This is a genomic window from Marinactinospora rubrisoli, from assembly GCF_042664915.1.
Classification (GTDB): domain Bacteria; phylum Actinomycetota; class Actinomycetes; order Streptosporangiales; family Streptosporangiaceae; genus Marinitenerispora; species Marinitenerispora rubrisoli.
Genome location: NZ_JBHTBH010000014.1, coordinates 104,855 through 159,491, shown reverse-complemented (window position 1 = coordinate 159,491; position 54,637 = coordinate 104,855). Strand labels below are relative to the sequence as shown.

Sequence of the window (54,637 nt, the reverse complement as noted above, 5' to 3'; positions counted from 1 at the left end):
ACGTCGGTCGCCAAGCGTCCTCCTGATCGCTTCGTCGTGGCGTGCCGGGCCCTGCCCCGGCACTCGCACTCGGCCACGCACCCCTCCTCCGCCCAAATGGCGATACTCAAATTTGGGCACCCGGACGAGGATAAGCGATCGGCGCTCCGTGCACAAGTTTGAGTACCGGTGCGGGACCGTCCCTCTCTCGGGTGGACCACATCGGCCCGGCCGAGCCGGCGTGCGGGTGGTGACGGTCAGCCGTGCGGCGCGGCCGGGCGGTCGGCGTCCTGGTCGCCGGCCATGGCGTAGCGGCCGGACTCCAGGCGCTCGATCAGCCCGCGGGTCCACTCGACGGCGCTGTCGATGCCGTGCAACTGGAACCGGGGCAGCTCGCCGATGTGCGGCAGGTCGCCGCCGGAGAGGCGTTCGAGCCGGCCGGCCACCTCGTCGCGCTGCGCCTCCAGTCCGCTCAGCCGGGCTCTCAGCAGCCCGACCGCCTCGGATCTGGGCAGAGCGGGCAGCAGCGCCAGCCCCGCGCCCAGGATGTCGGCCCGGTGCTCGGGCCCGCGGAGCGCGTCGCGGAGCAGGCGGAGGAACTCCTCCTCGCCGGCCTCGGTGATCTCGTAGTCCACCCGGCCCGGCCACTCGGTGATCTCGGTGGAGGAGAGCAGCCCCTCCTTGGTGAGCTGCCGCAGCGCGTGGTAGATCGAACCCCACTTGACGTTCGCCCACTCCTCGGCGCCCCAGGAGACCAGCTCGGAGCGCACGAGATAGCCGTGCGCGCGGCCGATCCGACGTACCACACCGAGGACCAGCAGCCGTGTCGCCGACATCGTTTCCCTCGGTCCCCCTCGATCACGTGGTTCGCGCCGCGCCCGCGGCCGGGCGTTCCCCCAAGGCTAAACCAGTCGTGATCATCCCGGTTCGCCCCTACCGCTCCCCCGCGCGGGACCGGATCGCCCGCCGGGCGGGCGATCCCGTGGGGCCGGCGCGCACTTTCCGGCCCGTCGGCGGTGCCCGCGGGTCCCGGAATCGGCCATGGTTGGGGGTATGAGGGTAGTGGCGGAGAGTGAGAACAGCGGAGCCGGCGGCGCGTCGCCGATGCGGGTGGCGGACGCGGTCGAGGAGTACCTGGTGGCGCGGCGTCCGGCCAAGCCGTCGCCGCACACCGTCGCCGCGTACCGGCGGGACCTGGCGGCGGTGCTGCGGTGCGCGGCGGCCGCGGAGCGGTGCGCCGTGCGGGAGCTGCGGCTGGCGGACCTGTCGGGTGGGCTGCTGCGGCGGGCCTTCGCCGACTTCGCGACCGACCGGGCCGCCTCCAGCGTGACGCGGGCCTGGTCGACGTGGAACCAGTTCTTCGGGTTCCTGGTGGCCGAGGGGCTGGTCCCCGGCAACCCGATGCCGGCCGTGGACCGGCCGCGGCTCAAACCCCGCCAGCCCAAGCCGCTGATGGGCGAGGACACCCCCGAACGGCTGCTGGAGGCGCTGGCCGCGGGCTGCCGCAAGGCACGGGACCCGTGGCCGGAGCGGGACCTGGCCGTGCTGGCGCTGGCCCTGCTCACCGGCCTGCGCTCGGCCGAACTGCTGTCGCTGCGGCTGGAGTCGCTGAGCGGGCGGCCGGGCGAACGGCGCATCCGGGTGGTCGGCAAGGGCGACAAGACACGGTCGCTGCCGATCGAGGAGCCGCTGGAGGCGCTCATCGAGGAGTACCTGCGGACCCGCCGCCTGCGGTTCGGAGCGAGACTGCGGGGCACCGATCCGCTGCTGGTGGACAACCGTGGCGCCGCGCTGCAGCGCGGCGGGCTGCAGTACCTGGTCAAGCAGTGTTACCGGCACGCCGGGGTGCACGACCGGGTCGCCAAGGGCACGCTCGTGCACGCGCTGCGGCACACCTTCGCGACCCGGCTCGCCGAGGACGGCGCGTCGGTGACCGAGATCATGCGGCTGCTGGGGCACTCCTCCATCACCTCCTCGCAGTCCTACATCGACGTGACCGCCGCCGCGCAGCGCGAGGCGGCGCGGTCCAACCGCACCTACGGGGTGCTGCGCCGGCTCGTGGACGGCACGGCGGCCGGGCCCGACGCCGAGCGGCGGACCTGAATCCCGGGGTGCGCCGCCCGTCACCGGGTAGGGGCCACACCCGAGGATCGTCCGGCTCGCGAGGAGGGCTCCGATGAGGGCGCTGGTGTACGAAGGACCGTTCGATGTGGCCGTGGCCGATGTGCCCGACCCCAGGGTGGAGCACCCCTGTGACGTGATCGTGCGCGTGACGTCGACCTGTATCTGCGGGTCCGACCTGCACATGTACGAGGGGCGCACGGCCGCCGAGCCCGGCATCGTGTTCGGGCACGAGAACCTCGGCGTGGTCGAGGAGGCCGGCCCCGCGGTGACGTCGATCCGGGTGGGGCAGCGGGTGGTGATGCCGTTCAACGTGGCGTGCGGCTTCTGCCGCAACTGCCAGGCGGGCTTCACCGGGTACTGCCTCACGGTGAACCCGGGCTTCGCTGGCGGCGCCTACGGCTACGTGTCGATGGGGCCCTACCGCGGTGGGCAGGCGGAGTACCTGCGGGTGCCCTACGCCGACTTCAACTGCCTGCCGCTGCCCGAGGGCACCGAGCACGAGGCCGACTACGCGCTGCTGGCCGACATCTTCCCCACCGGCTACCACGGCTGCGAGCTGGCCGGGGTCGCGCCCGGCGACACGGTCGCGGTCTACGGAGCGGGGCCGGTGGGGCTGATGGCGGCCTACTCGGCGCTGCTGCGCGGGGCGTCGCGGGTGTTCGTGGTGGACCGGGTGCCCGAGCGGCTGCGTCTGGCGGAGTCCATCGGGGCGGAGCCGATCGACTTCACCGAGAGCGACCCGGCCGAGCGGATCCGCGACGCCACCGATGGCGGCACCGACGCCGGGATCGACGCGGTCGGCTACCAGGCGCAGGCGCATGCCGGGGACGGCCGCGAGGAACCGGCCACGGTGCTGAACGCCCTGGTGCACACCGTGCGCCCCACGGGCGCGCTGGGCGTCCCGGGCCTGTACCTGCCGGCCGACCCCGGCGGGCCGACCGAGGAGGCCAGGCACGGCCGGCTGCTGCTGGAGATGGGGCGGCTTTTCGAGAAGGGCCTGCGCATGGGCACCGGGCAGGCCAACGTCAAGCGGTACAACCGGCGGCTGCGCGACCTGATCACGGCGGGCCGCGCCGCGCCGTCGTTCGTGGTGACCAGGGAGCTGCCGCTGGAGGAGGCGCCGGAGGCCTACGACCGGTTCGACCGGCGGGTGCCGGGCTACACGAAGGTGGTGCTGCACCCGTAGAGCGGGACCCGGGATCGGGCCTGGTCGGGCGGGGTGCGACGGGCCGCCCGGCGCTGGGTCCGGCCGCCCCCGGTTGGCTAGGCTGCTCGTCGTGGTGACGACGATTTCTACCGTGAACGTGAACGGTCTGCGCGCGGCGGCCCGCAAGGGATTCCTCGAATGGCTGGCGGCCACCGAGGCCGACGTGGTGTGCCTGCAGGAGACCCGGGTGGAGCACGCCCAACTGCCCGCGCCGGTGGCCGCGCCGGCCGGCTGGCACGTGACCCTCGTCCCGGCGAACGACCGCGGGCGTTCCGGCGTCGCGTTGTACAGCCGCACGGCGCTGGACGGGGTGCGGATCGGCTTCGCCAACGAAGAATTCGACGCCGCGGGCCGCTACGTCGAGGGCGACCTCGGCGACATCACGGTGGCGAGCCTGTACCTCCCCTCCGGCGAGGTGGGCACCGAGCGGCAGGCGGAGAAGGAGCGTTTCATGGCCGCGTTCCTGCCGTACCTGGTCCGGCGGCGGGCCGAGGTGGAGGCCGAGGGGCGGGAGCTGGTGGTGTGCGGCGACTGGAACATCGCGCACCGGGAGGCGGACCTGAAGAACTGGCGGGACAACCGGAACCATTCGGGATTCCTGCCGGACGAGCGGGCCTGGCTGTCGCGGGTGTTCGACGAGGCCGGCTACGTGGACGTGGTCCGGCGGCTGTTCCCCGACGTCGACGGCCCGTACTCGTGGTGGTCCTACCGGGGGCGCGCGTTCGACAACGACACCGGATGGCGGATCGACTACCACATTTCGACGCCCGGCCTGGCGGGGCGGGCGCGCGAGGCGCGGGTGGAGCGCGCGGCGAGTCACGACCGCCGCTGGTCCGACCACGCGCCGGTGACGGTGGTGTACGAGTGAGCCGGCCGTGTCGCCCCGAGCGGCGCGGCGTATCTTGCGGCTTCGACGGCACTCCGGCGACGTGGGACGGACGGGTGAACGTGTGAGACGGGCGGCGCGCACCGTGGGACCGGCGCCGGTGACCGGAGCCTCGGCCGGCCGCCGGCGGCCGGCCCGAGAGGGTCACCGTCACGGGCGGCGAGCCGCGGACACGACCGTGCGCGCGGCACTCTGAACGCGCGTCCGGAGGCCGCCAGGATGGTCATCGACGGGAAGGGCGGGGCATGGTGCGGACACGCGGGCGGCTTCGACCGGTCCGGCGGCTGATCGGGCGCGGCGCCGGCCGGGCGGCGCCCTGAGGGAACGGGACGGCGAGGCCAATGACCGGTGACGCCACGGCCGGCGGGGTGCCGATCGTGCTGGTGCACGGCATCCGGCTGTCGGGGAGCATGTGGCGGCCGCAACTGCGGTCGCTGCGCGCGGAGGGGCGGCGGGTGGTGGCCCCCGACCTGCCGGGTCACGGCCGGCGGCGCGGTGAGACGTTCACGCTGGCCGGCGCGGTCGCGGCGGTGCGCGCCGCGGTGGACGAGGTGGGCGGCCGTGCGCTGGTGGTGGGCCTGTCGCTCGGCGGGTTCGTGGCGATCAGCGCGGCGGCGGCGCACCCGGAGCGCGTCGCCGGGCTGATGGCGGTGTCGTGCTCGGCCCGGCCGGTCAACGCGCTGGCGCACGTGTACCGCATCCCGGCGGCGCTGCTGGACCGGCTGCCGGATCGCGGCTTGGCGGTGAACGCCCGGTTCCACCGCTGGACGCTGCCCGCCGACGGCGCGGCGGCGGTACTGGACGGCGGGCTGGCGATGGAGGCGGCGCGGGCGGTGATCGAGGAGATCGCCGACCTCGACGTGCTGGCGCTGCTGGCGTCCTACCCGGGGCCGGTGTGGCTGATCAACGGGGCCCGCGACCACTTCCGGATCCACGAACGCCGGTTCCTGCGGGCGTGCGCCGACGGCCGCCTGCTGGTGGTGCCGCGCGCGGGGCACATGGTGAGCCTGGACCAGCCGGAGGTGTTCGGCAAGATCGTGGCGGACGCGGCGGACGTGCTGGCCACGCGCGCCCCGGGATCCGGCGGGGGGTCGCCGGATCCCGGGGATTCGGCCTGAGGCGCACTGGTCACGGGGAATCGATCCAGACGAGATGCACATCTGTCGCCCGGCCGAAGACGCGCTTCGCGCGATCGATACTCCGGAAAGTCGCGAACCGTGGTCCACCGGCCTCGCCGACCACGATGACCCGTTCCCCTCCATCGAGGGAGTACCCCCAGGCGAGGATCAATGCGTCGTCGGCGGCGTAGTCCATCTCGCAGATGGCGAATCGGCGCGGCGCTTGTTCGCGGCACAGTTGCTCGACTTCGACCTGGAGGGGTATTCGAGCGCCCATAGCGCTCAGTACTGGGTGCGTGCTGCTCATAGGAACGAGCATGCGGCACACCAGGGCATTGGCACACGGCTTTCGACGTCGCGATTCAGGTGCGACGCCTCGCCCGAAATGCGGCAACACGACGTGACGCGCGTGTGACGATTGCCGGCTGGGCGTGACACCCGGCGGGGACCGAGACATGAAGGACCTGGGGAAAGTGCGCACCGACGGACTCGGAACGGCTAGCGTGAAAGGGCAGATCCGGCGTGCCGTCATCCGGCACCATCAAGGGGTTTCCTGTTCGGCTCTTTTAGGCATTGGAGTCCGTCATGACCGATCTACGTGCCGTTCCGCCGCGCGAAGAGCCTGCCAATGAGTCGCGTGCAGCCGCCTATTACGCCTTGGAGCTCAAGCGATACCGGGAAGAGGCGCAGCTGACCCAGGAGCAGTTGGCGCGGAAGCTCGGATACGGGCGTTCCAAGGTGGCCATGATTGAGGCGGCGAAACGCGCGCCGGATATCGACTTCACGCGCTCATGTGATCGGATTCTTGGCACTGGTGGTGCGCTCGCGCGAATTCTGCCGCTACTGGACAGCAGGGACGCCTATCCCGACTGGTTCCGGGATTTCGTCGGCTTGGAAGCAGAAGCGGTCACGCTCCTCCAGTTTGCCGCCCTGACCGTCCCCGGGTTACTCCAGACGGAGACGTACGCTCGCGCTGTGCTGAGCAGCAGTTGCCCCCCGCTGGCAGTCGACCAGATCGAACGACAGACCGAAGCACGGATACGACGCCAGCAGGTCTTCGAACGCGAGCCTCCACTCCTGGCATGGTTCGTGATTGACGAGAGCGTCCTTCGACGCCCCGTCGGTGGTCGGACCGTCATGCGGGAGCAGCTGGAGCACTTGGCCTCCGCGAGCGAGGCACCGCACATCAACCTGCTCGTTCTTCCGTATTCGGCCGGTGCCCATCCCGGGCTGGACGGCTCTATGACCCTGCTCCGTCTACCAGATGGCGATAATCTGCTGTACGTAGAAGGCCCAAGGAGCGCGAAGGTCACTGACAGGACGGAAGACGTCACACCCAGTCAGCTAGCTTTCATCACCCTCTGTGGTCAGGCCCTCCCTCCATCCACTTCGGTGGAACTGATATCCCAGATCGCGGAGAAGATGTGATGACGGTACGCACAGCAGGCAGACGTCAGTGGTGGAAATCATCCTTCAGCGGACCGCAGGGGGGCGACTGCGTCGAGGTCACGCTCGACAGTAACGGCCCGCACATGAGCGTGCGCGATTCTCGACACCCGGACCTGCTCAACCTGTCCTTTCCTGCCACCGAATGGCGTGCGTTTCTCGTAGACGTCGGTCGCGACGAATTCTGAGTTCTCGCTAGCTGTGCCCGGGCAGGGGCAAGCGAACGGACGTACGCGGGCTAGAGTTTTCCCCATCGTGTTCGCGACGCCGCACACGTCACGGACGCTTTCGCCGTGTCCCCCTGTGAGCGGAGGAACCCATGCCAGCAGCCGGTCACGCGTCCCCCTGGATCCGTCGCTTCCACCCGGTGTCCCACCCCGATGACACCGGCCGCGTCCACCTCGTCTGTTTCCCGCACGCCGGAGGCCCCGCGACCTCCTACACCCCGCTGTCGGCGAACCTCAGCGCCCTGGCGCCGTTCGTCGACGTCGTGGCCCTGCAGTATCCGGGCCGCCAGGACCGGCTGGCCGAGCCGCCGGTCGCCGACCTGACCGAGTTGTCCCGGCTGATCGCCGGGGAGCTGCGCCCGCTCGCGGCCGAGGGCCGCCCGCTCGTGTTCTTCGGGCACAGCATGGGCGCCGAACTCGCCTTCGAGACCGCCCGGCTCCTGGAGCGGACCGGTGCGGCCCCCGCCGCGCTGCTGCTCTCGGGCCGCCGCCCGCCGTCCCGGCGCCGGTCCCAGTCCATCCACCTGCGTGACGACGACGACCTGCTGGAGCACGTGCTCAGCCTGAGCGGCACCGACCCGCAGCTGTTCGCCGACGAGGAGTTCCGCGCGCTCCTCCTCCCGGCGCTGCGGGCCGACTACACCGCGATCGAGACGCACACCCCCGATCCCGCCGCGCGGGTCGGCTGCCCCATCACCGTGTTCACCGGTGACCGCGACCCTCAGCTGCCGGTCGCCGACGCCCACGCGTGGGCCGCGCACACCACCGGCCGCTGCGACGTCCGGGTGTTCCCCGGCGGGCACTTCTACCTCAGCGACCATCCCCGCGACGTGGCGGCGGCCGTCAGCGAGACGGTGGCCGTGGTCGCCTCCTAGCGGCCGGTCGCGGCCACGGACGTCCCACCGGCCGGCGGAGCGCCTGGTGGGACGTCCGTGGCCGCCCAAAGGATCGGCGCCCGGGCACCAGCGCGGCTGCCGGGTCACCGCGTGAGCCGGGCCGCGATCCCGTCGAGGACGATCTCCAGGCCGCTGCGGAACCCGGCGTCGAAGTCGGCGTCCTCCAGCCGCGAGTGCTCCGACAGCACCGGATAGCGGCCGGACTCTCCGGCGAGGTACTCCTGGGCGCGGCGGCGCAGCTCGCGCTCCTCGGCCGGGTCCCGCATCCGGGTCCGCCACACGTTCTCGGTGACGACGTAGCCGTGCACGTAGCTGGACACGGCGCCGGCCGCCGCGACGAGCTCCGCGCCCGCGAAGCCGGCCGCGGCGAGGGCGGCGTGGAAGCGCTCGGATCGGGACAGCGCGTTGGGGCCGAGCAGCGGCCGGGTGCCGATGAGCTCGGTCATCCACGGGTGGCGCCGCATCACCCGCCGGCTCTGCACCGCCTGGCGGGTGAGTTCGGCGCGCCAGTCCGGAGGTCGCGCCGTGGCCGGCTCGGGCAGGTCGATCTCGGCCATGACCGTGTCCAGGGCGAGGTCGAACAGGTCCTCCTTGGCGGGGACGTACTCGTACAGCGACATGGTGCCGGCGCCGAGCCGGGCGGCGAGGCGGCGCATGGAGAATCCCGGGACGCCTTCGGCGTCCAGCAGCGCCACGGCGGCCTCCGTGATCCGTTCCCGGGTGAGCCGCGGCCGACGGGGCGGCGGTTCGTCGCGCAGCCAGACGGCCGGGTGTGGTCGCGACATTCCACTCCTTCCGTGCGATGTACGGAAGAACCGTACAGCTAGCTTGGCCGGCATCCGAGACCGGACCGGGAGGAGACGTGACCGTGACCGAAGAGGAGTGGGTGCGCGACTACGCGCTGCTGGCCCTGCGGCTCGACCGCCGGGTGGCCGGCTCCGGCGGCGCCACCATGCTCATCTACCGGGGGCCCGACGAGTGGCGGGCGGGGGTCGAGGCGGAAGAGCCGCCGCCGGCCGGGCGGCTCACCGCCGACGCCGACCGGCTGCTGGACGAGCTGCCGTTCGAGGCGGCGCGGGCGCGCTACCTGGCCGCGCAGGTCCGCGCGATGCGCGCCGTCGCGGGCCGGCTGGCCGGTGCGCGGCCGCCGCTGGGCGAGTACGCCCGCGCGTGTCTCGGCGTGGACGTCGAATGGGTCGCGGAAGAGCAATTCGAGGCGGCGCACGCCCGGCTGGACGCGGCGCTGCCCCGCTCCGGTGGCTCCCTGGCCGCGCGGCTGCGCGCGTGGCAGGACCGGCACCGGCTGCCGTCGGCGGAGATGGGGCGGCTGCCGGAGCTGGTGGGCCGGGCGGTGGCCGAGACGCGCGCCCGCACCGGCGCCCTCGTGGCGCTGCCGCCCGACGAGGTCGTGGACTGCCGGGTGGTCCCCCAGGCGCACTACCTCGCGGCCGGGCACCACCACGGCGGCCGCCGCTCGACGATCTTCATCAACGGCGGCCTGCCGTTCAACCTGGCCGACCTGCTGTACGTGGTGGCGCACGAGGGGCATCCCGGCCACATCGCCGAGTCGGTGCTCAAGGAGATCCACCTCCTCGACGCTCAGGGCCGGACCGACCACTGGGTGCGGTTCATGCTGTCGCCGTCGTTCGTGCTCAGCGAGGGGCTCGGCCTGCACGCCCAGTCCCTGGTGTTCCCCGGCGACCAGGCCCAGGCGTGGCTGGCCGACAACGTGCTCGCCGAGCGGGGCGTGCGGCCGGACGGCAGCGACTTCGCGGCCGTCCACGAGGCCAGGAACGCGCTGTGGGGCGCCTGGGCCAACGCCGCGCATCTGGTGGCCGAGGGACGTCCGGAGGCGGAGATCGCGGCCTACCTGGCACGGTGGGCGCTGCTGGACGAGACCGAGACCGGCGCGGCGCTCGCGTCCATCGGAGCCCCCGGGATGAGCCTGTACGTCTTCGGCTACCACCACGGGTGGCGGCTGCTGGAGTCCTGGCTGGACTCCACCGACCGCGCCCACCGGGTGCGGCGGCTGCTCACCGAGCAACTGCTCCCCGCGGACCTGCAGGCCGAGAGCCCGCGGAACGGGACGCCGGCGCGGCACCGCGCCGAGCGCGGATGAGGGAGTCCGCCGGCCCGCACGGGGGCGGACCGGCGGAACCCGATCAGGCCCCGGCGGGCGTCCCCGCCTCCCGCCGGGCCCGCACGGTCCCGCCACGGGCACGTTCCCGGAACCGGCCACGCTGCAGCCACCACTCGGCCACGAGCAGGTTCACCACCCAGCTCAGCCAGGTGGACACGCCCACCGCCTGGGCGAACGTGGCCGGATCCGGAGTGGCGCCCGTGAGCGCCTCGGGCGTGAACACGGCCAGGCACGCGACGATCCACAGCCGGTTGGCCACGATCGAGAACGACAGCGCGACGCTGCGGACCATCCACTCGCGGTGCGCGACGAATTGGCGCCGGCGCGCCGCCCGGTAGCCGGCCACCGTGACGAGCAGCCACAGCACCGCGAGCAGCGTGTTGCCCGTCTGCTGGGCCGGGCCGAACTCGCCGAACGGCGCGACGAACAGCACGGCCGCCCCGGCGGGCAGCACCCCGCCGAAGACGTAGACGCGCCCGCTCCACCGGTGCACCGCCGGGTGACGGCGGCGCAGCCACGGCCACACCTGCAGGCAGCCGGTCACCAGGGCGACCGTGCCCAGGAAGATGTGCGTCGCCAGCATCGGGTAGTACAGCGGCCGGTCTTCGGGGATCGCCACCCGGGACCGGCTCGGGTCCAGCCCGAGGTACGGCGGGAGCGAGAGCACCAGGAAGACGACGGTCACCACCGCGAGCGGGCCGACCCACGGGCGGGTGAGGACGGACCGGACGGACGCCGTGCGGCGCGTAAGGGGAGAGGACATGGTCATCGTGCCTTCGGGCAGGGGATTCCGGCGCCTCCGATCCTGTCCCGGTGGCCCGGGGCGGGGCAGGAGCGCGGGACCCCACGTTCGCGGGGAGCGCGTGCCCCTCCGGGCGGGGGTGCCCGTACCACCGGGCCCCATGGCGGAGGCGGACGCGGCGGCGGCCGTGCGGCGTCCCCTCGCGCGACACGGCCGGGCCGGTGCCCCGCACGCGGCCTGGGCCGCGTAGCCTCGGTGGGCGTGAACCCGCATGTCACGCCGCCCTCCAAGGCGGCCTCTCGTACCCGCCCGGCGTCCGGGCTGGCGCACGGCCTGCGCCGACGGCACATGACGATGATCGCCATCGGCGGTTCGGTCGGCGCCGGGCTGTTCGTCGGCTCCGGTGCCGTGATCAACGCGGCCGGGCCGGCCGCGGTGGTGTCCTACCTGGTCGCCGGGGCGCTGGTGCTGTGCACCCTGCGCGCCCTCGGCGAGATGGTGGTGGCCCGTCCGGCCGCCGGGGCGTTCTCCGACTACGCCCGCCTGGCGCTGGGGCCCCGCGCCGGGTTCTGCATCGGCTGGCTGTACTGGTGGCTGTACAGCGTGCTGGTCGCGGCCGAGGCGGTGGCCGCCGCGGCGATCCTGGCCCAGTGGGTGCCCGCCCCCGCGTGGCTGCTCTCGCTCGCCCTGCTGCTGGTGATGACCGCGGCCAACCTGATCTCGGTGCGGGTGTTCGGCGAGACGGAGTCGCTGTTCTCGATGGTGAAGATCGCGACCATCATCGTCTTCCTGGTCCTGGGCGGCCTGTTCGCGGTGGGCCTGTGGCCCGGCGCGGACGGCGCGACCGTCGCCAACCTGTGGCAGCACGGCGGCTTCGCGCCCAACGGCTGGGTGGCGGTGGGCGCCGCCACGGTGGTGGTGCTGTTCTCGTTCGGCGGGGTGGAGATCGTCACCATCGCCGCCGGGGAGAGCTCCGAGCCCGAGACGGGGGTGGCCCGCGCGACCACCAACGTGCTGTGGCGCATCGCGCTGTTCTACGTGGCCTCCATCCTCGTCGTGGTGGCGGTGCTGCCGTGGAACTCGGCCGACCTGGTGACGAGCCCGTTCGTGTCGGTGATGGAGACCGTGGGGATCCCGGCGGCCCCGCTCGTCATGGAGATCGTGGTACTGATCTCGGTGCTGAGCGTGCTCAACGCCGCGATGTACACCTCCTCGCGCATGCTGCACGTCCTGACCCGGCAGGGCGACGCCCCGCGGGCGCTGGCGGCGGTCAACCGGCGCGGCGTGCCCACGCGGGCGATCCTGCTGGGGACCGTGGTGGGGTACCTGTCGGTGATCGGCAACTACCTGTGGCCGGACACCGTGTTCGCCTTCCTCGTCGCCTCGATCGGCGCGATCCTGCTCATCCTGTTCATCACCATCGTGGTGTCCCAGCTGCGGATGGGCGCGCTGCTGCGGCGCGAGTCGCCGGAGCGGCTGACGTTCCGGATGTGGGGCTTTCCGTACCTGTCGTGGCTGACGCTCGGCGGGCTGGTGGTGATCCTGGTCGCGATGGCGTTCCTGCCGGACCAGCGGATGCCGCTGGGGGCGACGCTGGCGAGCGTGGCGGCGGTGCTGGCCGGCTACGAGCTGCGGCGGTGGCTGGGGCGCACGCCGGTCAGCGACCAGGCGCTGGAGTACGGCCGGGACGCGGAGTAGCCGCGCCCGGGAGAAACCGAGGGGGCACCGGCCGTGGCCGGTGCCCCCTGTGTTTCCTCCGGGACGGTGACCACGGTCAGGTGCCGGTCCGGGACGCGGCCGGGACGTCGCCGCCGCGGTCGGTGCCGTCGCCGGAACCGACGGCCTTCTGCCCGACGAACGCGCCCGCGACCACGATCACCGCGCCGAGCAGTTGCACGGAGGTGAGCGCCTCCCCCAGCATCAGCCAGGCCAGGACGATCGCGGTCAGCACCTCCAGGTAGGAGACCGCGCCGGCGACCGTCGGCGAGAGGCGGCGGACCGCCCACACCCCCGTCACGTAGGCCACGGCGGTGGACACGAACGCCAGCCACACCACCGAGACCAGCGCCGAGGTCGTCGCACCGGCGATGTGCACGTCACCGGTGAGCAGCTGCCACGGCAGCGTCCACGGGCGCGCGAACACGGTGATGACGGCGGCGGCGACCAGCGCGCCGTAGGAGATGACGGCCAGCGGGTCGACCTCGTCCCCCGCGGCGTCGGAGAGCAGGAAGTATCCGGCCTGGCAGAACGCCGCGCCCAGGGCGAGGGCGAGCCCGATCGGGTCGAACCGCACACCCGCCCACACCTCCACCAGGCAGGCGAGCCCGGCCAGCGCCAGCACCACGCCGACGGCGGCGGCGCGGGGCACGCGCTGCCGGCGCACCACCCGGATCCAGGCCACCACGAGGATCGGGCCGAGGAACTCGATGAGCAGGGCGACACCGACCGGGATCCGGGAGATCGCGGCGAAGTAGCACGCCTGCACGCCCGCCATGGGGAACGCGCCGTAGGCGAGCAGCAGCCATGGGTGCGTCCGCAGCGCGCGGCGGTGCCGGATCGCCAGCGGCAGCAGCAGGAGGGCGGCGCCGGCCACGCGCAGCCAGGTGACCTGGAGCGGGCCGACACCGGCGTCGATGAGCGGCCGGGCGAAGGGACCGGAGCCCCCGAAGGCCAGGGCGGAGGCGAGCGCGAAGCCGAGCCCGGAGGCGCGGCGCCGGGCGGCGGGCTCACCCATGGTGGCTCACGCGAGGGGCGGGGCGGGAGGAACGGAACGGGTGAAGCACCCGATGATCCTACGGGGCGTGCCCCGCGGCCCGGCGCTCCAGGGGGCGGCTTGGCCGACGGGGTACGGCCCGTTCCATCTTGCCGCGCTCAGGAGTCTGTGAGGTTTCCGGCCTTCAGGACGGTGGGGAACCCGCACCACTCCGAGCGGGAGACCGTCAGCGACGACCCGTCAGAGTCCTTGGAGTCGCGGATGCCGCACGATCGCGGTCGAGCGGAGCGGCCTGCACGCACTCCCCTGATGGCTTGGAGTAGCTGCTCTTGGACCACGTGCTGTTCACGTCTCATCCCTCTGCTCGGCGTAGACCCTCGATGGTGTCCGTGTCTCAGTCGGCTTCCGTGCGGAGCCTATCGAGCACGTTGAGGTGTTCCTCGACTTCATGAGCATCGTCCCGAAAGAGGACACTCTTGTGCCGATCGACATGGACCCCCTGAAGGGTGCCGTGTCCAGAATGGTGAGGGAGCCCGTGATACGGACCCCCTCACGCCGGGTCGGGCAGCGCCCTCTTTCACCGGGCGGGACGGGTCTCCCGCTCGGCGGATCCATCCACCGCGTCCGGGCCGGGGGCCGATCGCCGGCGGATCAGCATCAGCGGGGCGAGGGCCAGCAACACGGCAAGGGCGGCGTATCCACCGGAGAGCGCGGTCGCGGTGGCCACGCCCGCGACGAGCAGCGGGCCGCCGGCGTCGCCGAGTTCGCGGCCGAGTTCGGCGGACCCCATCACCTGGCCCATGCGCTCCTCGGGTGCGGACGCGGCCAGGACGGCGAAGGCGACCGGGGTGATCAGGCCGGTCCCCGCGCCGATCGCGACCGCCGCCAGCAGGACACCGGCGAGGCCGGGCAGCAGCGCGGCGGCCAGTCCCGCCGCGGTGACGAGCAGGCCGGTCGTCAACCCGGTGGCGGCGCTGATCCGGCCGGCGTCGAGCGCGCGCCCGGCCAGTGGCTGCGTGATGGCCCCGCAGGCGGCCAGCACCGACACCGCGGCACCGGTCGCCACCGAACCGAGTCCGGCCGCGGCCCCCGAGACCGGGAGGAAGCCCACCCCGACGGACAGCGCCGCGGTGGCCCCGGCCAGCGCGACCGTGGGGCGCAGGAACCATCCGTGGCCGAGCCCGCGCGCCAGGTCCAGCACCGTCTGGCGGGTTCGCGGCAGCGGCGCGACCGCCGGGACGGCGATCGCGGCCCAGACCGCCACGGTGAACGCGAGCGCCCCCATGACCGCGAACAGCGCGGTCATCCCGCCGAGGGCCATCAGCACGCCGCCCAGCAGGGGGCCGAGCGTGTAGCCGAGGCTCTTGTAGAAGCCGTAGGAGCCGAACGCCCGGCCGCGGCCGGCCCGCGGGGAGAGCCGGGCCACTAGAGTGCTCGCCGCCGGGGAGAACGCCGAAGCGGCCGCTCCCTGGCCGAGCCGGGCCAGCCACAGCGCCGCGGTGGGGGCGCCGGCGGCGCTGAGCAGGAGGAACGCCGCCGAGGCCGCCGCGAAGGCGGCCAGGCCGCCGAGCAGTACGGGCCGCGCGCCCACCCGGTCGGCGATGGCGCCGAAGACCGGTTTCAGCAGCACCTCGACGCCGTCGTAGACGGCGAGCAGCGCGCCGAGCACCAGGAAGGAGGCCAACCCGCCCTGGGTGTACTCGCCCAGGTTCGCGGCGATGCCGTGGGCGCCGAACGCCGTGGTGAAGCCGGCCGCGTACAGCGGCCAGATCCGCCATCGGGGCGTCGCCCCCGCCGTGGCGGTGTTGGTCATGGGGGGGTTCCTTCCGGTGCGGGGAGGCGGTCACGCCTCATGGAGGGCGCGGATGACGCGCTCGGCGTAGTCCTCGTAGGCCGCGGCGCACTCCCGCAGCCGCTCGGTGGCCTCGGCCGCCTCGGGGACGCCGAAGACGTCGCGGGTCTGCAGGTCGCGGTGCCAGCGGCGCAGCCGTTCGAGGCTCTGTTCCTCCTCCTCCAGTTCTGCGAGGGTGAACTTGGCGGTGCGGATCTCCTTGGCGATCTCTTCGACGTACCGGCCGCAGTCGGTGAGGAACTCCGTCCAGTCGTCGCGGCGGGCCGCGTCGAACAGCGCGCGGAATCGCTCGGCGTCGGCGGGGGTGCGGCCCGCGGCCCGCAGTTCGATGGTCTCGCCGCCGCCCCGCCCGGCGAGCTCGGTGGCCCGGCGCAGTCCCTCGGCGAAGACCGGGACGTCCGGCACCGCCCAGGTGCCCTGCCCGATGGAGACCGCCCCGACCCGCCGCAGCTCCCGCCACACCGCCACGCGGTGCCGCGAGGGCTGCTTCGGCAACCGGACGAGCAGCAGCACCCAGCGGTCCGTCACGTGTTCCCCGGAAGTCGTCACACCCGGAAATGTAGCAGCGGTTACAAACGCTCGCGTGACAGGAAGGTGTGGTGCATGTGGCGGGTGGATGGCGCGGCGTAGTCTTCCACCATGTCCGACACCGAACTGGCCTTCTACGAAAGCCTGCCCCGCTCCCGCGGCGCCGCCTCGGCGCTGCTCCGCGACGAGGTCGGGCGGGTACTGCTGGTGAACCCCACCTACAAGCCCGGGTGGGGAATGCCCGGCGGCACCATCGAACAACTGGAGTCCCCGCTCACGGCCTGCCGGCGTGAGTGCGCCGAGGAGCTGGGCTTCGTCCCGCACCTAACCGCACTGGCCTGCGTCGACTGGGTTCCGCCGCACCTGAGCCCGGACGGCCGCCCGGCAACGGCGTTCGTGTTCGCCGGGACTCTGACCCCCGGCCAGTTCGAGGCCATCCGGCTGCCCAAGGACGAGCTCAGCGACGCCCGCCTCGTGGATCCGGCGGACCTCGCCGGCCACCTTCCCGAGCCGACCGCCCGGCGGATCTCCGCCTGCCTCAAGGCCGAGCGGACCGTGTACCTGGAGCACGGCCGGCCGGTCGACTGGTCACGGCCCCTGGCAGAGTAGGCGCCGGTCAGCTCCCGGCGGGGAGCGCGACGGCCCGCACCACCTCGTGCCAGCCGGGCATGCCCCCGCCGGGCGCACTCGCCGGATCGTGCAGCACGGTCACCGATGGCATGGACCGCAATGCCGCCAGGGAACGCTGGAACGCCGGGTGCCGCGCCAGTTCGGGTTTGCACCACGGGACCACGACCGTGGGCACGCCGTATCCGGCCATCTCGCAGAGCAGGCCGATCGCGAAACAGTCCGCGATGCCCTGCGCGAACTTGTTGGTGCTGTTGAACGTGAGAGGGCAGGCGAGCACCCGGTCCGCGGGCGGGAGGGGACGCCCCGTCCCGGGCATCCGGTAGTCGACGCGCACCGGCTGCCCGGTCAGCGCTTCCAGCTCGGCCAGGTCATGGAACCGCTGTCCCATCGGGGTCGACAGGACCAGCACCTCCCACCCCGCCGAGCGAAGCAGCCGGACGAGTTCCGGAACGCCCTCGGGAGCGGAGGCGCCGGACACGACGAGATAGAGCGTGCCGGCCATGCGGCAAGTGTAGAAGCCCGCCGCCCGAACCGCCCGGCGGCGTCACCTCCGCCCGTCGACCCGCGCGACGGCCTCGCCGTAGACCATCGGAGCGGTGTCACACTGGGCGATGAAGTCCGCCGGGAAGCCCGGCTCGAACGCCGCCGCCGTCCGCAGCCGCTCGACGGCCTCGCCGGGCAGCACGAGGTCGGCGGCGCCGAGATCCTCCCTGAGCTGCTCGACGCTGCGCGCCCCGATGATCGGCGTCACGGCCGGCGACCGGGCGCGGGTCCACGCGATCGCCACCTGGGCGGCGGTGGCGCCCAGTTCACCGGCGATCTCCGTGACCGCCCGGGCGACGGCGTGCTCGCGTTCGGTGACGGATTCCGGCGCGAGCCGGGCGCCGGCCCCAGCGCCACCGGTACGCGAGTACTTCCCCGAGAGCACTCCCCCGGCGAGCGGCCCCCAGACCGCGACGGTCATCCCGAGCGCCTCGGCCATCGGCAGCAGCTCCCGTTCGGCGTCGCGCCGCAGCAGGTTGTAGGGCACCTGCAGCGCCGCGAACGGCGACCAGTCCCGCCACTGCGCCAGTGTGTTCGCGCGGGCGACGACCCACGCGGGCGCGTCGGAGATCCCCACGTACAGCACCTTGCCGGCCCGCACCTGGTCGTCCAGCGCGCGCATCGTCTCTTCCACCGGCGTGTGCCGGTCCCACACGTGCACCCAGTACACGTCGAGATAGTCGGTGCGCAGCCGCCGCAGGCTCTGTTCCAGGGACAGCACGAGGTTCTTGCGGTGATTGCCGGCGGCGTTGAGGTCGCCGCCGTCGCGGGAGAGCGTGTACTTGGAACCGAGGACGAAGCGGTCCCGGCGGCCGTCCAGGAGCGCGCCCACGATCTCCTCGCTGCGCCCGTAGGCCGACGCCGTGTCGATCACGTTGCCGCCGGCGTCGGCATAGGCGTCCAGAATGGGCCGGCTCTCATCCACGTCGCTGAAGCCCATCGCGCCGAGGAACAGCTCCGAGATACGGAGCCCGGTCGGGCCGAGCAGACGGTAGCGCATCCGGTTCCTCCGGGTTCCCGCCGCGGCTGCACGGCGCCGCTGCGCATCCTACAGAGGCGGCCGCTTCAGGGCACCGCCTCCGGTCTCGGCCGCACCACGTGGCACGCCGCCCGCCCGGGCCGTGAGGCGGCGCGGGCGGACGGCGGAGGGGCGCGGAGCCGGGACTATCCCATCGACTCCAGCGTGCGGCCCTTGGTCTCCTTGATGAACCGCCACACGAACACGAAGGACAGCACCGCGAACGCCGTGTACAGCAGGTAGGTGCCCGGCAGGTTCCAGTCCCGCAGGCTCGGGAACGTCACGGTGACCAGCCAGTTGGCGATCCACTGCGTCGCGGTCGCCACCGCCATGGCCGCCGCGCGCACCCGCAGCGGGAACATCTCGCCGAGCAGCACCCACGTCACCACGCCCCAGGACAGGGCGAAGAACAGCACGAACGCGCTCGCCGACACCAGCGCCACCGACGCCCACGCGAACGGCAGCCGGGCCTGCTCTCCCACGACCTCGGCGTGGCCGAACGCGTACGCGGTGACCGCCAGGGCGACCGCCATGCCCGCCGAGCCGGTGAGCAGCAGGGGCTTGCGGCCGATCCGGTCGACCAGCCCGATCGCGACGAACGTGCCCACGATGTTCACGATCGAGGTGAACAGGCTGAGCAGCAGCGAGTTGCTCTCCGCGATGCCGACGGACTGCCAGAGCGAGGAGGAGTAGTAGAAGATCACGTTGATGCCGACCAGTTGCTGGAAGGCGGAGAGCGCCATCCCGATCCACACGATCGGCAGCAGCCCGAACCGTCCCGCGCGAAGGTCGCGCAGCCGGGGCCGGACCTCCGAGCCCAGCGCCTGCCTGATCTCCCGGACGCGAAGGTCGACGTCGCCGCCCTCCACCTCACGGAGCACCACCCGGGCGCGGTCGACCCGGCCCACGCGCACCAGGTAGCGCGGCGATTCCGGGATGATCAGCGACAGCAGGAAGTAGATGAGGGCGGGAACCAGCGCGACGCCGAGCATCCACTGCCACGCCTGCAGCGGGCCGATCCACCCGAGAGCGCTGCCGCCGGCCGTTGCCGCCAGGGCGTAGTTGACCAGCTGGGACATCGCGATGCCCAGGACGATGGCGAGCTGCTGCAGCGAGGCCAGCCGGCCCCGGTAGGCGGGCGGGGCCACCTCGGCGATGTAGGTCGGCGCGATCACCGAGGCGATGCCGATGGCGACGCCGCCCACGACCCGCCACAGTGCGAGGTCCCAGATGGCGAACGGCAGCGCCGAGCCGATGGCGCTCACCCCGAACAGGATCGCGGCGATCTGCATCACCCGGATCCGGCCGAACCGCTCGGCCATCCCCCCGGCTATCGCCGCCCCGGCGGCGGACCCGAGCAGCGCCGCCGAGACCGTCAGCCCCGTCTCGGCCGCCCCCACCTGGAAATGGTCCTGGATGGCGGCGACGGCGCCGTTGATCACGGCGCTGTCGTAGCCGAACAGGAAACCCCCCATCGCCGCCGCTCCGGCGATCATGGCGACGTGCACGATGTTCAGTTCGCCGCTCGCCCGGGCCCTTTCAGCGTCTGTTGACACGGTCACTCCTAGCTGGGCCGCTCGGGCCGTGCGCCCGGAGCGGCCCGACGTCGTCGTGCTCTCCCCCAAGATCAACACACCCGGTGAGCTGCTGATGCCGTCCCCGGGTGAGATCTGCCGGACACCCCCGCCGCCGGACCCGCGAACGCGCGGCGCCCGCCGGCCCGGCGCACGCGAGGGCGTTCGGTCGCCGTACCCACTCTGCGGCCGGCGGCACGTTGCACGGCCGTCCGATCGGGTAAGGGACGGCAGGCACGGCCGGCCGGCCGTGCCCCGCACCGAAGGGAGACGCGATGCCGGAACTGCTCGACCTGCACGGCCGGGCGACGGCCGAGTTCGACCGGCGCGTGGCCGCCGTCGAACTCACCGAGTGGGCGAAGCCCACACCGTGCGCGAGCTGGGACGTGCACGACCTCGTGAACCACCTCGTCACCGAACAGCTGTGGGTGCCGCATCTGCTCGGCGGCGGGACGATCGCGGAGGCGGGTGGCCGATTCGACGGCGACCGGCTCGGCGAGGAACCGTACGCGACATGGCAGATCGCCGCCCGCGAGGCGCGGACCGCGTGGCTGCAGCCCGGAGCGCCGGAGCGCACGGTGCACCTGTCCTTCGGTGACGTCCCCGCCACCGTCTACCTGGAGCAGATGACCTTCGACCTCACCGTGCACGCCTGGGACCTCGCCCGCGGTATCGGCGCAGACGACCGGCTCGACCGTGAACTGGCCGAGGCGATGCTCGCCTGGGCCGAGCGCCAGGACTTCTTCGGCGGCGGCGGGCTGTTCGACGACCCCGTGCCGGTCCCGGCCGACGCCGATCCGCAGGACCGGCTGCTGGCGCTGACCGGCCGGCGGCCCTGACGCCCTCGCGATTCCCGCGGCGCCGCCGCGGGCCCTACCGGGTCAGGTCGAGGACGCGTTTGCCGCGGGCGTGACCGGACTCGACCGCGCGGTGCGCGTCCTGGACGGCCGTCAGCGGGTACACCTGCTCGACGACCGGCCGCAGCGCGCCGCGGTCGACGTAGCCGGCCAGCTCCTCCATGTCGCGGCGCCGCGGCCGCGAGATGAGGAGGCCGACCCGGGGGCCGACCAGCCAGGAACGCAGGGCGAAGGGGAAGGCCCGGACGGCGATCTCGACGCCGCGGCCGCCGCGGCGCAGCAGCCGCTGGTACCGGCGCGGGGCGGCCCCGTGGCAGTCCACGAGAGCGTCGAACCGTGGTTCCAGGCCGTCCGGTTCGGCCGAGTCGTAGTCGAGGACGCGGTCGGCTCCGAGTTCCCGGCAGAAGTCGGCGTTGCTGGCGCCGGCCACGGCCGTGACGTGCGCGCCCATCGCGCGGCCGAGCTGGACCGTGACACCGCCGACGCCACCGGCGGCGCCGACCACGAGCAGCCGGTGGCCGGGCCGCAGCCGCAGGTGGTCGCGCAGTGCCTGCAGCGCGGTGGTGCCGACGGTGGGCAGCGCCGCGGCGGACACGGCGTCGAGTCCGGCGGGCGCGGCCGCCACCTGCTCCCGCCCCACGACGAGGTAGTCGGCGGCCGCGCCGGTCGCCGTGCGCACCGGGCCGAAATACCCCCACACCGGCTGCCCGGGCCGGAGGTCGCCGGCCCCGCCCGGGCCGGCCTCGACCACCTCGCCCGCGTAGTCCATACCGGTGCCGCGCGGGAAACGGCCGAAGCGCGTCCGGCGGCTCATGACGTCACGGGGGTTGACGCTGGCGGCGTGCACCCGCACGAGCACCTGACCGGCGGCCGGGGCGGGCACCGGGACGTCGCGCAGCTGCAGGACCTCCGGCCCTCCGGCCCGGTCGAACTGCACCGCCCGCATCGTGGTGTCGGTCATGGCCATGTGCTCTCTCCGTCCGGCCGGCGGCTCGGCGCCGCCCCCGTGGACAGCGCTGTCCGCATCCTAGGAGGACCGGGAACCGCTTGCCTCATCGGGCCGCGGGCGTGCGGCCGGACGGTCAGTGCGCCGGCATCAGCTCGGCGGTGACGGGCACGTCCGGCAGGCCGGTGTTGCCGACCACGGCGCGGCCGTGTCCGTCGTGGGTGGGCGGCCACTGGCCTCCGGCGAACGGGACCGGCGCGATGTCCGGGACCGGGCCGCTCGACTGGACGAGCGGCCCGGCCACCGTGGGCAGCCGGGTGGCGGCGATCGCGTCGGCGACGGCGCTGGGCTACGTGGGGTCGGCGGCCGAGGCGAGCGCGTGGTGCGCGACCTCGACGAGCGCGTACGCCCGGACCGAGCGGCTGCAGCCACGGCCGCCCGGTGTCCCGCTGGTAGCCGGCCGCCGGTTCGGCGGCGGTACGGCCGTCCAGCGACGAGCGGCAGGGGTGGGCGGGCGTCCAGTGGACGAGGGTGGCGACCCGCGCCCGGGCCGGTTCGTCGCGGTCCCGCCGGTCGTGGACGGGGTCGGCGGTGCTGTGTGGGTAGGCCGGCCACCGCGAGCAGGTGACCGGCCGCGGGCGCAGCCCGGCCTCGCGCGCCTGGCGGAGAAACAGCGCCAGGTCGGCGGCGGTGGCGGCGCTCGTGACGATGCCGGTGCCGTGCCGGCGCAGGTGGCCGACGTGGCCGCTCAGGTCGGTGGCGGGCTCCCGGTAGCCGCCCGGGTCGACCAGAGTGTGGCCGCGCCTGCGGGCGACGGGCGCGAACCCGTGGTCCTCATGCCGGAGCAGCCGGCCCCGCAGGTCGTCGTTCCTGAGGCAGCCGACCGGCTGCCCGGTGCCCAGACGTTCCCACAACTCGGCGAACACGGTGGCGATGTCGTCCAGCCCCCAGGCGAAGTGGTAGGTCCAGCGGTGCCCGCCGCGCTCCCCGGTGGCGCCCCCGTGGACGTACGCCTGCCAGGGGAACGTGGTGGACACGCACGGCACCCGCGGTTCCTCGCCGGCGTCCACCACGGCCGGCTGCACCCGCGTGCCCGCCATGGTGATCACGACGTCCACCCGTTCCCCCTCGGCCGGCTCCCGCACGGCCTGACGGGCCTGCACCGGGTCGGACCTGCTGTCACGGACCGCGACCCGCCGCGCGCGGCGGCGGCCTCCGCGGCGAACGTGGGCCAGCCGCGGCGACAGCGTGCGCAGCGGGTACGACAGTGGGTCGCCGAGCCGGGCCAGCCGCCCGGTCCGGGGTACCACGGCGCCGACGCACAGCGGGGAAGCGGGTCGCGCCGGCCGCCGGGTCCGGGGCCGGATCCGGGCCGGCATGTTAGGGAGCCGATCCACGGGATAGCGGTCGTGCAGACCCGGCCGGCGCGGAGACCGCTCCGGCCACGTGAGAACCGGCATTGGGGGCCACGGACGGTGCTACGGGCAATCGGCTACTTTCTCGCCTCGGAGGAGCACGGACCGCGCGAGTTGGTCCAGCAGGCGCGGCTCGCCGAGGAGGCGGGCTTCGAGGCGCTGTGGATCTCGGACCACTTCCATCCCTGGCTGGACGTTCAGGGTCACAGTCCCTTCGTCTGGTCGGTGATCGGCGCGATCGGGGAGGCCGTCTCGCTGCCGATCGCCACCGCGGTCACCTGCCCCATGATTCGGGTCCACCCGGCGATCGTCGCGCAGGCCGCCGCCACCTCGGCCGCGCTCGCCCGTGGTGGGTTCACGCTCGGCGTCGGGACGGGCGAGGCGCTCAACGAGCACGTCACCGGGGAACGGTGGCCGTCCGCGGCGGAGCGCCGCGAAATGCTGGAAGAGTCGATCGAGGTGATGCGCCGGCTGTGGACCGGCCGCCAGGTCACCCACCGCGGGCGGCACTACACGGTGGACACCGCCCGCCTGTACACGCTGCCGGAGCGTCCGCCACAGGTGTACGTGTCGGCGTTCGGCAAGAAGTCGGCCGAACTCGCCGGCCGGGTGGGCGACGGGCTGGTCACCATGGGCCCGAGCCGCGAGACCATCGAGGTGTTCCGGCGCAGCGGCGGCGCCGGCAAGCCGATCCAGGGCGGCCTCAAGGTCTGCTGGGGCCCCGACGCCGAAGAGGCCCGGCGGTACGCCGCCGCCCAGTGGCCCAACGACGCCCTGCCCGGCGAGGCGGCGCAGCTGCTGCCGCTGCCCCGGCACTTCGAGCAGCTCACCGGCGAACTGATCACCCCCGACCGCCTCGGCGCCCAGATGCCGTGCGGCCCCGACCCCGACACCTACCTGCACGCGATCGGCGAGTACGTGGACGCCGGGGTGGAGGAGATCTACGTCGGGCAGATCGGGCACGACACGCGCGGGTTCTTCGACTTCTTCGCCCACGAGGTGCTTCCCGAACTGAAACGCCGCCGGCAGCCCGCGGCGGCGGTGCCGGGGCAGGCGGGCCGCTGAGGGCTGCGGCCAGGGACCCCTGGTGGCGCGCCCGCCGAGCGCGCCACCAGCGGCGTCAGCCCCGTGGCGGGGCCAAGTCGCCGAACCGTACGGGGGCGTCGGCGGTGGCGTACTCGTAGTCCGAGAAGTACATGTTGCCCACCTCCATGTTGACGTGGATGTAGTGCAGCATGTCCGGGTGGAGCCGGAACTCTCCCGGTTCCCCCTCCTCGCCGTCCGCCGGGGTGAGGTCCACCGCCAGCATGGGCCACCGGCCGGGGGCGGCCATGGTGACGGCGTCGGCGAGGAAGGCCACGCACAGCTCGCTGTCGGCCAGGGCGGCACGGACTTCCGCGGCGGAGGCACCCTCCCAACTCGGGTCGTCCACGGCCTCGATGTTCTCGTGCTGTTCCGCCCGGTACTGGGCGAGCCCCTGCTTGGTGTGCTCCCACGCCGGGTCGACGGGGACGGTTCGCAGCTGCAGGAAGTCCTGTTCCGGAGGGAAGAGCTCGGCGGGCGACGTCATCAGGCGCCGCAGCTCGCGCCATGCCGCGTCGTCGCTGTAGTGGGTCCGGACGACCAGGATGTTCTCCGAGCCGGTGGGGAGGGGTGCACGCATGGGTCGCTTTCCAGTCGACGGGATCGGACGCGGTGCAGTGAATCAGGCGGTCCGGACAGTCCGCGCCCCCTCACCGTCGGCACCACGTTCGCGCCGGAGATCCCGGCCGGTCAGGCCGGGCGGCGCGCCCAGAACAGCCGGTGGCCGCCGGTGCCCTCCGGCACGAACTCCTCGGTGACCACCTGGAACCCGGCCGAGCGGAGCCAGTTCCGGGACGTGCCGGCGTCCGGATGGCTCCACCACATCGGAGCGGGCCCGCCGAGCCAGTTCCGTTCCGTCCCGGTCCAGTCGGTCTCGCCGACGGTGGCCAGCAGCCATCCGCCGGGGCGCAGCCAAGAGTGCATGCGGCGCAGCAGCTCCGGCTGCTCGCGCTGTGGCATGTGGATGAGCGTGTAGAGGCACACGACCGCGTCGAAGGTGCCGGCGGCGAAGCCCACCCTGGTCACGTCCGCCGCCACGAACCGGCCGCCCGGGACCAGACGGCGGGCGCGGGCGAGCTGGACGGCGCTGAAGTCGACACCGGTGACCCGGTGTCCGTGCGCGACGAGATCGGCGGTGACGGGGACGCCGTTGCCGCACCCCAGGTCGAGCACCCGCGCCTCCGGCGGCAGCCGGGTCCGCAGCTCGGCCGCCCACGCGACGTGCTCGGCGGGGGTGTCACGGTCGCCCCGGTACCGCTCGGACAGCGCGTCGTACCCGGCGCGGACGAGGTCGCGGCGGTCGTCGTCGGTCATGCCGGCAGCCTGACAGACGTGCCGGGCGGCCGCCACCGGTATTTCCGGTGACGGCCGCCCGGGCGGATCAGCGGCCGGCCCCGGCCGGGTGCCGGGTCCGCAGGGAGAGAACCACCACGATCACCGTGGCCGTCAGAGCCAGGACCGCCAGCAGCAGGCAGACCGTCCGCAGCGCGTCGGTGTAGGCGGCTCCGGCCAGCGCGCCGCCGGTGAGGGCGGCGAGCACGGCGCCCACCACCGCGATTCCGACGGTCTCGCTGGTGATCCGGACGGTGTTGAACATGCCGGACGCGGTACCGGCCTGGTCCGGCCGCACGCTGCTGATCGCCAGGCCGTCCAGCAGGCCGTTGGTGAGCCCGGCGCCCGCGCCGATCAGCAGGAACGGGACGAGCAGCCGGAGCGGTGCGCTGTCCGCCCCGATGGTGGTGAGCAGCAGCGCACCGGCGCCGCTCAGCGCCACGGAGCCGGCCACCACCGGCATCGTGGGCAGCCGCCTGGCGAGCTCGGCGCCCGCCGACGGCAGCAGGACGGTGGGCACGGTGAGCATCAGCAGCCACAGCCCGGCACGGCCGGCGTCCAGGCCCACGACCGTGATGAGGTAGGACGGCAGGTACACCAGCAGCGGGACCAGCACGAGCATGATCGCGCCCGCGGCCACGGCGATCGACATGAAGCGGCCGTTCGCCAGCAGCCCCAGCTCGAACATGGGGTCCGCCCGGCGGCGCTCCACGATGGTGAACGCGACCCCCAGGGCGGCGGCCGTGACGGCTGCTCCGAGGATCACCGGGCTGCCGAAGCCGCGCCCGGGGCCCTCGACGAGGGTGCAGATCAGCAGCAGCAGCGCCGTGGTGAACAGCGCCGCGCCGGGCCAGTCGATCCGGCGGACCGCCGCGCTCCGCGAGTGCGGCAGCATCGGGACCAGTGCCAGCACCAGCCCGGCGACGGCGGCCGGTGCGGCGAACACCGCCCGCCAGCCGAACGCGTCGATCAGCAGTCCGGCGACGGTTGGCCCGAACGCGGTGCCGGCGCCCAGCACGGTCCCGAGCAGCCCGAACGCGCGGGCGCGCGCCGGTCCCTCGAACGTCTCGGCGAGCAGCGAGGAGCCGCCGGTGACGGCCGCCGCCGCGCCGATCCCGGCGACGGCGCGCAGCGCGTTCAGGAGGGCGATGTCCTCGGCCACACCGCACAGCAGACTGCCGGCGCAGAACAGGCCGATCCCGGTGGCGAAGACCCGCCGCCGGCCGAGGACGTCCGCCAGCGAGCCGGAGAGCACCAGGAAACCGGCGAAGCAGGCGTTGTAGGCGTTCACCACCCACTGGGTGGCGGCGAGATCGGCGGACAGGTCCGCCTGGATGTCCGGCAGGGCCAGCGCGGCCCCGGTGATGGTGAGCGGGAAGGTGAGAGTGGACAGCAGAACGGCGACCAGGACGAGAATCCTACGGCCGCCGGGAGAGATCATGCGCACGATGTGCTGGCTCCGCGAATCGGACGGGAAGCCGGGCAGCACAAGAGACCGCACCGGCAGCTGACGCTGATGCGGCGGAGTGGCTCAGTGAGGGGTCACGCCGCCGCTACGGGCGGCGGACTCTGTCCGAGGCGGGCATGTGGGACAGCATAACGGGGACTCCGGGCGGATCGGCACGCGCGGTGGGCCGACCGGCCGGACGGGTATGGCTCCGGCACGCTCCGCGGACCAGCGCCGCCCCGTGGGCCGGTCGCCGACGCGACGACCACGGCAGGGCGGGAGGCCGACCTCGGGAGCCCCGGCGGGACCGCACGTTGCCCCGTCCGGGAGTCCCCGTTCTCCCGGCCCGCATGGGCGTCTCAAGGGCGGCCGCTGGTGCCGCCGACCCCGCGTCGCCCTGCGGGCGGCAGCGGTGCTCTCTGGTCGCGCCGACTCTCGCCGCGGCCCGGGAGCCGTGGGCCACGAGGAGGGGGCGGCGAAGAGCGCCGCTGCTTGAGGCGTCTCTATCGTCGCCCGAAGTCGCACGGTTGTGCCTCTCCGGGCAGGGCGACCAGCACGCTCCCGGCGCCGTCGAGGTCGATCTCGTTCAGGGCGACCTGGGTTCCTCCCAGCTCCGCGAGGTAGGTGCCGACCTCCGACGGCAGCCAGGTGGTCTGCGCCTCGGTCAGGCCGGCGGCTTCGGCCTGCCAGGCGAACGGCTGCGCCGCCGTGGTCGTGGCGTGTGTCGTTCCCGGAGTCGTCGCGAGAGTGAGCAGCAGGCCGACCGCGATGGTGAGCGCGTGTTTCCGCAGGGAGCCCCTCCACCCGAGCGCTGTTCCGTGGCGACCTTGAGAACCGCGCCCGGCCCGTAGCCCGGCGATGCGCGACGGGCGCCGGGTGGCCGACGCAGGCCGAGATATACGCCAGGGCCGGTGGGGGGTAGGCCGCAGGTGCGGCTGCTCACCGGCCGAGCCGTCGTGGACGGCGAAGGGTGCGCCGCGCGGTCAGCCCGGTCGTCGTGCCCGGCGGAGGCGCGGCCCGTCGGGCCGCACGACCATGGCCGCGCCCGCGGCGGCCAGCAGCCCGCCGAACGCGAACAGGCCGTAGCTCTGCAGATCGTCGAGGCGTTTCTGCTCGGTGTAGCTACGGACCACGTCCTCCCGCGTCCAGAACATGGCCGCCTCGCAGGTCTCGCCAGGCTCGATGAACTCCGCTTCCCGGCCGTCGCCGCCGCATTGCACCGCGTCAAGGGTCATGAAGCCACCGGCCACCATCAGCACGCCGATGAGCGAGGTCAGGACCCCCTTCGCGCGGATGACGGCGCGGTCCTCCGCCGTCCGGTCGTGGCGCGCCGGCCTTGGGGTCAGCGGTGGTGGCTCCTCCGTGTTCCCGGTCATACCGATGTGAGACGGCGCGACCGAGCGGCCGGTTCCCGCCGCGCCGCGTGCGCGTCCCGCACCCCAGCCGGATCCGGTGTGCGCATCACGACGGGACGCGGGCACCCGGGTCAGGCCGGCCGCCGCCCGGAATCCTGCGGGCGCCACCCACCGGGGCTGACGATCATCCAGACGCCCAGAGCGGTCCACGTCCCTTCGGCCGCGATCAGGCCGTAGCTCCACATGTCGTCGGCGCGCTTCTGCTCCTCGTAACTGCGGACGACCTCCTCCCGTGTCCAGAAGGAGGTGAACTCGCAGGTCTCGCCGGGCTCGATGTGGACGGTCGGCTGGTTCTTCGCACCGGATCCGCACGACACCGTGTTCAGCGAGTTGACGGCGGGCACCAGGAGCAGCCCTCCGATCAGGGCGATGAGGACCCCGGTGAGACGCATGGCACCCCGGGACGACCGGGGCCCGGTGCGTCGCGGGTCTCCCGGCCCGAGGTCTGATCGTCCGCGCATACCGCTAGAGACGGCGCCCGCGGCGAGCCGGTTCCCGTTCGGGTGATCTCGGTCCGGCGGTCACCGCACGCCCAGCCTGATCCGGTAGGTCCACCACCACGGGCGCGGCCCGGCCAGCCGCCGGGCGGCGACCTCGCGGAGCCGGGTCAGGCCGATCTCCTCCTCGGTGGCCCCGGCGGCCAGCAGCGCGACGACGCCGCTCTGGCCGAGCGCCAGGCCGAGCAGCCGCTCGGCGTCGCCCTCGTCCCGGCGGTGCAGCGCGATCTCGACGGTGTGCCGGAAGAGGCCGCTGTCCCGCATCCGCGCCAGGTGCCCGGCCTTGGCCGCGTGCGGCGGGCGCAGGCCGCGCCGCAGCTCCAGTTCGCGGTAGGTGGCGTCGAACGCGGCGTAGGCGGTGTCGGTCTCGGCGTCCACGCAGGGCGGCCAGTCGCAGTCGAAGGCCGCGAACACCCCGCCGGGCCGCAGCAGGCGGGCGGCTTCGGGGAGCGCGCGCTCGGGGTCGAACCAGTGCAGCGCCTGCCCGGCGGTGACGATGTCGGCCGAGGCCGTCGGCAGCCCGGTGTCCTCTGCGGTCGCGTCGACCAGCGAGAACGCGGCGGCGTCGGGCAGGGCGGCGAACCGGCGTTCGGCGATGGCGCGCATGCCGGCGGCCGGTTCCACCGCGATGACCCGGGTCGCGCGGCCGGACCACGGCAGCGCGGACAGCCCGGTGCCGGCGCCGAGGTCGACCACCGCCGGACGCGCGACGCCCGCCCAGTGGGTGAGGACGTCCGGCAGCTCCGGCGGCGGGGTGGGACGCGTCCGGTCGTAGTGGTCGGCGAACCCGGCGAACCGGGTGGCGGCGTCCGGTGTGCTCATGGCGGCCCCCTCACGTCTAGCCGCCACGCTAGCCGCCCGCCGATCAACGCGGCCAGGCGGCCCCGGCCGCCATTGCCAGGCCCACCGACCGCGCACGGGCCTCTGGATGAGTCAGTCCGATGCTCTGCACGCCCACAGGCGATCAGTGAGCGTTCGACGGGCGCGTCGGTCCGCCGGTCGTGCCGGATCGCGGCGGCGAGTGCGAGCAGGCGCCGCCCAACACGGGTCTACGCCCGCTGAGGTTCGGGCACCGAGTTCTTCCCGCGTGAGCCGGCCCTTCACATACCGATGAGGGCTTCGATCCATTGGCGACACCGGGCCAGGCGCCCGTGGCGAGGTTTCCCGGCCTCGCGGTCGGGCCCGACCAGATGGCAGCCGAACTGTTCGGTGATCGCTTCGAAGTCGCGGAACACCCACAGCGCGGTCAGCAGGGTGTCCAGTTCTCGTCTCACAGCCAAGACCTTCGGGCGCCCTCCGCTCTGCCCGTCACCGCCCCGAACATCGATCGGACTCGGTCAACTAGCCGAGTTGTTCCGGTGTCTGGTGGGTGTCCGGGCATGCAGAGCGGGCGTCCACGATCGAGGTGCGACGCAAGACCTGGACACCCTCCACACCGCACTCCACGTGAAGATCGGCGACGGACTAGAAGTGAAGCGGCACGCGGGCCGCCCGCCACGGCTCACCGACTCTCAGCCGCCGCGCCCGGCCGTGACACAGACCCGGCCCGGCTTCACCTCCAAGGCCCGCCGGACGCGCCTCGTCCGCACCCGGCCCGGATCGATGTCCCCCCACCCGCCCCAACACCCCGGCCACCACAAGCGGCCGCGCGCCGCCCCCGGTCAGCGACACGATCCGGCCGGCCGCCTCCGGCACCGGCTTCCGGCACGGCACCGTGTGGACCACCGACTCCACCCCGGTGGAGTGCGGTCGTTCCGGCCCGGCCGGACGGGCCGCACACGGCTTACTGCCGACCCCACTCGCGCCACTACCGGGGACCGCGCCTGTTCCTGGCGCGCACCCCGCACGGCACGCCCGTCACGTGGCGCCCGGCCGACCGAAGAACGGCGAGCGCGCGGCCCTGGCAGCCACGCGGGAAACAGAACCGCACCCGGCCGCCCGGCGGCGAGGGACCGATCCTGATCGCCGGCCAGGGCTTTCGCCTCCCAGCGGGTCCAGGCCGGACTCCCCGCGCGGGGGCTGCGGCCCTCCCTTTCGGGCGGGACAGGCCCCGCCCCGGCGAACACCCGCTCACAGCGGCGCGGCAGTCGATCGAGCCGGTCAACGACACCCTCGAAGGCCGGCCCGGCCTGCAGCGCCACGGCGGGCGGGACCTTCGAGCGGGGCCGCGGTCAGGGCCGGCCGGCCGATCCTGGCCATGACCGCGCCGATCCGGCACGACCACCACACCGGCGCACCGGCCACCCGATCCTTGAACGCCCACGACCACCAACCACAAAAGAACCACTCGTCTAGGCTGGGCGGGTGACCACCACCGCCCCTGTGGAGTCAGCCCTGCGCACACTGCGCCGACGCCATCCGTTCCACAGCTGGCAGCGGGTCACCGCCGGCGCCTCCGGCGCCCAGGTCTGGCGGTTCAGCCGGCGGCGGACCCGCTACGTCAAGCTCGACACGGATCACGCGGCGCTCGCCGCCGAGGCCGAACGGTCCGCCTGGCTTGCCGAGGTGGGGATCGGCGCCCCGGAGGTGCTGGAGTTCGACGGCCGCGACGGGGTGTACTGGCTGGTCAGTACGGCCGTCCCCGGCCGTTCGCTCGCGCAGCCCTGGCCGGCGCACCACCGGGCGCCGGTGGTCGCGGCGCTGGCCCGGTTCGCCCGCCACCTGCACGACCTGCCGATCGCCGATTGCCCGTTCGACCGGCGGCTCGCCGTGACCGTCCCGGAGGCCGAGTCCCGGGTCGCGGCCGGGCTGGTCGACCCTGGCGACTTCGACGCCGAGCGTCGGGGACGCACTCCCGAGGACCTGCTGGCCGAGCTGCACGCCGGCGTCCCGGAATCGGAGGATCTGGTCGTCTGCCACGGCGACATGTGCCTGCCCAACGTCCTGGTCGACCCGGCCACTCTTGAGTGGACGGGGGTGGTCGACGTCGGCCGGCTCGGCGTCGCCGACCGGCACACCGACCTGGCGCTGGCCGGCCGCAGCCTCGCCGACACCGACCTGAACCCGGCGTTCGGCGCGCCGTTCGCCCGCGCCTTCCTGGAGCATTACGGCGGCCACCTGGTTTCCGAGGAGCGGCTGGCTTTCTTCCGGCTGCTGGATGAGTTCTTCTGACCGACCACCGAAGACGTCCGGGCGCCCCCGGTAGGCTCGGGGGCCATGTGGCTCACCATCACCGAGGCTGATCGGGGCCATCCCGTCCGCGCCCGGCCGCACGCCGACCAGGAGGCGAAGGACATCGAGCGCTACGGCGCGGACCTGGAGCCCGGCGCGAAGCCCTCCACCGCCGACGTCACCGTGTTCCTTCTCGCCGGCGATCCGAAGCCCGGCGGGCCCGTCGGCCGCCGCGCGCGGGGCGCGGCGGGTACGGCTGGAGACCGGGGAGGCACGGCCCGAGTCGATCCGGCCGTACCAGCGGTGCGGCACCGGCGCATCGACCGGTTCGGGCCCTCCATCGGTCACCCGGAGAGCGTCTGCTCCACACGGGACCCGGCCCCGGCGGGTGTGCCGCGGTGACGGCCGCGTCCCCGCGCGACCAGAGCCCCCCGGGCCTGGTCTGGTATGCCAGCTACGGAGCCAACATGTCGCGGGAACGCCTGGCCTGCTACATCGAGGGCGGGACCCCGCCGGGCGGCTCACGCGCCAACCCCGGCTGCCGGGACCGGCGACCGCCGCGCGCCGTGCGCCCGCTGTGGCTGCCCGGCGGCGTGTACTTCGCACTGCGGTCCCCCATGTGGGGCGGCGGGCTCGCCGGCTACGACCCCGGGCTGCCCGGGGCCGCGCCCGCCTGCGCTCACCTGGTCACCGCCGGGCAGTTCGCCGACATCGCCGCGCAGGAGATGTACCGGCCGCCGGGCACGGACCTGGACCTCGCCCCCGTGCTGCGCACGGGGCGGCACCTGCTCGGCCCCGGCCGGTACGAGACCATGCTGCACGTCGGTGACCTGGACGGTCACCCGATCCTCACCTTCACCGCGTCCTGGACACAGGCCGACGTCGCGCCGACGGCCCCCTCGGCGGGGTACCTGCGGGCCATCGGCGCCGGCGTGCGGTCCGCGCACGGCTGGTCGCCGGCGCGGGTCGGCGGCTACCTGGCCGGCCGGCCGGGTGCCGCGGGCCACTGGACGCCCGAGCGGGTGACCGCGCTGCTCACGGCCCGCTGAGCAGCGGCCGGGACGCGCCGAGCCGCACGCCGGTGCGGCTGATCCAGTAGCGGCGCAGCACATCGAGGAAGACCGACACCTGCACCGCCGTCACGCCGCTGATTCCGGCGAGATCGGTCGAGAGGAAGTCCGCCAGCCGCTCCTCGTCGCGGAACGCGCCGTGGTGGATGACCGAGGAGGTTCCCGCCACCACGGAGACGTAGCGGGCGGACGGGTGCCGGGCGAGCGCGGCGCCGACCTCGGCGATCGACCCGGCCTCGGCGGTCACCGACAGGATCGCCTCCAGCCGCATGCCGAGCAGTGCCGGCTCCACCTCGACCCGCGGCCGCACGACGCGGCGTTCCAGCAGCGACTGGATCAGCCGGTAGGCCGTGGACTGGCTGACCGCCAGTTCCCGCGCGACGTCGCTGGAGCTGAGCCGGGCGTCGGCGTGCAGCAGGTGGGCCGTGCGCCGTTCCTGGTCCGACAGCGGCTCGACCGGCTGTTCGCCGCCCGGCTCGGCCTTGAGAGCGAGTGCGGCGACCTGGTCGGCGGTGAGCCGGTCCAGCCGCCAGCCGTCGGCCTGGGTGATCGCGCGCAGCACCAGGTCGGACTGGCTGGCCACCACCCCGGGCACGGACTGGATCTCGTGGGTGAGCAGGTCGCGCACGCGTTCGCGGCTGGCCGGGTGTGCGACGCAGTAGACGTCGGCGCGCCCGCTGGTCATCGCGACGAAGGGGATCTCGGGGTTCGCCGCCAGGCGGTGCGCGACGGCCTGCAGCTGGCCGGGCGCGGTGCTGATCCACACGTGCCGGGGATGGGCGTCGGAGTACGCCGACCACGCGAGCTGGCCGATGACCCGGATCAGCCGCCGCGTGGTGAGGCGGTGCATGCGGCGTTTGACGGTGCTGGGCGAGCTGCCCAGCACGTCGGCCAGGACGTTGACGGGCGCGCGGGGCGCGTGCTGCAGCGCCGCGATCAGGTCCAGATCGAGGTCGTCCAGGTTCGGGTTGTCCGGCACGTTGAGAGCATAGTCATTACAGACGCGTTTCCATGTGAATACTTGTGTCATTCCTGGCCTTGGTATTGACAATAACCGTCGGCATCCCGGAAATTCGTACGACCGGGCAGCTCACGGAGGCAGCCGCGCGGTGTATCGACGTCCATTGACCAGTAGTGACGAGGAGCCGTGGTGACGACGCGCGAATCCGCCCGCCCCAAGCGGTCGATGGCGGCCCTCCTGGGGACCCTCAACGCCATCGAGCGGGTGGGCAACAAGCTGCCCCACCCCTTCTGGCTGTTCACGATCATGGCCGGGATCGTGGTCGTGCTGAGCGTCGTGCTCAGCGCGCTCGGTGCCTTCGCCGTCTCCCCCGCCGACGGGGAGCGCATCGAGGTCCGCAGTCTGCTCTCCGCCGAAGGGCTGCAGACGATCGTCGGCGACGCCATCGACAACTTCGCCACCTTCCCGCCGCTGGCGCTGATCATCGCCGTCATGCTGGGCGTCTCGGTGGCCGAACGCGCCGGGCTGCTCAACGCCATGCTGCGCGGCAGCGTCACCCGGGTGCCCAGGTCCTGGCTGACCTTCACCCTCGCCCTGACCGGCATCACCGGCAGCGTCGCCTCCGACGCCGCCTACGTCGTGCTGATCCCGCTCGGCGCGCTCGTCTTCAAGGCCGCCGGCCGCAGCCCCATCCTCGGCCTGGTCGTGGCGTTCGCCTCGATCTCCGCCGGCTACGACGCCTCGCTGCTCATCACCCCGATCGACGCCATCCTGGCCGGCCTGACCACCAGCGCGGCGCACCTCGTCGACCCCGACTACGTGGTCACGCCGCTGGCCAACTACTACTTCTCGGCCGCCTCCGCGGTGTTCCTGGCCGCCGTCGTCACGTTCGTCGCCGAATTCGTGCTCAGCCGCCGCACCGCCGGCATGGAGATCGACGGCGAGGGCGCCGGCGACCTCGGCGACATGAAGCTGCAGCCGGCCGAGCGCCGCGGCCTGCGCAACGCCGGCCTGGTGCTCCTGGCGGCCGTCGCCGTCATCGCCGCGGTGCTCATCCCGTCCGGATCCCCCTTCCGGGGCGAGGACGGCACGGTGCTCAGCTCGCCGATCATCACCGGCGTGGCCTACGTGCTGGGCATCCTGTTCCTGCTCACCGGCGCCGTCTACGGCCGTACCGTCGGCACCATCCCCACCATGAAGGACATCCCGCCCGCTATGGTGACCGGGGTGCGCGACCTCGCCCCGGTGATCGTGCTCTTCTTCGCCGCGTCCCAGTTCCTGGCCTACTTCCGGTGGACCGGCCTCGGCGAGGTCATGGCCATCCGCGGCGCCGACGTGCTCGGCTCGATCGGCGTCCACCCGATCGCGCTGTTCCTGGGCTTCCTGGCCGTGGTCGCCCTGATGAACCTGCTCATCACCAGCGGATCGGCCATGTGGACCCTGATCGGCCCGATCTTCGTCCCCATGTTCATGCTGCTCGGCATCTCCCCGGAGACCACCCAGGCGCTGTACCGCATCGCCGACTCCACCACCAACGTCATCAGCCCGATGAGCCCGTACTTCGTCATGGCGCTGGGCTTCCTGCAGCGCTACCGCAAGGACGCCGGAATCGGCACCCTGATGTCGCTGACGCTGCCGATGTCGGTCACCATGCTGGTGACCTGGACCCTGTTCTTCCTGGCGTGGTGGGCGCTCGGCATCCCGCTCGGCCCGGGGGTGCCGGTGCGCTGACCGGCCCACCGCCGCGCCGCCCGGACCCGGGCGGCGCGGCCCCACGTTCCCTTCCCCCACCGGCAACCGGACGAGAGAGCAGAGGTGGAGACGCGTGACGGCACCCAACGACGTGGCGCTGGCGAAACTGGCCGATCTGACCCGCAGAGACCTGCCCGAGGTGCTGGCGGACCTGCGCCGCCTGGTGGAACTGGAGACTCCCAGCGACGACAAGGCGCTGCTGGACGCCGGGCTGGCCGAGATCGAGACGTGGCTGGGCGAGCGGCTCGGCCCGCCCGACGCCCAGGTACGCCATGACGGCGGCGCGAACGGCGACATCCTGGAACTCCACTACCGCGGCTCGGCCGGCACCGCCGCGCCGGACGTGCTGCTGGTCTGCCACTACGACACGGTGTGGCCGGAGGGCACGCTCGCCGAATGGCCCGTGGAGATCGACGGCGACCGGTTCACGGGGCCGGGCTGCTTCGACATGAAGGCGGGCCTGGTCCAGGGCGTCTGGGCGCTGCGCGAACTCCGCGAACTCGGCCTGCCGCACCCGGGCGTGCGGCTGCTGCTCAACGGGGACGAGGAGGTCGGCAGCCCCGCGTCGCGTCCGTACATCGAACGCGCCAGCGCCGACGTCATCGCCACCCTCATCCTGGAGCCGAGCCGCGACGGCAAGCTCAAGACCCGGCGCAAGGGGATGGGGCTGTTCGACATCACCACGCACGGCATCGAGTCGCACGCCGGCCTGGACCCCACGGCCGGTGCCAGCGCGGTCCACGCGATCGCCGAGCTCGTCCCGGCCCTGACCGCGCTGGCGGATCCGGCCCGGGGCACCACCGTGAACGTCGGGGTCATCTCGGGCGGCACGGGGCGCAACGTCGTGGCCGGCCGGGCGCAGTGCCTGGTGGACTTCCGGGTGCAGGACCCGGAGGAGATGCCCCGGATCGACGCCGGACTGGCCGCGCTCACCGTGTCCGACCCACGGGTCAAGGTGGAGATCGGCGGTGGCTGGAACCGGCCGCCGCTGAACCCCAACCCGGCCAGCGACCGGCTGCTCGCACTGGCCCACGAGGTCGCGGCGGGGCTGGGCACCGAGCTCGGCGAGGCCGCGGTGGGCGGCGCCAGCGACGGGAACTTCGTGGCGGCACTCGGCCGCCCGGTGCTGGACGGTCTCGGCGGGGTCGGCGCCGGGCCGCACTCGCGCGACGAGCACATCCTCGTCAGCGGAACCCCGCACCAGATCGCGCTGGTGGGCGGCCTGATGACCCGGCTCGCCACCGGCTGAGCCGCACCGCCCTCGGGCGTACGGGGGCCGCGCCGCGACCGGCGCGGCCCCGCGTATACCGCGGCGGGTCACCGGATCCGCGCCCTGCTCGTCCGCACAGCCCGCCTTGTTCCCGTCGACGCAGTCGGCAACCGGTGCACCACCGCATACCGCTGCCGCGTGACGGGTCGGCGCGGGTCCGGATGGGAATTCAGCGTCCGGTCGTGCCGTCGACCAGTTCCCGCAGGATGTCGGCGTGTCCCGCGTGCCGCGCGGTCTCCTCGATCAGGTGGGCCAGCGTCCAGCGCCGGGACGGCGCCGGGCTGCCGCGCTTGACCGGGCGGGGGCCCGGTTCGGCGAGGTCGTGCCAGGAAGCGATCTGCTCGTTCGCGGCGGCGGTGGTCTGCCGGTAGGCGGCGAGGACGGTCTCGGCCGTGTCGCCCGGGGCGGGGTGGAACGTGGCTTGCCAGTTCGCGACCTCGCGGCCGAGCAGCCAGTACCGTTCCACGTAGGTGAGGTGCCGGACCAACCCGAGCAGGCTCGTCCCCGACGGCACCCCGGGGGCGCGGGCCTGGCGCTCGGGCAGGCCCGCGGCCTTGGCCGCGACAGAGGCACGGAGGTAGTCGAGGAGGCCAGCGAGTACGTCCTTCTCACCGGGGCCGGTCGACGGCGGGCCGGTGTCGAGGTTCCGCCGCGGGCTCATCGCCGTCCCTCCGGGGCCGCTCCCGCCCGCCGGATGACCAGCACGTGGTCGACAACGGTCGCGGTGCGGCCCGCAGGGCCGGTGGCCTGCCGCTGGGGGGTGTCGGCGCGTTCGATCGACCATTCCGCGGGATCGAGCGCCAGTTCCGCGGCGACCTCCCGGGGGGTCGGGTAACGGAGGTCGGGATCCTGGTTCCAGGACCACGGCGCGGTGGAGCCGTGGTCAACGACGGCGAGCCGGCCGCCCGGGTTCACCGATGTCGCGGCGGTCCGCAGCACCTGGGCGCGGTTCAGGGCGAACGGCGTGTGCAGGTACTGCGCGGAAACCAGGTCGAAGGTGCCGGCGGGGAAGTCCGCGGCGAGGTCGACGCGGAGTGCGGTGACGGGCACGCCGGTACGGCCGGCCTGCCGCCGCAGTGTGTGCACGGCTGCGGCGGAGATGTCGACCGCGGTCACCCGCCAGCCCCGGCCGGCGAGCCAGAGCGCGTCCCCTCCTGCCCCGCAGCCCAGATCCAGTGCGGCACCCGGGGGCAGCGGACCGGCGATCTCCGCCAGTCTCGGGTTCACCTTCGCCACCGGTGACTCGGCAGTACGCGAGCGGTACTGCTCGTCCCAGAAGCGGGCGGCTCGATCTGGACTGCTCATGTTCTCTCCTCGCAGGCTCGGTCGAGCGCCACCTTCGCGCGAGCCGCCGCGCGCCGCACGGTAAATTGCCGGAATGGCAAGTTCGGAGGTTGCGGCAGGCGAGGCGGATCAGGTGCTGGCCGCGGTCGGTCCCCGGTTGCGCGCCCTGCGCAAGCGGCGCGGCCTGACCCTGGCCGACGTGTCGACGGCGACCGGGACCTCGGAGAGCACCCTGTCCCGGCTGGAAGGCGGCGGACGGCGGCCGACGCTGGAGCTGCTACTGCCGCTGGCCCGCGTGTACGGGGTGCCTCTCGACGACCTCGTCGGCGCACCCCGAACGGGCGACCCGCGGATCCACCTGCGGCCGATCCACCGCCACGGCATGACGTTCATTCCGCTCACCCGCCGGGCGGGCGGAGTGCAGGCGTTCAAGATGCTGATCCCCAGCCGCCCGGAACCCGCGGAACCGACGCCGCAGACCCACGGCGGCTACGAGTGGGTGTACGTCCTCAACGGACGGCTCCGGCTCCTGGTCGGCGACCATGACATCGTCCTGCCGCCCGGAGAGGCCGCCGAGTTCGACACCACGTTGCCGCACTGGCTCGGAACAGCCGACGGCCACCCCGTCGAGACACTCGTCCTGTTCGGCCCCCAAGGGGAGCGAGCACACGTGCGCGCACGCTCCACGCGGTAGCGCCAGGGGACGACCGGCAGGCGGCGCGGCGGCTCAGCGCACGGTCGCGAAGAACGCCCGTACGTCCTGGACGAACAGGCCAGGCTGTTCCATGGCGGCGAACGTGCCCCCGCGGTCGAACTCCGTCCAGTGCACGATGTTGGTGTCGCGCTCGGCGAATCTGCGGATGGGCCGCAGGATGCCCTTAGGGAACACGGCCACGCCGGTGGGCACCTCCGACCGTGGCACGTCGGCCTCCAGGTCCGCCTCGGCGGCGGTGTCCGGCGTCTCCACGAACGACCGGGCGGCCGACCCGGCGGTGTTGGTGAGCCAGTACAGCATCACGTTGGTGAGCAGCCGGTCGCGGTCGATGGCCTCCTCAGGGGCGTCGGCGCAGTCGGTCCACTCCTTGAAGACGCTCGCGATCCAGGCGAGCTGGCCCACCGGGGAGTCGGCCAGGGCGAAGGCGAGCGCCTGCGGGCGGTCGGACTGGATCTTCTTGTAGCCGTACAGCTCGCTCATGTAGTACTCGCCGAAGGCCAGGCGCTCCTGGTCGGTCTCGCTCAGCCCGTCCATCTCGCCGGGCGCGCCGATCGGGAAGGTGATCATCCCGTTCGTGTGCACACCGACGACCCGGCCGGTGTCCATGATGCCGAGCTCACGGGAGATCCAGGTCCCCCAGTCACTCCCCTGTGCCCCGTAGCGCCCGTAGCCGAGCCGCCGCATCAGTTCGGTCCACGCGCGGGCGATCCGGCGGGATCCCCAGCCCACCTCGCGGGTCGGCCCGGACAGCCCGTAGCCGGGCAGCGAGGGGATGACCAGGTGGAAGGCGTGCGCGGGGTCCGCGCCGTGCGAGCGGGGGTCGGTGAGCGGGCCGATGACGTCGAGGTACTCCACGACCGAGCTGGGCCAGCCGTGCGTCATGAGCAGCGGCAGCGCGTCCGGCTCGGGTGAGCGGACGTGCAGGAAGTGGACGTTCTGGCCGTCGATCTCGGTGGTGAACTGCGGGAACGCGTTCAGGCGGGCCTCCTGGCCCCGCCAGTCGTAGCCGGTACGCCAGTACTCGGCGAGGTCCCGGATATAGCCGAGCGGTGCGCCGTGCGCCCAGCCGAGGCCGGGGACCTCGTCCGGCCAGCGGGTGCGGGCGAGACGGTCGCGCAGGTCCCGCAAATCGTGGTCGGGGACGTTGATCCGGAACGGCCGGATGGTGGCGTCGGGGGTGGTGGCGTGCACGTGGGCGTCCTTTCAGAGCGTGGATCGTACAGCGTACCGTACAACGTACCGACGAACGCAGGCATTCCCGTTCCCCGGACGCGATCGCGTTAGGATGACGGCACCATGGCGACGGAGTACAGCGGGACCGCGGACCCCGCACGCAGCCTGGCGCTGCTGTGGCGCACCCACGAGCGGTCGAGCCGCAAGGGCAAGCCCGACCTCAGCGTGGACCGGATCGTGGCCGCGGCCATCGAGATCGCCGACACCGAAGGGCTGGCGGCGCTGTCCATGCGCCGGGTCGCCGACCGGCTCGGCGTCGGCACCATGTCGCTGTACACCTACGTGCCCGCCAAGGCCGAGCTCGTCGACGTCATGCTGGACACCGTCTACGCGGAGACCGCCCGCCCGGCGGACGTTCCCGGTGGCTGGCGGGCCCGGCTGGAGCTGATCGCCCGGGAGAACCGGGAGCTGTACCGCCGGCACCCGTGGACCCTCCAGGTCGCCGCGGCGAACCGGCCGGTACTCGGGCCCAATCTGATGGCCAAGTACGAGTACGAACTCCAGGCGGTCGCCGGGATCGGGCTCACGGAGATCGAGATGGACTTCGTGATCAACCTGGTGGCCAGCTACGTGCAGGGCGCCACCCATGGCGCGGTCGCCGCCGACCGGTCCCAGCAGGGCAGCGGAATGAGCGACGAGCAGTGGTGGCGCGCGCACGCCCCGCTCTTCGGCAGGCTGTTCGATCCTGAGCGCTACCCCACCGCGGCCGCGGTGGGGACCGCCGTCGGCGAGAGTCAGGGCAGCGCCTACGACCCCGACGCCAACTTCGAATTCGGCCTCGCCCGGCTGCTCGACGGGATCGAGGCGCTGCTGGCGTCGCGGCCGGCTCCCTGATCGCACCCCGGGTCCGCCCGCCGTCGGCGGGGCCGAGCGACGCGATTCCCCGGCGGCGCACCGGCCCTCGCCCGCTCTTGGCGCGGTGCCGTCCCCGCCCATGACCGCCACGCCCACCCGGCCGAGTGGACTTGATCACCGGGTGCCGTGACCTGTGCCATATGTCATGGGGTGTGTGATCTGTGACCGACGGGACTACTCTTTCCGCGGATTCTTACGTCATTTCGGCGTAAGTCTCTGTTATCTCGCGGTACACGTTGGCCAGGATGGCACACGCTCTCCCATGGCTGCGCCGCCGCCGAGACGCACACCCCGGGCGGGGCGATCGCGCGCAGGCCGAGACCGTCCGCGCCGGGCCACCCCTCGATGTCAGGAAGTTCGGAGATGAGTGAGGACACCCTGAGCCCTCCGGCCCGGGACCGGCACGTCGACGCGGGAGACAGCGGCTACAGCAAGTCGCTCACCGCGCGGCACATCAACATGATCGCCATCGGCGGCGCCATCGGGACCGGCCTGTTCATGGGCGCCGGCGGGCGCCTGGCCTCCGCCGGGCCAGCGCTCGCCGTGGCCTACGGGGTGTGCGGCTTATTCGCGTTCTTCGTGGTCCGGGCGCTGGGCGAGCTCATCCTGCACCGGCCCTCCTCGGGGTCGTTCGTCTCCTACTCCCGTGAGTTCATGGGCGAGAAGGGCGCCTACGTCAGCGGCTGGCTGTACTTCCTCAACTGGTCCACCACGGGAATCGCCGACATCACGGCGATCGCCTTGTACGTCCACTACTGGGGCATGTTCTCCGACATCCCGCAGTGGACGCTGGCGCTGGTCGCGCTGGCCGTGGTCCTGGCGTTCAACCTCATCTCCGTCCGGATCTTCGGCGAGATGGAGTTCTGGTTCGCGATCATCAAGGTCGCGGCGCTGGTCGCGTTCATGCTGATCGGCATCTTCCTGCTCGTCACCGGCGAGCAGGTGGGCGGGCACGACAGCGGCGTGCACCTGCTGGTCAGCGAGGGCGGCTTCTTCCCCGCGGGCGTCCTGCCGGTGGTCCTGGTCATGCAGGGCGTCATCTTCGCCTACTCGGCCGTCGAGATGGTCGGCGTGACCGCCGGCGAGACCGCCGAGCCGGAGAAGATCATGCCCCGGGCGATCAACTCGATCATGTGGCGCATCGCCGTGTTCTACATCGGTTCGGTGCTGCTGCTCGCGATGCTGCTGCCCTACACCGTCTACCAGGAGGGCCAGAGCCCGTTCGTCACCGTCCTGACCCAGCTCGGCGTCCCCGCGGCCGGGGACGTGATGAACCTGGTCGTCCTCACCGCCGCCATGTCCAGCCTCAACTCGGGGCTGTACACCACGGGCCGCATCCTGCGCTCCATGGCCATGGCCGGGTCCGCGCCGCGGTTCACCGGCGTGATGAGCGGCAGCAAGGTGCCCTACGGCGGCATCATGCTCACCTGCGCGGTCTGCGTGCTCGGCGTCGGGCTGAACTACGCCCTGCCGGCCGAGGCGTTCGAGATCGTCATCAACTTCGCGGCCATCGGCGTGATGGGCACCTGGGGCATGATCATGCTCTGCCACCTGCTGTTCTACCGGCGCGCCAAGGCCGGCCTGCTCACCCGGCCGTCCTACCGGCTCCCCGGCTCGCCCTACACCGAGATCGTCACGCTGGTGTTCTTCGCCGCCATCATCGTGATGATGTGGTTCGACGAGATCGGGCGCTACACCATCATGGCGCTGCCGGCGATCGTGGCGGCGCTGGTCGTCGGATGGTTCGTCGTTCGCGGCCGGGTCGGCCGGATCGCGGCCGAGCGGGCCGCCGTGGAGACGGCCGCCGAGTAGCCTCTGGGTCACAGCGGGCCGCACGGCCGGGAAGGGGGCGCGGTGTCACCGCCGCGCCCCCTTCCCGTGTCAGCGCATCCGCGGCGCGGAGAACCCCACGGGCGTCCGGCCTCCGGTGGAGACGCCGTCGCCCCGGCCGGGACGCGTCACCGCCAGCCGTACCGGCGGCGCAGCACCGCGCCGATCCGCCAGAAGCGCTCCTCGTCCATGACGGCGCCCTCGCGGCGGATGTCGTCCTCCTCCAGCTCGAACAGCCGGTCCAGCCGGACATAGGACACCCGGCCCGCGCGGTCCCACGGACCGCTGCCCAGCACCAGCCAGTCGCGCTCCTCATGGTCGTCCGGCTCCTGGGTGGACAGCATGAGCGCGTGCAGGCGATGTCCCTTACGGCCCACCACGAGCAGCGGGCGGTCCTTGCCCTGGGCCGGGTCCTCCTCGTAGGGCACCCACGTCCACACGATCTCACCGGCGTCGGCCATGCCGTCGCGGTCGGGGGCGTAGGCCAGGGTGGTCGCGTTGCGGCTCGTCGGGACCTCCCGGATCGCGCCGCGGTGGGGGTGGACGGACTCGGGGGCCGGTTCTTGATCACGCACGCGCGCAGCCTAGCGCCGGCCCGCCGAACCCGCCGAACCCGGTGGGCCCGGAACGGCCGCCCCCAGGCCGCGCGGACCGCCGGAGGCGCGCGAGGCGGCGTCACCCACCTGGAATGTCTCATTATTCAAGACGGGCATTTCGTGAACTGAGACGCGGGGTTAGGGTCGCCGTATGAAGACGCACCACTGGAACGCCGAGCTGTACGACACCCGCCACGCCTTCGTCGCCGACCTCGGGACCGACCTGCTGGACCTCCTCGACGCCCGGCCCGGCGAACGCGTCCTGGACGCGGGCTGCGGCACCGGGGTCCACGTCAACGCCCTGCGCGCCGCCGGGGTGGACGCCGTCGGTGTCGACGCCAGCCCCGAGATGATCGAGCGCGCCCGCGCCCGCTTCCCCGGCATCGACGTCCGGATCGCCGACCTGCGCACGCTCGACCTGCCCGGCGGCTTCGACGCGGTCCTCAGCAACGCCGTCCTGCACTGGATCCCCGAGGCCGGCCGCGCCGCGGCGGCGATCGCGGCCGCGCTGCGGCCCGGCGGCCGGCTGGTCGCGGAACTCGGCGGGGCCGGCAACATCTCCACCATCGACACCGGCGCCCGGCGGCTGCGCGCCGAACTCGGCCTGCCCGATCCGGTCTCTCCCTGGTACTTTCCGGGCATCGCCGACTACGCCCAGGTGCTCACCTCCGCCGGCCTGGAGCTGACCGGCGCCTGGCTGTTCGACCGGCCCACCCGCCTGACGGGAGCCGACGGCCTCGCCGACTGGGTCCGCATGTTCGGCGCGCATCTCCTCGACGGCGTCGCGGACACCGACGCGTTCCTGGCCGCACTCGCCGACCGGCTGCGCCCGGCGTGCCACCGGGACGGCGCCTGGTGGGCCGACTACCGGCGGCTGCGCGTCACCGCCACCCGGGTCGCACCGTGACCGGTCCGCACGCCCCGGCCCCGAACCCGCCTGCCGTACCGGCGGCACCAGCGCCCCCGGCAGCCCGCGCGGCGGCTACTCGCCCGTGACCAGCGCCAGCAGAAACCCGTCGTACCCCTTCTCCCCCACCGTCTGCAGCGCGGTGGCGGTGAGCCGGGGATGCGCGGCCACCAGTTCGGTGAACCGGCGGACGCCCCGCACCCGCGGGTCGGCGCTGTCGGGGTCGGCCACCGCGCCATCGCGGACCACGTTGTCGGCGATGATGAGGCCGCCCGGCCGGGTGAGCCGCAGCGCCCACTCCAGGTAGGCCGGATTGTTCGGCTTGTCGGCGTCGATGAAGACCAGGTCGACCCCGATGAGCCCCTCCTCCTCCAGCCGCGGCAGGCTCTCCAGCGCGGGGCCGATGCGGATCTCGACCCGGTCGGCCAGGCCGGCGCGCTCGATGTTGGCGCGCGCGGTCCCGGCGCACCGCGAGTCGGCCTCCAGGGAGATCAGCCGCCCGCCTTCGGGCAGCGCCCGCGCCAGCCAGATGGTGCTGTAGCCACCCAGGGTGCCGATCTCCAGGACGGTGCGCGCACCGCGCACCCGCGCCAGCAGGTGCAAGAGTTTTCCCTGGTTGGCGGCGACCTGGTGCGGTGGCAGACCGGCCGCCGCGCTCGCCGCCAGTGCCGCCTCCAGCGCCGGGTCGTCCGCCACCAGGGGCCCGTTGAAGTATCCGTCCACCTCGGCCCAGCGCCGCGTGTCCATACCCGTCCGCCCTCCGGTGCCTCAGATCGCCGCTCGGAATCTACCGGGCCGGGGTGGGGTACGCCTCAGGACCCGGCGAGGCGCCCGCCGTACCTCGAACGGACGGCCGGCACCATGGGCGGCCCGGTTTCCGCTCACTACCGTCGTCGTCATGCCCAAGACCCATCACGCCGCGGCGCTGGCCGCCGGCCTCGCGTTCGTGCTCCCGCTCGCCGCACCGGCCGCCGCGGACGGCGTCCCCGCCGAGCCCGCCGGTTTCCGGTTCACCCTGCCTCAGCCCACCGGCCGCTACCAGGTGGGCACCACCGAACTCCGGCTCGTCGACGCCGACCGTGCCGACCAGTGGGGCCAGGACGGCCCGCGCGAGTTCATGGTCAGCATCTGGTACCCGGCCCGTGCGACGGGCGAGACCGAGCGCGCCGGGTACATGCCGCAGGAGGTCGGCGAAATCTTCGGGGCATCGCTGCGGCTCGGCCCCGGAGCGGTCGACTACGCGGGGTCGCCCACCTCGGCCGTACCGGACGCCCCCGCGCTCCAGCGCGGGAAGCGGCCGATCGTGCTCTACTCCCCCGGCGGCGGCTCCCCGCGCGCCACCGGCACCACGCTGGTGGAGGAACTGGCGAGCCACGGCTACGTGGTGGTGACCATGGATCACACCGGCGAGGCGCCGGTCCGGTTCCCCGACGGGCGGATCGAGGAACCGTACTACGACGGCGAGGCCCCCGACCTCTACAGCAGGCTGATGACCGACCGCGTCGCCGACAGCAGGTTCGTCCTGGACCACCTGGAGGAGGTGCGGGAGGAGAACGCGCGCGACGCCGACGGCAGGCGGGTGCCGCGCGGGCTCGGCGCCATCCTCGACCTCTCCCGGGTCGGCATGTTCGGGCATTCGATGGGCGGATCCGCCGCCGCGCACACCATGTACCAGGACGAGCGGGTCGACGCCGGTGCCGACCTGGACGGCTCCATCAGCTTCACCGAGGACGGGGGCGCCTTCGAGGAGCGATTCCCGGTCGCGCGCGAGGGCCTGGACCGCCCCTTCCTGCTCATGGGCGGCAGCGGCGTCGGCGACACCGGCGAGATCGAGCCGCACACCCACCGGTCCTGGGACGACTGGCGCCGGTTCTGGGACAACTCGACCGGCTGGCGGCTGGACGTGAACTTCCCGGAAGCGCGGCACTTCTCCTTCGCCGACCACCAGGTCCTGCTGCCGCAGCTCGCGGAGGAGTTCGACGTGCCGGACGAGGCGGTGGCCGGCACGATCGGCACCGCCGACGACCCGGACCGCCTGCACGCGTCCGAGCGCGCGTACGTGGTGGCGTTCTTCGACGAGATGCTGCTGGGCAGGCCGCAGCCCCTCCTCGACGCGGAGTCCCCCGAGCACCCGGACGCCCGCTTCGTGGACTGAGCCGCCCGTCCCGGCCGGCACCGGGCGGTGGTGTCCGTGAGGTGGGGGTCCGCCCCTTCCCGCGCGTTCCCCCAGGGGGCAGGGGCCGTGCGTGTCGCGGCTCGCTGCCCGTAACCCGGAGCCCTCCCGTAACCCGGAACCGCCGACGCCGCCTTCTATGGGAGGACGCGGTGGGGAACCTGGCCGGGCGCGCCGCCGCGCCGGGCGATCGCGATCTCGCGAAGCGACGCAGGCCGGGCTCATGCTCTCATGGAGCTCTGGAACCGTTCAGGGGAACGGAACCGCTCACGACGCTCCGGCCGCGGGTGTACGGGACGGCACGGGCCCGCTCCCGGTAGGCATTCCCCCTCGCTGACGACCCGCCGTGCCGGGCGGAGCCCGGCACGGCACAAGCCGGAATCCGTACTCGGCGACCGAGCCGGCCGCCCGGACGGTGGCCGGCGATCGTGGTCGTATTGACCCGTCGGGGCGATGGCCGATCCGGCGCCCGTGCGCCCCGTGGCGGCTCGGGAGGTGCACGATGGCCGGACGCCCGGTGCCGCTGCTGGCGCTCGCCGGTGGCGCGGGCTCGGGCAAGTCCACGATCGGCCGCGCGCTCGCCGAACGGATGCCCGGCACGGCCGTCGTGCGTCTGGACGACTGCTACCCACCGACATCCGGCTGGCACCGACCGTGCCCGCCTTCGACGGCGGTGGGCGGATCGTCGACGCGGGCGATCCACGATCACTCGACCCGGCCCGCATCACCGCGGCGATCGAGCGGCACACCGCCGCCGGGCTGATCGTCGTCGAAGGCGTCTTCGCGCTCGCCCTGGAGCAGGTCCGGGTCCGGGCCGGATGGCGCGCCTACGTCGAGGCGCCCGCCGACATCCGGCTCGCCCGAGCGGCCCTGCGCAAGATCGAGGCGGGCCGCGACCCCCGCCACGTCCTGCGCGGCCACCTCGAACGCGGTCACACGGCCCACGAGCGGCACGTGGCTCCCAGTCGCGCGCACGCCGACATCGTCCTGGACGGGACCCGCCCCGTTCCCGAGCTGGTCGAACGGCTCCGCCTTCTCATCAGCGCGCCGCCGGGTACGCCCGCCTCGCGGGAAGGGCACGCGCGGTGAGACCACCGGGCGGGCGCGACGCCGTCACCGGACCGCCAGCAAGGTCTTGCCGATGGTCGCCCGCGCCTCGATCGCGGCGTGGGCGTCGGCCGCGCGCTCCAGCGCGAACCGCTGCCCGATGAGCGGGCGCAGCCGGCCGGCGGCGGCCTCCGCCAGGGCGGTCGCCGCGTAAGAGCGCAGCTCCTCCGGCGAGGCGGACGCCCGGACCAGACTCACCGCGCGGGACGCGGCCTCGGCGGCGGGGACGTCCGCCCACTCTCCGCTGGCCAGTCCGTAACTCACCATGCGCCCGCCCCGGTCGAGCAGCCGGAACGCCGTGCGCCCGATCACGCCGCCGACCCCGTCGAAGACGACGTCCACCGTCTCCACGGCGGACCGGGTCCGGTCCGCCCAGTCGGGTTCGCGGTAGTCGACCACGACGTCGGCGCCGAGGCCGCGCGCCACCACCGCCTTGCGCGGCCCGCCCACGGCGGCGATCACGGTCGCGCCCGCCGCGCGCGCGAGTTGCACCAGCAGCGACCCCACGCCGCCCGCGGCGGCCTCCACGAGCACCCGGTCCTCGCGCCGCAGGTCCACCGCGCGGGCGAGCAGGATGGCCGTGCGGCCGTCGGCCAGCAGCGCCACCGCGTCGTCGAGCGCCAGGTTCTGCGGCACGTCGAGAAACCCCGCCGCGTCCACCGCGACCCGCTCGGCGTACCCACCCGAGCCGCCGGTGGCGCTGACCACCCGCCTGCCCACGAGCCCCGGGTCGACGCCCGGGCCGACCGACGTCACCGTTCCCCCGACGCCATTGCCGGGAATGAGCGGCGGCTCCGCCGCGAACGGCCCGAATCCGCTGGCGCGGAACTGCGTCTCCACGAACGTGATGTTCGCGAACGCCACGTCGACCAGCACCTGCCCGGGGCCGGGCTCCGGGTCCGGCGTGTCCGCCGCGACGAGCACCTCCGGCCCGCCGAACTCCGTCAACCAGACCGCGCGCATGGGTTCCCTTCCTCGTGATCCACCGCCTGTCCCCTCACCCTGCAACCTCCAGCAAGATGGAGGTCAAGGCGTGGGGGCGCCGTGGCCCACGCCGCGCGGAAATCCGGAGGCAGCCGACCGGGGAGACGGCGTGCTCTCCGGCCGCACGAGCGCGCCCGGCTGGCGGCCCTGCCGGCCGGGATGGGCGAGTCCGTCCGCGTCGCCGATGCCACCACGGACCGCGCGGCCGCGATCCGTGGCCGCTGGGCGGCTGGTTCGTCACAACTCGATCGGCGAGGGCGATGTCCCCGGCATCGCGGGTGGTGTCTCCGGCGTGGGCGTTCTCGGGGAAGGGCGTCTCCCTCGGGGCCGCCCGCATCGGCCGCGCGCAGGACCTCGCGGGCCGGGGCCGATCCGGCGTCACTTCCCATTGACGGCGCCCATGGCGATGTCGCGGTCAGCGAGCGCGGTGCGGCAGCCCGCGCAGGCGGCACGGCGCCACTGGTCCCGGAGCGCCCGCCGGTGCGGCGAGTCCCGTGCCCAGGGGCCGGGGCGGCGGCGTCCGGCGCCGGTCACCGGAAATCCGGTGGCCGCCGGGCACGGGGGCCGCGAGAATGCGCGGCATGACCGAACTGCACGTCGTCCACACCGCCGACCTCGACCCGGGCACCCTCGCCGACGCGCGTGCGCTCCTCGACGCCGCCTTCGATGGCGAGTTCTCCGATGACGACTGGGAGCACGCCCTCGGCGGCCTGCACATGCTCGTGCGGGAGGGGGCCGAGCTGATCGGGCACGCCTCGGTGGTGCAGCGCCGCCTGCTGCATCTCGGCCGCGCGCTGCGCGCCGGTTACGTCGAGGCGGTCGCGGTCCGCGCCGGCCACCGCCACCGCGGCCACGGCACGGCGCTGATGGCGGCGGTGGAGCGGGCGGTGCGCAGCGGGTACGAGCTGGGGGCGCTCAGCTCCGCCGACGACGCCGTGGGTTTCTACACCTCCCGCGGCTGGCGGCGCTGGCGCGGCCGCACGTCGGCGCTCACCCCCGCGGGCATGGTGCGCACCGAGGACGACGACGGCGGGGTCTTCGTCCTGCCCGTACACCACCCGCTCGACCTCGACGGCGAACTGGCGTGCGACTGGCGCGACGGGGACCTCTGGTAGCGGCGGGCCCCGCGCGGGGGCGCCGCCCGGGCGGGCACGGCCGTCCTCCGTGCCCGCCCGGCGGCCGTCACGGTGTCACCGCGTGGCACTCCGCGCGGGCACCGCCCTCCCCGCCCCGCGGCCCCGGACCGGGGTGAGCCCCGCGAGCCGGGTGTAGGCGATCGCGGCGCGGGCCACGCCCTCCTTGAACCAGGCCGCGGCCCGGCCGCGGAGCACCACCGGGAGCGGGGTGTCGTCGGCGCGCACGAACTGGATGACCCCGTCCCGCCGGCCCAGGCTCACGCACTGGAAGAGGTAGCGGAACCACAGCGGCCGGGCCGGACGGCCGGCCCTGCGGGCGGCCACCGCGCTCCCGGCGGTGCCGCCCATGACGAGCGCGCTCCCGCAGGCCATCCGCAGCTCCCGGCCGTCGATCCCGGCCGCCTTCGCCGCGTCGCCGACGGCGTAGACGTCGGGGTGCGACACCGAGCGCTGGGTGCCGTCCACGAGAACCCTCCCGTTCGCGTCGACCGCGATCCCCGCCCGGCGGGCGAGATCGGGGACCTGGTATCCGGCGTTCCACACCACGGCGCCGGCACGGAGCACGGTCCCGTCGCCGAGCACCAGCCCGTCCGGCCGCACCTCCGTCACGTCGCACCGCTCGCGCACCCGCACGCCGAGCCGGTCGAGCACCCGGCGCACGTGCCGCCGGCCGCGCGGCGAGAGGCCCGCGCCCACGGTGTCCCGCGTGACCAGTTCCACCCGCAGCTCCGGCCGGGTCTCGGCGAGTTCGGCGGCGGCCTCGATTCCGGTCAGGCCGCCGCCGACCAGCAGCACGGTGCCGCGCGCCCGGACCAGATCGGGCAGCGCGCGCGTCCGGAACGCCTCGGCCCCCGTCAGCTCGGCCAGCGTGTGCGCGTGCTCGGCGGCTCCGGGAACGGAGCCGAAGTACGGACCGCTGCCCGGGGCGTACACCAGCGTGTCGTAGCCGATGTCACGGAGCCGTCCGCCCTCGGCCACGCGGACCGTACCGGCGCCGGCGTCGATGCCGGTCACCCGGGCCACGACCAGGTCGGCACCGGTCCCGCGCAACATGTCCGCCAGGGGACGGCCGGGCAGGGACTGCCCGGCGGCGAGCTGGTGCAGCCGGATCCGCTCGACGAACCGGTCGTCGGCGTTCACGACGGTCACCCGCAGCTCCCCGGTTCCGCGAGCGCGGGCGAGCCGCCGCGCCGCCGTCAGCCCCGCGTACCCCGCACCGACGACCACCACATGATGCCCTGCTGTCACCGTGCCTCCTCGCACAACGCTGCGGCCCGGCACCGCCCGTCGGCGGCGCCCGCTGCCTGAACCGGGGAGCGGTGCGGGACGTGACAGCGCGCGGGAGTGACCTGGGTCACCGCCAGGTGCGCGGACGCGAGCCCAGCTGCCGGGCGAGGTAGCCGAGCTTGTCGGGGTTGGCGACGGTGCGGACGGCGGCCACGCCGCCCCCGGCCACCTCGCACACGAGCACGCCGACCGGCGCGCCGGCCCGCAGCGCCAGCAGCGCCGGCATGCCGTTCACCTCGACCACGCGGAGTTCGTACTCGGGCGTGACGAACCGCATCCAGCCGCCGAAGTAGCGGACCACGCGATCGCGGCCGACGACCGGGCGGCGGGCGGCGGACACCTTGCCGCCACCGTCGGACCAGGCGACGACGTCCTCGGCCAGCAGCTCCTCCAGTCCCCTGAGATCGCCGCCCTGCGCGGCGGCGAGAAACCGTTCCACGACCTCGGCCCACCGCTCCCGAGACGGATCGAACCGCCGCCGGTCCTCGGCCAGCCGCTGCCGCGCCCGCCGGTGCAGCTGCCGGGATCCGTCCTCCGAGACACCGAGGATGCCGGCCGTCTCGCGGTGGCCGTAGCCGAACGCCTCCCGCAGCACGAAGACGGCGCGCTCCGCGGGAGTCAGCCGCTCCATCAAGGTGAGCAGCGCCAGCGAAACCGACTCACGCTGCTCGGCGGTCTCCATCGGCCCCAGCGGAGCCGCACCATCGGTGAGCACCGGCTCGGGCAGCCAGGGGCCGGCATAGCGTTCCCGCCGCACGCGTGCCGAGGTCAGGCGGTTGACGCACAGGTTCGTGACCACTTTCGTCAGCCAAGCGACCGGCGTCTCGATGACGGACCGGTCGGCGGCGCTCCACCGCAGATAGGCGTCCTGGACGGCATCCTCCGCCTCGCCGGCCGAGCCGAGCATCCGGTAGGCGAGGGAGAACAGCCGCGGACGATGCGTCTCGAACTCGCTCGCCGCGCCCGTGTCACCCACCATGGCGGCAGCATGCCATGACGCCCCCGCCCCCTCGATTCACCCTCCCGGACCGAGGGGCAGGGACCGGGGCCCTGCCCTTGAAAGGCGGGGGCGAGCGCGCCCGCACCTCCCCGCGCCGGCTCGCTGCGTTCCATGATGCGTTCGAACACCGTCGAATCCGTTGCGGCCGGATCCGCAGACCGCCAGCATTGCCGCATGCCCCCCCGCATCCCACCGCCCGAGGATCCGACCACCGGCGCTTCGACTCCATGGACGTACCGGCGTGTGCTCGCCGAAGGTGAATTTCGCGTGCTCCTCGCCGCGGAGATCCTGTCGATGATCGGCCTGATCGCCGCGCAGGTCACGCTGTCGGTGCTCATCTACCAGCGCACCGGTTCCCCGCTGCTCTCGGCGTTGACCTTCGCGGTGGGGTTCGTCCCCCACCTGCTGGGAGCGGTGTTCCTGTCGGCACTCACCGACCGGTTTCCGGTCCGCGGCCTGCTCGTGGTGACGCAGGGGGGCGCCGCCGTGATCACAGCGGCCATGGCGGTCCCTGGTGTTCCGATTCCGGTCCTGCTGGGGCTCCTTGCCGTCAGCGGGGCCATCGCGCCGGTGTACCAGGGGGCCCGTTCCGCCACCCTTCCTGACATCCTCACGCCGGCCGGGTTCCCCCTCGGGAGGTCGCTGCTGCGCATGGTGGCCCAGGGCTCGCAGATCGCCGGGTTCGCATTCGGAGGCGTTCTGCTGTTGGCGATTCCGCCGAGCGTCGCCCTGCTCATCGGGGCGGGGGCTCTGCTGCTGTCCGCGCTGCTGCTTCAGGTGAGAACGCGGCGCCGGCCGGCCCGGATCGCGGCGCGGAGCGACGGCCTCGCGGTGCCGGCCTCCGTGGCGCACGACTCGCTCGCCGCCGTACGCGACGCCGCCGCGTCGCCGCGGCTGCGGACCCTCCTGCTGCTCGGCTGGCTACCACCGGCGCTGGCGATCACGCCCGAGGCGCTGGCCGCCCCACTGGCCGACCGGCTCGGGGGCGGCTCCATGACGGTCGGGCTACTGCTCGCGGCGGCGCCCGCCGGAATGCTCGCAGGTGAACTCGGCGTCGGGACCCTACTCTCGGCCGAGCGCTGGGACAGGTGGATGGTCCCGCTCGCGCTGTTGCTGTTCGCGCCGCTGCCGCTGTTCGTCCTCGCCCCCGCGCCCGGCCTCGCCATCGCGTTGCTGGTGGTCAGCGGAGTGGGGTACGGATACACGCTCGCGCTGGACCAGCGCCTGCTCGCCGCCATACCGGAGCAGGCGCGCGGGCGGGCGCTCTCCCTCGCGTCGGCGGGGCTCATGGTCACCCAGGGGCTGGGGTTCGCGGCGGCCGGTGCGCTGGCCGAAGGGGTTGCGCCGCACCTCGTGGTCACGGCCGCGGGAGCGGCGGGGCTGCTCACGGTGGGTCTGCTCGGCGCGGCGCTGCAGGGCGGGGTGCCGGCGAGGCGGGACTGACAGCGAGACGGGGGCGGCTCGGTCCGCCCCATCGCTGGAAGAGGTCTTGGCCGAGACCATGGCGAGGTCTGAGTGAACTACCGAACCCGGTTCGAACCCGCCGCTCAGGCAGAATTGCGCAAGATCCCGAAGCGGCAGGCACTGATGATCCTTCGCAAGCTAGCGGAGCTGCAATCGGACCCGTTCGCCTACGGCACCACGGCCATGGTGTCTCGACCGGATCAGCGTCGCCTTCGGGTCGGTGACCATCAGGTCATCTACACCGTGGACGGCGACCAACTCGTCGTATGGGTGGTGCCGGTGGGTCACCGCTCGAATGTGTACGACTGGCAAGTTGTCCCTGGCGTCTCGCTGATCGCGGCGCGCCGGCACATCAGCGAGGCCGGCCCGCCGCCGGCGCCGCTGCGCTGACGTCGCCTGCGGTCAGCCGAGCCCGGCCGCGCGGCGGTCGAGGACCCGTGCCAGGGCCGCCACCGCCTGGCGTATCTCGGGCTCGGTCACCACCAGCGGGGGTGCCAGGCGGATGGTCGAGCCGTGGGTGTCCTTCACCAGGATCCCCTCCGCCAGCAGGTCCTCGCAGATCTGCCGACCGGTCGCGAGGCGTGGGTCGATGTCGACGCCGGCCCACAGACCCCGGCCGCGCACCGCGATCACGCCGCGTCCGGTCAGGGCCGTCAGTTCGCCGTGCAGCACCTCGCCGAGTTCGGCGGCGCGGCGCTGGAACTCGCCGGTGGACAGCAGCTCCACCACGGCGCGCCCGACCGCCGCCGCCAGCGGGTTGCCCCCGAAGGTGCTGCCGTGCTGCCCGGGCCGCAGCACGCCGAGGACGTCGCGGTCGGCGACCACCGCCGACACCGGGACCACGCCGCCGCCCAGCGCCTTGCCGAGCAGGTAGACGTCCGGCACCACTCCGCTGTGCTCGGCGGCGAACGTCCGGCCGGTGCGGCCCAGGCCGGACTGGATCTCGTCCAGCACCAGCAGTACCCGGTGCTCGCTGCACAATCGGCGCAGCTCCGGCAGGTAGTCCTGCGGCGGTACCAGAACACCGGCCTCGCCCTGTATCGGCTCCACCAGCACGGCCACCGTGGTGTGGTCGATGGCGGCGGCCACCGCGGCGGCGTCGCCGTAGGGGACACGGCGAAAACCCGGTGTGAACGGCCCGAACCCGTCGCGGGCGTCGGGGTCGTCGGAGAAGCCGACGATGGTGGTGGTCCTGCCGTGGAAGTTGCCGCCGGCGACGATGACGGTGGCGGCGCCGGCCGGCACGCCCTTGACCTCGTACCCCCACTTGCGGGCGACCTTGATGCC

General features: G+C 73.6%; 56 protein-coding genes (1 of these 56 only partly in view). 26 read left to right on the top strand and 30 right to left on the bottom strand.

All coding sequences use genetic code 11. The annotated features are described in order from the left end of the window. Window positions 1-236 precede the first annotated feature (236 nt). Window positions 237-815: a PadR family transcriptional regulator gene (locus tag ACFQRF_RS24725; protein WP_379873581.1), complete on the bottom strand. Its 579-nt coding sequence runs from the start codon at window positions 813-815 to the stop codon at window positions 237-239. 217 nt (window positions 816-1,032) lie between these two features. Between ACFQRF_RS24725 and ACFQRF_RS24720 the strand changes: the two genes are divergently transcribed. From ACFQRF_RS24720 to ACFQRF_RS24705, 4 genes are all read left to right on the top strand, one after another. Continuing rightward, window positions 1,033-2,082 carry a tyrosine-type recombinase/integrase gene (locus tag ACFQRF_RS24720; RefSeq protein ID WP_379873580.1) on the top strand — a complete coding sequence of 350 codons (1,050 nt, stop codon included), beginning with the start codon at window positions 1,033-1,035 and terminating at the stop codon, window positions 2,080-2,082. A 73-nt stretch (window positions 2,083-2,155) separates the two neighbouring features. Further along, window positions 2,156-3,289 carry a glutathione-independent formaldehyde dehydrogenase gene (locus tag ACFQRF_RS24715; RefSeq protein WP_379873579.1) on the top strand — a complete coding sequence of 378 codons (1,134 nt, stop codon included), beginning with the start codon at window positions 2,156-2,158 and terminating at the stop codon, window positions 3,287-3,289. Window positions 3,290-3,392: 103 nt separating this feature from the next. Continuing rightward, the gene (locus tag ACFQRF_RS24710) at window positions 3,393-4,178 is read left to right on the top strand and encodes an exodeoxyribonuclease III (protein ID WP_379873609.1); all 786 of its coding nucleotides are present in this window, start codon (window positions 3,393-3,395) and stop codon (window positions 4,176-4,178) included. Window positions 4,179-4,537: 359 nt separating this feature from the next. Then, window positions 4,538-5,314, top strand: coding sequence for an alpha/beta fold hydrolase (locus ACFQRF_RS24705; RefSeq protein ID WP_379873578.1), 777 nt, complete (start codon window positions 4,538-4,540; stop codon window positions 5,312-5,314). 10 nt (window positions 5,315-5,324) lie between these two features. Here ACFQRF_RS24705 and ACFQRF_RS24700 read toward each other — a convergent pair whose 3' ends face one another. After that, entirely contained in the window at window positions 5,325-5,621 is a 297-nt protein-coding gene (locus ACFQRF_RS24700; RefSeq protein WP_379873577.1) for a hypothetical protein, read from the bottom strand. A gap of 278 nt (window positions 5,622-5,899) precedes the next feature. Here ACFQRF_RS24700 and ACFQRF_RS24695 point away from each other — a divergent pair, with 278 nt between their 5' ends. The 3 genes from ACFQRF_RS24695 (at window position 5,900) to ACFQRF_RS24685 (ending at window position 7,862) form a co-directional block, all read left to right on the top strand. Beyond that, on the top strand, window positions 5,900-6,742 hold the full coding sequence (locus tag ACFQRF_RS24695) for a helix-turn-helix domain-containing protein (protein ID WP_379873576.1): 843 nt from the start codon (window positions 5,900-5,902) through the stop codon (window positions 6,740-6,742). After that, window positions 6,742-6,948 (top strand): DUF397 domain-containing protein, encoded by a 207-nt coding sequence (locus ACFQRF_RS24690; RefSeq protein WP_379873575.1) that lies wholly within the window; start codon window positions 6,742-6,744, stop codon window positions 6,946-6,948. The genes ACFQRF_RS24695 and ACFQRF_RS24690 overlap by 1 nt, the downstream gene beginning before the upstream one ends. A 131-nt stretch (window positions 6,949-7,079) precedes the next feature. Beyond that, entirely contained in the window at window positions 7,080-7,862 is a 783-nt protein-coding gene (locus ACFQRF_RS24685) for a thioesterase II family protein (RefSeq protein WP_379873574.1), read from the top strand. 104 nt (window positions 7,863-7,966) lie between these two features. Here ACFQRF_RS24685 and ACFQRF_RS24680 read toward each other — a convergent pair whose 3' ends face one another. Continuing rightward, window positions 7,967-8,668 (bottom strand): TetR/AcrR family transcriptional regulator, encoded by a 702-nt coding sequence (locus tag ACFQRF_RS24680; RefSeq protein WP_379873573.1) that lies wholly within the window; start codon window positions 8,666-8,668, stop codon window positions 7,967-7,969. Between the two features lie 77 nt (window positions 8,669-8,745). On the opposite strand from ACFQRF_RS24680, the gene ACFQRF_RS24675 reads away from it, so the two are divergent. Beyond that, window positions 8,746-10,002: a hypothetical protein gene (locus ACFQRF_RS24675; protein ID WP_379873572.1), complete on the top strand. Its 1,257-nt coding sequence runs from the start codon at window positions 8,746-8,748 to the stop codon at window positions 10,000-10,002. Between the two features lie 43 nt (window positions 10,003-10,045). Here ACFQRF_RS24675 and ACFQRF_RS24670 read toward each other — a convergent pair whose 3' ends face one another. Further along, the gene (locus ACFQRF_RS24670) at window positions 10,046-10,786 is read right to left on the bottom strand and encodes a DUF2306 domain-containing protein (RefSeq protein WP_379873571.1); all 741 of its coding nucleotides are present in this window, start codon (window positions 10,784-10,786) and stop codon (window positions 10,046-10,048) included. Window positions 10,787-11,113: 327 nt separating this feature from the next. Here ACFQRF_RS24670 and ACFQRF_RS24665 point away from each other — a divergent pair, with 327 nt between their 5' ends. Then, the gene (locus ACFQRF_RS24665) at window positions 11,114-12,463 is read left to right on the top strand and encodes an amino acid permease (RefSeq protein WP_379873608.1); all 1,350 of its coding nucleotides are present in this window, start codon (window positions 11,114-11,116) and stop codon (window positions 12,461-12,463) included. Window positions 12,464-12,539: 76 nt separating this feature from the next. On the opposite strand, the gene ACFQRF_RS24660 is transcribed toward ACFQRF_RS24665, so the two are convergent. From ACFQRF_RS24660 to ACFQRF_RS24645, 4 genes are all read right to left on the bottom strand, one after another. Next, window positions 12,540-13,499, bottom strand: coding sequence for an EamA family transporter (locus ACFQRF_RS24660; protein ID WP_379873570.1), 960 nt, complete (start codon window positions 13,497-13,499; stop codon window positions 12,540-12,542). A 205-nt stretch (window positions 13,500-13,704) separates the two neighbouring features. Further along, window positions 13,705-13,827, bottom strand: a complete 123-nt coding sequence (locus tag ACFQRF_RS27755) for a DUF397 domain-containing protein (RefSeq protein WP_465262341.1) — start codon at window positions 13,825-13,827, stop codon at window positions 13,705-13,707. A 228-nt stretch (window positions 13,828-14,055) separates the two neighbouring features. After that, the gene (locus ACFQRF_RS24650; protein ID WP_379873569.1) at window positions 14,056-15,291 is read right to left on the bottom strand and encodes an MFS transporter; all 1,236 of its coding nucleotides are present in this window, start codon (window positions 15,289-15,291) and stop codon (window positions 14,056-14,058) included. Window positions 15,292-15,321: 30 nt separating this feature from the next. Beyond that, the gene (locus tag ACFQRF_RS24645; protein WP_379873568.1) at window positions 15,322-15,879 is read right to left on the bottom strand and encodes a Chromate resistance protein ChrB; all 558 of its coding nucleotides are present in this window, start codon (window positions 15,877-15,879) and stop codon (window positions 15,322-15,324) included. Between the two features lie 90 nt (window positions 15,880-15,969). Between ACFQRF_RS24645 and ACFQRF_RS24640 the strand changes: the two genes are divergently transcribed. Then, on the top strand, window positions 15,970-16,467 hold the full coding sequence (locus ACFQRF_RS24640; RefSeq protein WP_379873567.1) for an NUDIX domain-containing protein: 498 nt from the start codon (window positions 15,970-15,972) through the stop codon (window positions 16,465-16,467). A 7-nt stretch (window positions 16,468-16,474) separates the two neighbouring features. On the opposite strand, the gene ACFQRF_RS24635 is transcribed toward ACFQRF_RS24640, so the two are convergent. From ACFQRF_RS24635 to ACFQRF_RS24625, 3 genes are all read right to left on the bottom strand, one after another. Further along, window positions 16,475-16,990, bottom strand: a complete 516-nt coding sequence (locus ACFQRF_RS24635; RefSeq protein WP_379873566.1) for a flavoprotein — start codon at window positions 16,988-16,990, stop codon at window positions 16,475-16,477. A gap of 42 nt (window positions 16,991-17,032) precedes the next feature. Then, window positions 17,033-18,031: an aldo/keto reductase gene (locus ACFQRF_RS24630; protein WP_379873565.1), complete on the bottom strand. Its 999-nt coding sequence runs from the start codon at window positions 18,029-18,031 to the stop codon at window positions 17,033-17,035. A 164-nt stretch (window positions 18,032-18,195) separates the two neighbouring features. Beyond that, entirely contained in the window at window positions 18,196-19,605 is a 1,410-nt protein-coding gene (locus ACFQRF_RS24625) for a sugar porter family MFS transporter (protein ID WP_379873564.1), read from the bottom strand. 293 nt (window positions 19,606-19,898) lie between these two features. Here ACFQRF_RS24625 and ACFQRF_RS24620 point away from each other — a divergent pair, with 293 nt between their 5' ends. After that, on the top strand, window positions 19,899-20,462 hold the full coding sequence (locus ACFQRF_RS24620; RefSeq protein WP_379873563.1) for a TIGR03086 family metal-binding protein: 564 nt from the start codon (window positions 19,899-19,901) through the stop codon (window positions 20,460-20,462). Between the two features lie 34 nt (window positions 20,463-20,496). On the opposite strand, the gene ACFQRF_RS24615 is transcribed toward ACFQRF_RS24620, so the two are convergent. After that, complete coding sequence (locus tag ACFQRF_RS24615; RefSeq protein WP_379873562.1) at window positions 20,497-21,447, bottom strand: NAD(P)-dependent alcohol dehydrogenase; 951 nt, start codon at window positions 21,445-21,447, stop codon at window positions 20,497-20,499. Then, the gene (locus ACFQRF_RS24610) at window positions 21,438-22,736 is read right to left on the bottom strand and encodes an ABC transporter substrate-binding protein (RefSeq protein ID WP_379873561.1); all 1,299 of its coding nucleotides are present in this window, start codon (window positions 22,734-22,736) and stop codon (window positions 21,438-21,440) included. Before ACFQRF_RS24610 ends, ACFQRF_RS24615 begins: the two co-directional genes overlap by 10 nt. 165 nt (window positions 22,737-22,901) lie before the next feature. Between ACFQRF_RS24610 and ACFQRF_RS24605 the strand changes: the two genes are divergently transcribed. Beyond that, the gene (locus tag ACFQRF_RS24605) at window positions 22,902-23,906 is read left to right on the top strand and encodes a TIGR03557 family F420-dependent LLM class oxidoreductase (protein ID WP_379873560.1); all 1,005 of its coding nucleotides are present in this window, start codon (window positions 22,902-22,904) and stop codon (window positions 23,904-23,906) included. 55 nt (window positions 23,907-23,961) lie between these two features. Here ACFQRF_RS24605 and ACFQRF_RS24600 read toward each other — a convergent pair whose 3' ends face one another. The 7 genes from ACFQRF_RS24600 to ACFQRF_RS24570 all read right to left on the bottom strand — a co-directional run bounded on the left by ACFQRF_RS24600 (window position 23,962) and on the right by ACFQRF_RS24570 (window position 29,889). Continuing rightward, complete coding sequence (locus ACFQRF_RS24600; RefSeq protein WP_379873559.1) at window positions 23,962-24,504, bottom strand: DUF6924 domain-containing protein; 543 nt, start codon at window positions 24,502-24,504, stop codon at window positions 23,962-23,964. 110 nt (window positions 24,505-24,614) lie between these two features. Continuing rightward, window positions 24,615-25,238 (bottom strand): class I SAM-dependent methyltransferase, encoded by a 624-nt coding sequence (locus ACFQRF_RS24595; RefSeq protein WP_379873558.1) that lies wholly within the window; start codon window positions 25,236-25,238, stop codon window positions 24,615-24,617. Between the two features lie 67 nt (window positions 25,239-25,305). After that, window positions 25,306-26,697 carry an MFS transporter gene (locus tag ACFQRF_RS24590; protein WP_379873557.1) on the bottom strand — a complete coding sequence of 464 codons (1,392 nt, stop codon included), beginning with the start codon at window positions 26,695-26,697 and terminating at the stop codon, window positions 25,306-25,308. A gap of 989 nt (window positions 26,698-27,686) precedes the next feature. Then, window positions 27,687-28,079: a hypothetical protein gene (locus tag ACFQRF_RS24585; RefSeq protein WP_379873556.1), complete on the bottom strand. Its 393-nt coding sequence runs from the start codon at window positions 28,077-28,079 to the stop codon at window positions 27,687-27,689. A 110-nt stretch (window positions 28,080-28,189) separates the two neighbouring features. After that, entirely contained in the window at window positions 28,190-28,510 is a 321-nt protein-coding gene (locus ACFQRF_RS24580) for a hypothetical protein (protein ID WP_379873555.1), read from the bottom strand. Between the two features lie 129 nt (window positions 28,511-28,639). Then, window positions 28,640-29,437 carry a class I SAM-dependent methyltransferase gene (locus ACFQRF_RS24575; protein WP_379873554.1) on the bottom strand — a complete coding sequence of 266 codons (798 nt, stop codon included), beginning with the start codon at window positions 29,435-29,437 and terminating at the stop codon, window positions 28,640-28,642. 278 nt (window positions 29,438-29,715) lie between these two features. Next, window positions 29,716-29,889 carry a hypothetical protein gene (locus ACFQRF_RS24570; RefSeq protein ID WP_379873553.1) on the bottom strand — a complete coding sequence of 58 codons (174 nt, stop codon included), beginning with the start codon at window positions 29,887-29,889 and terminating at the stop codon, window positions 29,716-29,718. A gap of 1,048 nt (window positions 29,890-30,937) precedes the next feature. Between ACFQRF_RS24570 and ACFQRF_RS24565 the strand changes: the two genes are divergently transcribed. From ACFQRF_RS24565 to ACFQRF_RS24555, 3 genes are all read left to right on the top strand, one after another. Then, window positions 30,938-31,726 (top strand): APH(3') family aminoglycoside O-phosphotransferase, encoded by a 789-nt coding sequence (locus ACFQRF_RS24565; RefSeq protein WP_379873607.1) that lies wholly within the window; start codon window positions 30,938-30,940, stop codon window positions 31,724-31,726. A 45-nt stretch (window positions 31,727-31,771) separates the two neighbouring features. Beyond that, complete coding sequence (locus ACFQRF_RS24560) at window positions 31,772-32,128, top strand: hypothetical protein (protein WP_379873552.1); 357 nt, start codon at window positions 31,772-31,774, stop codon at window positions 32,126-32,128. Window positions 32,129-32,193: 65 nt separating this feature from the next. Further along, complete coding sequence (locus ACFQRF_RS24555) at window positions 32,194-32,775, top strand: histone deacetylase (protein ID WP_379873551.1); 582 nt, start codon at window positions 32,194-32,196, stop codon at window positions 32,773-32,775. Here the strand turns inward: ACFQRF_RS24555 and ACFQRF_RS24550 are convergent. Then, a complete protein-coding gene (locus tag ACFQRF_RS24550; RefSeq protein WP_379873550.1) occupies window positions 32,762-33,775 on the bottom strand; it encodes an Lrp/AsnC family transcriptional regulator in 1,014 nt (337 codons plus the stop codon). The two genes, ACFQRF_RS24555 and ACFQRF_RS24550, sit on opposite strands and share 14 nt — an antisense overlap. A 207-nt stretch (window positions 33,776-33,982) precedes the next feature. Here ACFQRF_RS24550 and ACFQRF_RS24545 point away from each other — a divergent pair, with 207 nt between their 5' ends. Next, a complete protein-coding gene (locus tag ACFQRF_RS24545; RefSeq protein WP_379873606.1) occupies window positions 33,983-35,488 on the top strand; it encodes an AbgT family transporter in 1,506 nt (501 codons plus the stop codon). Between the two features lie 94 nt (window positions 35,489-35,582). Beyond that, window positions 35,583-36,758 carry a M20 family metallopeptidase gene (locus tag ACFQRF_RS24540; RefSeq protein ID WP_379873549.1) on the top strand — a complete coding sequence of 392 codons (1,176 nt, stop codon included), beginning with the start codon at window positions 35,583-35,585 and terminating at the stop codon, window positions 36,756-36,758. A gap of 190 nt (window positions 36,759-36,948) precedes the next feature. Here ACFQRF_RS24540 and ACFQRF_RS24535 read toward each other — a convergent pair whose 3' ends face one another. Both ACFQRF_RS24535 and ACFQRF_RS24530 read right to left on the bottom strand, forming a co-directional pair. Then, window positions 36,949-37,440, bottom strand: a complete 492-nt coding sequence (locus tag ACFQRF_RS24535) for a DinB family protein (protein WP_379873548.1) — start codon at window positions 37,438-37,440, stop codon at window positions 36,949-36,951. Beyond that, entirely contained in the window at window positions 37,437-38,084 is a 648-nt protein-coding gene (locus ACFQRF_RS24530; protein ID WP_379873547.1) for a class I SAM-dependent methyltransferase, read from the bottom strand. Before ACFQRF_RS24530 ends, ACFQRF_RS24535 begins: the two co-directional genes overlap by 4 nt. Before the next feature lie 73 nt (window positions 38,085-38,157). Here ACFQRF_RS24530 and ACFQRF_RS24525 point away from each other — a divergent pair, with 73 nt between their 5' ends. Next, the gene (locus ACFQRF_RS24525) at window positions 38,158-38,757 is read left to right on the top strand and encodes a helix-turn-helix domain-containing protein (protein WP_379873546.1); all 600 of its coding nucleotides are present in this window, start codon (window positions 38,158-38,160) and stop codon (window positions 38,755-38,757) included. A gap of 33 nt (window positions 38,758-38,790) precedes the next feature. On the opposite strand, the gene ACFQRF_RS24520 is transcribed toward ACFQRF_RS24525, so the two are convergent. Beyond that, window positions 38,791-39,969 carry an epoxide hydrolase family protein gene (locus ACFQRF_RS24520; protein ID WP_379873545.1) on the bottom strand — a complete coding sequence of 393 codons (1,179 nt, stop codon included), beginning with the start codon at window positions 39,967-39,969 and terminating at the stop codon, window positions 38,791-38,793. 105 nt (window positions 39,970-40,074) lie between these two features. Between ACFQRF_RS24520 and ACFQRF_RS24515 the strand changes: the two genes are divergently transcribed. Both ACFQRF_RS24515 and ACFQRF_RS24510 read left to right on the top strand, forming a co-directional pair. Continuing rightward, window positions 40,075-40,845, top strand: coding sequence for a TetR/AcrR family transcriptional regulator (locus ACFQRF_RS24515; protein WP_379873544.1), 771 nt, complete (start codon window positions 40,075-40,077; stop codon window positions 40,843-40,845). Between the two features lie 384 nt (window positions 40,846-41,229). Then, window positions 41,230-42,678, top strand: coding sequence for an amino acid permease (locus ACFQRF_RS24510; protein ID WP_379873543.1), 1,449 nt, complete (start codon window positions 41,230-41,232; stop codon window positions 42,676-42,678). A gap of 146 nt (window positions 42,679-42,824) precedes the next feature. Here the strand turns inward: ACFQRF_RS24510 and ACFQRF_RS24505 are convergent, their stop codons facing one another. Further along, window positions 42,825-43,271 carry a type II toxin-antitoxin system PemK/MazF family toxin gene (locus ACFQRF_RS24505; protein WP_379873542.1) on the bottom strand — a complete coding sequence of 149 codons (447 nt, stop codon included), beginning with the start codon at window positions 43,269-43,271 and terminating at the stop codon, window positions 42,825-42,827. A 172-nt stretch (window positions 43,272-43,443) separates the two neighbouring features. Here ACFQRF_RS24505 and ACFQRF_RS24500 point away from each other — a divergent pair, with 172 nt between their 5' ends. Beyond that, window positions 43,444-44,199, top strand: a complete 756-nt coding sequence (locus tag ACFQRF_RS24500; RefSeq protein ID WP_379873541.1) for a class I SAM-dependent methyltransferase — start codon at window positions 43,444-43,446, stop codon at window positions 44,197-44,199. Window positions 44,200-44,274: 75 nt separating this feature from the next. Here the strand turns inward: ACFQRF_RS24500 and ACFQRF_RS24495 are convergent, their stop codons facing one another. After that, a complete protein-coding gene (locus ACFQRF_RS24495; protein ID WP_379873540.1) occupies window positions 44,275-44,946 on the bottom strand; it encodes an O-methyltransferase in 672 nt (223 codons plus the stop codon). Between the two features lie 151 nt (window positions 44,947-45,097). Between ACFQRF_RS24495 and ACFQRF_RS24490 the strand changes: the two genes are divergently transcribed. Both ACFQRF_RS24490 and ACFQRF_RS24485 read left to right on the top strand, forming a co-directional pair. Continuing rightward, entirely contained in the window at window positions 45,098-46,354 is a 1,257-nt protein-coding gene (locus tag ACFQRF_RS24490; RefSeq protein ID WP_379873539.1) for an alpha/beta hydrolase family protein, read from the top strand. 672 nt (window positions 46,355-47,026) lie between these two features. Beyond that, window positions 47,027-47,461, top strand: a complete 435-nt coding sequence (locus ACFQRF_RS24485; RefSeq protein ID WP_379873538.1) for a hypothetical protein — start codon at window positions 47,027-47,029, stop codon at window positions 47,459-47,461. A 24-nt stretch (window positions 47,462-47,485) separates the two neighbouring features. Here ACFQRF_RS24485 and ACFQRF_RS24480 read toward each other — a convergent pair whose 3' ends face one another. Continuing rightward, window positions 47,486-48,442 (bottom strand): zinc-binding dehydrogenase, encoded by a 957-nt coding sequence (locus ACFQRF_RS24480; protein WP_379873537.1) that lies wholly within the window; start codon window positions 48,440-48,442, stop codon window positions 47,486-47,488. A gap of 593 nt (window positions 48,443-49,035) precedes the next feature. Here ACFQRF_RS24480 and ACFQRF_RS24475 point away from each other — a divergent pair. Next, on the top strand, window positions 49,036-49,578 hold the full coding sequence (locus tag ACFQRF_RS24475) for a GNAT family N-acetyltransferase (protein WP_379873536.1): 543 nt from the start codon (window positions 49,036-49,038) through the stop codon (window positions 49,576-49,578). A 75-nt stretch (window positions 49,579-49,653) separates the two neighbouring features. Here ACFQRF_RS24475 and ACFQRF_RS24470 read toward each other — a convergent pair whose 3' ends face one another. Continuing rightward, window positions 49,654-50,847, bottom strand: coding sequence for an NAD(P)/FAD-dependent oxidoreductase (locus ACFQRF_RS24470; protein WP_379873535.1), 1,194 nt, complete (start codon window positions 50,845-50,847; stop codon window positions 49,654-49,656). A 106-nt stretch (window positions 50,848-50,953) separates the two neighbouring features. Continuing rightward, a complete protein-coding gene (locus ACFQRF_RS24465; RefSeq protein ID WP_379873534.1) occupies window positions 50,954-51,865 on the bottom strand; it encodes an RNA polymerase sigma-70 factor in 912 nt (303 codons plus the stop codon). Between the two features lie 195 nt (window positions 51,866-52,060). On the opposite strand from ACFQRF_RS24465, the gene ACFQRF_RS24460 reads away from it, so the two are divergent. After that, window positions 52,061-53,329: an MFS transporter gene (locus ACFQRF_RS24460; RefSeq protein ID WP_379873533.1), complete on the top strand. Its 1,269-nt coding sequence runs from the start codon at window positions 52,061-52,063 to the stop codon at window positions 53,327-53,329. A 72-nt stretch (window positions 53,330-53,401) separates the two neighbouring features. Next, complete coding sequence (locus ACFQRF_RS24455; protein ID WP_379873532.1) at window positions 53,402-53,740, top strand: type II toxin-antitoxin system RelE family toxin; 339 nt, start codon at window positions 53,402-53,404, stop codon at window positions 53,738-53,740. 12 nt (window positions 53,741-53,752) lie between these two features. On the opposite strand, the gene rocD is transcribed toward ACFQRF_RS24455, so the two are convergent. Further along, window positions 53,753-54,637 carry the 3' portion of an ornithine--oxo-acid transaminase gene (gene rocD, locus ACFQRF_RS24450; protein WP_379873531.1) on the bottom strand. Its footprint extends 354 nt past the window's final position, so the window shows 885 of its 1,239 coding nt (coding positions 355-1,239); the start codon falls outside the window, past its right edge — the gene reads right to left on this strand; it ends in the stop codon at window positions 53,753-53,755.

Coding starts and splice junctions, on each gene's coding strand:
- ACFQRF_RS24725 (WP_379873581.1), bottom strand. CDS start 815: ATGTCGGCGACACGGCTGCTGGTCCTCGGTGTGGTACGTCGGATCGGC.
- ACFQRF_RS24720 (WP_379873580.1), top strand. CDS start 1,033: ATGAGGGTAGTGGCGGAGAGTGAGAACAGCGGAGCCGGCGGCGCGTCG.
- ACFQRF_RS24715 (WP_379873579.1), top strand. CDS start 2,156: ATGAGGGCGCTGGTGTACGAAGGACCGTTCGATGTGGCCGTGGCCGAT.
- ACFQRF_RS24705 (WP_379873578.1), top strand. CDS start 4,538: ATGACCGGTGACGCCACGGCCGGCGGGGTGCCGATCGTGCTGGTGCAC.
- ACFQRF_RS24700 (WP_379873577.1), bottom strand. CDS start 5,621: ATGAGCAGCACGCACCCAGTACTGAGCGCTATGGGCGCTCGAATACCC.
- ACFQRF_RS24695 (WP_379873576.1), top strand. CDS start 5,900: ATGACCGATCTACGTGCCGTTCCGCCGCGCGAAGAGCCTGCCAATGAG.
- ACFQRF_RS24690 (WP_379873575.1), top strand. CDS start 6,742: ATGACGGTACGCACAGCAGGCAGACGTCAGTGGTGGAAATCATCCTTC.
- ACFQRF_RS24685 (WP_379873574.1), top strand. CDS start 7,080: ATGCCAGCAGCCGGTCACGCGTCCCCCTGGATCCGTCGCTTCCACCCG.
- ACFQRF_RS24680 (WP_379873573.1), bottom strand. CDS start 8,668: ATGTCGCGACCACACCCGGCCGTCTGGCTGCGCGACGAACCGCCGCCC.
- ACFQRF_RS24670 (WP_379873571.1), bottom strand. CDS start 10,786: ATGTCCTCTCCCCTTACGCGCCGCACGGCGTCCGTCCGGTCCGTCCTC.
- ACFQRF_RS24665 (WP_379873608.1), top strand. CDS start 11,114: ATGACGATGATCGCCATCGGCGGTTCGGTCGGCGCCGGGCTGTTCGTC.
- ACFQRF_RS24660 (WP_379873570.1), bottom strand. CDS start 13,499: ATGGGTGAGCCCGCCGCCCGGCGCCGCGCCTCCGGGCTCGGCTTCGCG.
- ACFQRF_RS24650 (WP_379873569.1), bottom strand. CDS start 15,291: ATGACCAACACCGCCACGGCGGGGGCGACGCCCCGATGGCGGATCTGG.
- ACFQRF_RS24640 (WP_379873567.1), top strand. CDS start 15,970: ATGTCCGACACCGAACTGGCCTTCTACGAAAGCCTGCCCCGCTCCCGC.
- ACFQRF_RS24635 (WP_379873566.1), bottom strand. CDS start 16,990: ATGGCCGGCACGCTCTATCTCGTCGTGTCCGGCGCCTCCGCTCCCGAG.
- ACFQRF_RS24630 (WP_379873565.1), bottom strand. CDS start 18,031: ATGCGCTACCGTCTGCTCGGCCCGACCGGGCTCCGTATCTCGGAGCTG.
- ACFQRF_RS24620 (WP_379873563.1), top strand. CDS start 19,899: ATGCCGGAACTGCTCGACCTGCACGGCCGGGCGACGGCCGAGTTCGAC.
- ACFQRF_RS24615 (WP_379873562.1), bottom strand. CDS start 21,447: ATGGCCATGACCGACACCACGATGCGGGCGGTGCAGTTCGACCGGGCC.
- ACFQRF_RS24600 (WP_379873559.1), bottom strand. CDS start 24,504: ATGCGTGCACCCCTCCCCACCGGCTCGGAGAACATCCTGGTCGTCCGG.
- ACFQRF_RS24595 (WP_379873558.1), bottom strand. CDS start 25,238: ATGACCGACGACGACCGCCGCGACCTCGTCCGCGCCGGGTACGACGCG.
- ACFQRF_RS24590 (WP_379873557.1), bottom strand. CDS start 26,697: ATGATCTCTCCCGGCGGCCGTAGGATTCTCGTCCTGGTCGCCGTTCTG.
- ACFQRF_RS24585 (WP_379873556.1), bottom strand. CDS start 28,079: ATGACCGGGAACACGGAGGAGCCACCACCGCTGACCCCAAGGCCGGCG.
- ACFQRF_RS24580 (WP_379873555.1), bottom strand. CDS start 28,510: ATGCGTCTCACCGGGGTCCTCATCGCCCTGATCGGAGGGCTGCTCCTG.
- ACFQRF_RS24575 (WP_379873554.1), bottom strand. CDS start 29,437: ATGAGCACACCGGACGCCGCCACCCGGTTCGCCGGGTTCGCCGACCAC.
- ACFQRF_RS24560 (WP_379873552.1), top strand. CDS start 31,772: ATGTGGCTCACCATCACCGAGGCTGATCGGGGCCATCCCGTCCGCGCC.
- ACFQRF_RS24555 (WP_379873551.1), top strand. CDS start 32,194: ATGTCGCGGGAACGCCTGGCCTGCTACATCGAGGGCGGGACCCCGCCG.
- ACFQRF_RS24545 (WP_379873606.1), top strand. CDS start 33,983: ATGGCGGCCCTCCTGGGGACCCTCAACGCCATCGAGCGGGTGGGCAAC.
- ACFQRF_RS24535 (WP_379873548.1), bottom strand. CDS start 37,440: ATGAGCCCGCGGCGGAACCTCGACACCGGCCCGCCGTCGACCGGCCCC.
- ACFQRF_RS24530 (WP_379873547.1), bottom strand. CDS start 38,084: ATGAGCAGTCCAGATCGAGCCGCCCGCTTCTGGGACGAGCAGTACCGC.
- ACFQRF_RS24525 (WP_379873546.1), top strand. CDS start 38,158: ATGGCAAGTTCGGAGGTTGCGGCAGGCGAGGCGGATCAGGTGCTGGCC.
- ACFQRF_RS24515 (WP_379873544.1), top strand. CDS start 40,075: ATGGCGACGGAGTACAGCGGGACCGCGGACCCCGCACGCAGCCTGGCG.
- ACFQRF_RS24510 (WP_379873543.1), top strand. CDS start 41,230: ATGAGTGAGGACACCCTGAGCCCTCCGGCCCGGGACCGGCACGTCGAC.
- ACFQRF_RS24500 (WP_379873541.1), top strand. CDS start 43,444: ATGAAGACGCACCACTGGAACGCCGAGCTGTACGACACCCGCCACGCC.
- ACFQRF_RS24495 (WP_379873540.1), bottom strand. CDS start 44,946: ATGGACACGCGGCGCTGGGCCGAGGTGGACGGATACTTCAACGGGCCC.
- ACFQRF_RS24490 (WP_379873539.1), top strand. CDS start 45,098: ATGCCCAAGACCCATCACGCCGCGGCGCTGGCCGCCGGCCTCGCGTTC.
- ACFQRF_RS24480 (WP_379873537.1), bottom strand. CDS start 48,442: ATGCGCGCGGTCTGGTTGACGGAGTTCGGCGGGCCGGAGGTGCTCGTC.
- ACFQRF_RS24475 (WP_379873536.1), top strand. CDS start 49,036: ATGCGCGGCATGACCGAACTGCACGTCGTCCACACCGCCGACCTCGAC.
- ACFQRF_RS24465 (WP_379873534.1), bottom strand. CDS start 51,865: ATGGTGGGTGACACGGGCGCGGCGAGCGAGTTCGAGACGCATCGTCCG.
- ACFQRF_RS24460 (WP_379873533.1), top strand. CDS start 52,061: ATGCCCCCCCGCATCCCACCGCCCGAGGATCCGACCACCGGCGCTTCG.